This window comes from bacterium, assembly GCA_013360215.1.
Classification (GTDB): Bacteria; CLD3; CLD3; order SB21; family SB21; genus JABWCP01.
The window spans coordinates 115,343-173,013 of sequence record JABWCP010000003.1 but is presented as its reverse complement, the minus strand read 5'-3'; the positions used below and the strand labels follow the sequence as shown (position 1 = coordinate 173,013).

The following is a 57,671-nucleotide window of genomic DNA, read 5'->3' as shown; positions in this document are numbered from 1 at the left end:
ATTAACAACGGCATGCCGATTTTGGCAACTTTTTCGACACCGCCGCTCAACCCTTTGGAAAGAATCCAGGTGTTGAGAAATAGACACAAGAGCCAAATGATCACATTTTCAAAACCGGAAAAGCCGAGATACTCATTAAAAAATCCTGCAACCTGATCTTGGTTCTGACCATTGAAACTGCCGACGAGCATGTGATAAACATACGCGATGGTCCATGATTCAAGATAACAATAGTACGCCGCTACGGCAAGGTTGGTGAAAATCCCGAACACGCCGATGTATTTCCAAAATGAGCGTTTGTCCATTGAATCTAAAATGAAAGGCGTGCTGTGGTGGCCGTTTTTACCGCCGTAACGTCCCATGGCCCATTCCACGAAAAGCAGCGGCAATCCCATCAAAAGAAAACACACCAAATACGGGATGATAAAGGCCCCGCCGCCATTTTGTATCGCCTGTACCGGAAACCTTAGGAAGTTTCCCAGTCCGACGGCATTGCCTGCCATCGCAAGGATCAAGCCTACACGCGAACCCCATGCTTCTTTGTTTGTACTCATAAACCTCTGTTCGTTAAGTGAAAAAATTGAATTGTACTATAACGGAATTCATTGCGTTTTTGTGTACATTAGCCTATGTACAGCATACCGGCATCGCGCGAATCAACGCGGGGATATGTAATCCGGCGTTCAATTCATAAGACTGGGACAATTTTTTTAAACAAGATTGGCTGCATTTTCCAATCGAAAGGTGCGACATAATAAAAACCGTACGCGCAAAAGTCAATAACAACAAAAGCGCGACGGATAAAATGCATACGGAAAGGTTTTGCAAAAGGTTGCACGATCCATCAACAAATCCCGTTGCGTCGTGTTTTGTATTGTTTTTTCGGTGTATGATTCTTAATCTTAACGGACATCGGTTTATCAAATGCCTGATTGCTACTTCATGGTACCGTTTACAAAGACTTTTCATCGGTTGCGCGTCATAGGTTTGACCTCTTTGATCGTGGTTTCCGTCGTTTTGTTCGGATGCAAATCTGACAAAGATGGTGATCGGGTTGAAGACGCCAAGGACGAATGCGATAATGCACGCGGTGTGGCCGTAGATGCCAATGGCTGTCCGTGCGCAGATTCGGCGGCGTTACCGGAACCGCTTCCTATCGCGGCGGTACGAATGTACGTGGACAACTCCGGTTCCATGCGTGATTTTACCAATCCCACATCGCTGTTTCGTTCAACCATATCGGAATGTATAAGCCGGATTCAGAAAATGAAAACCGACAACATCGCCGACACGGTACGTTATCATCTCATCGCAAGCAGTTTACTGCATACCGATTATAATATTTTGTATAAGGCTATCCGTACCGGCGACATTATGAAAGCCAAGTCCACGCCGATTTTATCCATGATCGAACAGGTGCAACACCGGCATGAAGCGCAGGACATATCCGTTTTGGTTTCGGATTTTGAATTGTCTGAAAAAGATGCGGACAATCTCGATCTTGCTTTAAAAACCGACGTACTTGCCCAAATAGCCAAACATAATGCGGTGGGATTGTATGCTTTTCGTGAAAAGTCCGTTGATCGCCCGTATTACGTGATGGTGATCGGCACGTCGGCGTCCGTACTGCTCTTTGATCGGGAGGGCGGGTTGCGCGATTACCGGCATAAAATTTTTTTGGGTGTGAAATATCCGGTGCCGGAGATAGCTTTTTTGAATTATTCGCAACGCGATGAAACGACGTGGTTTATCAGTCAGGATTTTTGCCGAACGATCGAAGACGCTTCGCTGGCCGGCAAAGGGTATATCCAGTTTGCGATGGGCTTGGATTTAAAAAAATACGAAGGTTTGCAACTGGATTCGGTTTATTTAACTAAAAACACGTTGATCAAAGATGTCGATCCGCAGCACGTTGCGATGCGTTGGTACACGGCGTATCAGTTTAAAAACCTTGCTGACGAAAAAGAAGCCGAGCAGCTCAGTACATATTCGCACGTTGTCGTGGTCAAGCTTTATCGCCTTTTTGAAAATACGAATAGGTATTTTTTTGAATTGGCTAAGGTACAGGATTTTGAACGGTTTTATGGCAGCGATCCGAGTATGCAGGCTTTGGTTCACGGTTTTAGAGAAGCCTACCGCGGCGATACGGGGCCGTATTTTTCAGTGAAGCTTAATATCGTAAAGGAACAATAAGTCATGTCGGATATGTTTACGGCCTTATACGAAGTGTGGCACGGTCGCCAACTGGAAGCCGTATGGCGGAGGGAAATCTATCCGCTTGCGGGGTTTTTGATGTTGCTGTACGGTGTGTTTTCAGCCTGGTTGTACTATTTTTTTCTCAGTCTTCGTATTCCCAAAACAGCCGTCGATACGCGGTTTTTTTGGTCGTATAACGGATTGATGGCTTTTTTATTCGGTCTGATCGCGTTGGGTGTATTTAAATGGAATACAACAATCAACGGATTACCCGGCAGTGCGATGCTGTTTATGCTGGCCAATATGGCCTATGCTTTTATCCTCAGCCTCGTAGCCGGTTTGGCGATGAAACGTTATTCTACCAATGCTTCCACGATTCCATTCTGACGGAGTTATCGCATGAGTAAACTGTATATATTTGGTATCGGCGGAACCGGCGCACGGGTTATTCGTTCGTTGACGATGCTGCTCGCGTCGGGTGTGCGCATCGAAGCCGACGAAGTCGTACCGATCATCGTGGATGTGGATCTGACCAATGGAAATACGGTACAATCGGAAGAAACGTTGAAATGGTATCAAAAGATACGATCACGCGTACAACCCGAATCGGAGTTTTTTACGACACCGATGCGCACGATCGGCCAGATCACGGGCGCCGACCCGACGGCGATGTTTCGTTTTAGTTTTGACAGTACGCATCAGAAAAAATTTCGCGACTTCATAGATTACAGCAAACTCTCGGCGGAAGACCAGTTTATGGTCAATCTTTTGTATTCGGAAGAGTATTTGGATGACGAACTGACGGAAGGCTTCAAAGGCAAGCCCAATATGGGTTCGGTGGCGCTCAATACGCTGACCTCAATGGATGAATACGATCAATTTGTCAATTCCTTTCAGCCGGGGGACCGTATTTTTGTCGTCAGTTCGATTTTCGGCGGTACCGGTGCGGCGGGTTTTCCGATTTTGCTCAAAAATTTTTGTTCGCAAAAATCCGATCCCAAACTGCAGAAAGCGCTGAAAGGTGCGCTGACGGTCATGCCGTACTTTGGCGTACAAGCGGACAACGAAAGCCAAATTGATTCGAATACGTTTCATGCTAAAACCAAAGCCGCGCTTGCGTATTACGAAAAAAATCTCTCCGGTTTGCATCATTTGTATTATTTAGCCGATACGATCAAAGAATTGTATCCCAATTTTGAAGGATCCACCGGGCAGCGTAACAAAGCCCACGTGATTGAGGTTTTAGGCGCACTGGCTATTATTGATTTTGCGCGGCAGACGTTTGAAACATCCGGCGCAAAAACCTTATGCCATGAATTTGCCCTCAAAGAAGACGGCGAAGTACTGACCTTTACCAATCTTCCCGATCCGGCGCAAGCGTTGATCAAAGCGCCGTTGATCCGGTTTTTGTATCTTTATTATATCATGCAATTTTTGCTGCGCTCCGAGCGAAAAGATGCCTGGATAAAAAATATTTTTGGTTCGGCATCGGCGCTCAATGACGAAGATGCCAAATTGCTGCAAAAGTTTTTGTACATGTATGCCGACTGGATAACAGAGTTGGCCGAAAACAAACGCGCTTTTGAGCCGTTTTATATGCAGCAGTTTGCCGAGTCATTTGCTCACGCCTTGGTAAAAGGTTATCAACTGGAGCCGGGCGGACTTTTCCGAACAGGACTGGACGATAATTATATCATCTCGGCGCTGGGATCCAATAGCCGTCAGTTGCCGGCCACGCTGACGACGATGGGCAAATTGATCAAAGCCGGTTATGCCGCGACGGACGCGGTGATACAACGTTTTTATAAATAAATTCAATAACGTTTTGGAGCTCGCATGGGATATCTTCTCAATCTGAAACCGGCACGCAGTGTGGCGCAGGATCACTGGACGGATACGACCGTGTTTCATCCCAATATGATTAATTCTATCGAAGACAATCAGAGCGACAAAGTCGAGCGTCCCATTGCATCTATTCCTTCTCCGTTTGCGCAGATGCATTTATTCGATTACGCATTTCGCTCCGTCAACGGGCGTGGCGAAATGAGCGGGAATTCACTCTATCATCGGCTCATCTCCTATACGTTTGATGTTATGGAGCTGCTCTTTCATGCGAATAATATCGGCGGGGTGGGCGGTAAACTGGAAGTCAAAGAATGGGTTTTTAATCATCAGATTGACGGACTCATCACATCGCGTTCCGATGGTCATCGCATTTTGGGTGAAACACTCAAACTGTTTATCGAACAGGATCGCGATTCCGCTAATTTTGGCAGCTTCGACCGGTTTTATCTGATCGCTTACAACCATCGTGTTTTTGCGGCGACATCGCCGTTGACTATGTTTTTTACCGTGCCGCATCATGCTACGCTCAAAACGATTGATATTCGCCGCACCAACGGCACACGCTATTTTGAAACAACGTTGGCGCTGCACGAAAGGGATCGTGATTTTCAGATGTTCGTACACCGTCTGATAGCGGGGCATCGTGAATTTTCAGGTATCTACCGTTCGGTTCACGACTATGTGGATAAAAACCGACCATGGATCAAAGATCGCGAACTGCGCATCGCCGTGGATGCGATTTATGCCAACGGTTTTTCCGAACATGATTTTCGTTCCGAATACACCGAGCCCAAAAATCTGAAACTTTACTTGCATCAGATCGGATGGCGATGTGCGCGGGATTTGACTAACCGGATATCCGAGCGCAGCGGCTTTCTGATGGATGTGACCAAACCCGCAGACGGTTTGATACCGATAGTATTGTCCAAACAATTTACCGATCCGGGTGTGACCTACGTCGATGCGGACTGGAATGAAGAGGTGCGACGCCAAGTACCGGTGACGGATCCGAATCCTTTGGAAAGTCGAACGTTGCCCGGTACGCAGATACCATATCCGTATTTGTTGGCTTCGGATTTATTGGAAAATTCGCTGATCAAGTTACCGTACAAAGCGCATCCTTCGTTTTTGACGCTCACGCACAGCGATGAAGACGAATCGTATATGCTTCCGGTAAAATTATTTTATTATAACTATTTTTCGCCGGAAGACCTTAGGAAACAAATTTCGTTTACGGTTGACGGAGATGCCGTGACCGTGCGGTTGCAGATACCGACCCGTTCGGGCAAACGCGTGGAACTGAAACGCCGGTATGTGCCCGATCCGATCGAAGGCACGGACACAGGACGTATCGTGGAGTGGAAATTTGACGTAGCGGTTTTTCCTTTTTATCGTGTGAAACAGGAAGCGGAATCCGTCGAGCGGTACAATGTTATGATGGTGGACGGGCAGCGAAACCGAAAAGATTTTCCGGATTTGACTTTTTTTGACAGCCGCATGGAGCCGCTGTCGGAAAGTAAAAGCAAACAATCGCCCGTGAAGAAGATTGTACGCCATGATAAAAAAGTGTTTGACGGCGGCGTCTATTATCAGATTACGGGCGCTCAATTTGATTATATCCGCTGCGAACTCAAAGGTCCGCAAAAAGCCGTAGGATGGATCGTGCCGATGTGGCGTTACGTCGAGCCGGGAACGCGGGCATATACGTTTGCCGTGGATTTTGGTACAACGTCTACGCACATCGCGTATGCAGATGCCACGGGCGCTCCGAAACCTTTTGATTTTACCAAAGAAGATATGCCGGTGGTCAATTTGTACGGACCTGAAAAAATTTCCAATCGTGATGCGGTGACCGATTTATATCGCCGCTACAACGATCGCACCGTATTGCCGCAATCCTCGGTATATCAGGAAAACGATTTTGTGCCGACGTTTATCGGTGCTGCCGGTTCTCCGATCCAGTTTCCGATTCGTACGGCGACGAGCGAATCGCCCGGATTTGTACGCGAAGAGACGTTTACGCTCGGTAATATCAATATGGCGTTTAACCACGAGCGGCATGTGGAGTTTGACGACGAAATCGTACACACCAATATCAAATGGAAAATCAATCTCGACGAAAAAACCACGGAACGGATCCGTGCGTTTTTTGAAGAAATTTTACTTCTGATTCGCCACAAAGTCGTTCTCAATCAGGGCGATCCGGCCAAAACCAAACTCATCTGGTTTCACCCGCTGAGTATGAGCGCGCATGCGATCGGATTGCTCAAAAGCGATTGGACGCAATTAGCTCAAAAAGTGCTGGGCATTTCCGAACAAGCCGTAATAGAAATGACGGAGTCGCAAGCACCGTATTATTATCACAAAGCGACGACCGCGGTCGTCGGGGACAGCAATGTACTGTGCGTGGATATCGGCGGCGGTTCGACGGATATCGTGGTATTCGAAAAACGTCAACCCAAATTCGGTTCGTCGTTTAATTTTGGCTGTAACGTGTTATGGAGCGAAGGCAATGTGCTGGCCTCGCGGGTCAATAATAAAGACAATGGTATTTTCCGTGAAGCGTATCAAGCGGTTTTTCGCAACGCTCCGCCTAACAATAAAGAATGGAATCAGCTGCGGGATATTTGTGAACAGTATCTCGCCAACGAACGGAAGCGTTCGGAGGACGTGATGCAGGTGTTTTTTAAACATGAGCATCTTACGCAGATCAGCGAACGTTTGGGCAAGGATCAGAAATTTAAGATTATTTTTCTCGCTTACTATGCCGCCACGGTATATCACGCGTTGCAGTGTATGCGCACCAAAAAACTGCAAGCGCCGCATTATATCTGTTTCAGCGGTAACGGCAGTCGCGTTTTGGGCTTTATTGATCGCGATCCGGCGTTAAAAAATCTTACGGCGTTTACCCGTATTTTAGCGGAGGCCGTCTATGGCAACGGAGCCAAAGAGATGCGCCTTGTCGTTTCCAAAGAGCCTAAACAAGCCACCTGCATCGGCGGTATCGTGCGTCAAAAAGAAAACGAGCAGCCGATCGACGCTATGATCCACCTTGGCGGAAAAAAGAAAAATGATGCCAAAGGTCTCACGTACGACGCCGTATCCGACGGAGTCAAAAAAGATGTCCAGGATAATATCAAAGATTTCATAAATCTATTTTTTGATTTGAACGAGCAAATATCTTTTCACGAATATTTCGGCATAGAAGCCGATTTGGCCATGTGCCGCACCGAACTGCAAAAAGATATTATACACCTTATCAGCGACGGAATAAGTCATCAGGTATTATTAGACGGTACCATGGAGAATCACCCTGTAAAAGAAACTTTGTTTTTTTATCCGCTCGTGCATGCGTTTTACAATTTGTCCAAAGTGCTTTAAAAAATGCGCGCGACGTTCGTAAAAGAATAAGTAGGCTAAGCTTGTTTTAAGGTTTCCATCAGTTCCGGATTATCCATTGTAAAATCATAGAATGCACGACCGATGTGCGAACTATAAAGGAATAAATCATGACGATCGTTGAAATCATGTTGTACGCAACGGCTTTTGTGCTCGTGCTGATGGCCTTAGGAGGCGGATTATTGATAGCCGGGATGTCCCGTTCGCTTCGTAAACTCAAAGAGCGTGTGCGTGCATTGGAGCATATTCAGGAAGAGCGAGCCGCTAAAAAAGGCGCGGGTTCAGATGACACGACAAAAATAAAATCTTTTGAAACGCAGATTAAAGCGCTCAAAACCGAACTCGAATTTTTGCGTTCTATGGTTGTCGCACCGACGCCGGTCGAACCGGTCGTTTCAGACAAGGAAGTTTTTTATGTGACGGCATCAACCACCGATGGATTTATTCGCAAAAAAGACCTCAAAGTGTCGCCGGGTTTTGATTCGTTATTCAAAGTGGAGCTGAATGCCGACAAACAAACCGGCACGGTAACTATCTGGACCGGCAGTGAAAACATGACGCAGGCGATCACGTTTCATGATCGCTACCTTCAGCCGTTGTGCGAATACACCTACAATCCGCAACGCTCTACGCGCAACGTAACGGTAAAAAAACCGGGTATGATCAAATTAGAATCCGATCGTTATGTGATCGTAGAAAAAATGGTTATTGAATTTGAGTGATTATTGTAAAAAATAAACGCCTCATTAAAATTCAGTTTTCACATACCCGTTTTTTTGAATCTCGCTATTCTCTGTGCTCGGTTTCTTTGTATTGCACTTCAATGATGACTATTTATTGATATCTTTGCCGGCCTTGAGGTCTTCCATCATTTTTTTGATAATACCGGTGGAAGAGGGGTCGGTAAAAAAGGTCAGTGCTTTTTCACAAAAATTAAGCGCTTCCTTGATATTGCCGATCGCTGCATTGCCTCTGGCCATTCCTAAGATAATATTCGGATCATTCGGATACTTATCGTAACCGATTTTGAAAACCTCATAAGCTTTTTGATTTTCTTTCATTTTCGTGAGACTGCGTGCGTAGGAATATATTTGAAGTGCGGTGCCCAAGGGAAATGCTTTTTGCATTACCGAATCCGCTTCCTTCTTACGATTAAATTTTTCAAGAAATCCCGCGTACGTGGATAAGGTTGAAAAGTTGGCCTCGCCGAAAAAATCATTAATAGATCGCTCAGACCATCCCATACCTTCCTCAAGATTGATGTTATTGACAAGGCAATAATTGGCCGCGGCATGCATATTTTGCCAGTACACATAAAATTTTGCCGAATTGAACGCTTTACGAAAAACTTCGATTTGTTCTTTTTTGGCATCAATGGATACTTTAAAAGGGATTTTTACTTTTTCCCACAATAGTGAAAGAACCGCGCTGTCATCCGTTTGATCGCTGAATTCGTATTTCAAACGCTCTACGCTTTCGGCGGTTTTTATGACGGGCACATCCACGCGTAGCGCATCGTCTTTCGGGTCATAATAAAAACTTCCCCATGCGGTATTATATTTCGAGAAAATTAATGTAGCTTTTGTTTCACCCATGGCAATAAAAAAACCGTACTTTCCGGCCGGCAATGGTTTGCCCTCAATAAAAACGGGTGTCGTAAATTCGATAGTGGTATTGTCGTTGGCCCCGGCTCTCCACGGTGCAGCTTTCGTCGTGCCAAATCCCAGATCCGCAAAACCATAATGGACTATGTTTCCCCAAATTTTACCCTCTCGTCCGTTGACTGCCGGACGGTAGTATTCGACCGTGACATTAGTAAGTCCGATCAATTCCGATACGCTGGCTTTTTTACTTCCGCCTCCGGCGGGTTGCCAGGTTTGACCGTACGAAACAGAAAAAGTAATCATTATAAACGCCATAACTAACGGTAGTAGCTTGCTGGACTTCATCTCATCATCCTTTCATTGGTGGTAATAAACAAACGAACCTATGTGTTTACGAGAGAAATTCGATAAACGTAACAATACGTCTTGTCACGCGGCGTGATAAAAAATCTCCGTCGAGAAAAAACAGTGTTTTTTTCATCGCTAGATCATGATGCCGTATAAGTGCCTTATGGGCTTTGAAAGGCGGTTAGTCGAATAGAGGTTTACGGCGATACTTTTGATTTGTTGCACAAAAGTCAGCACGTTGCGTGCGCAACGGAGAGGAGGTAGATCATACCAGATTGAGAGAGTGTGCTAGTGATTGAAAAAAAAGATAAGCATTGCCCTGACGTGATATGACACCGGAATGTATATCTCATATTGATTGTTTACTTTGACTAACGGCATCGCTATCTTACATGCGTGTAATCGGTTCTACCATTCATTCCGCTTTCGACCATAAACGAGATCATCCGTTTTACTGTTCTACCATTTTTTTACTTACTAAGGAGTATTCGTACATGCGATTCATCAGATTTTCATCTTTGCTTGTTTGCGCCGCGTTATTCATGTGGCTGCACGTTGCTGTGAATGGCTATGCGCAGGGAGCCAAAGGAGGTTCGAATGCTGTTAAAAAGACCGTAACCGGTACGACACCATCGGCCGAATCTTTGACGAAATGGATTCCTTTTACCGGTGTGATTCCGGAAAATGCGGTCGTCGGCGGTTACGAAAACGGTCAACCGATGTATGTCGGGCGTGTAGCATTTGAAGGCGGCATGCATCCCGGGAAAGTGATTGCCGGCGGGTATTGTAATATAGGATGGGGCGGTAAAGAATATTCCTATGATAAAGATTTTGAAATCCTAACCGCACCGGCCAATGCGGTCACCTGGGTCGCGTACAAAGGTACGTTACCTGCCAATGCTATTTTGGGCGGCTATAATGATGCGGCAAAAAAAGAGCCATTGTATATCGCCAAACATGCGTATAAGGACGGCGAACACTGTGGCAAACTTTGGGCGAATGCCTGCAATATCGGTTGGGGCGGAGCGGAAGTCGTACTAAATAACAGTATTTTTGTTTTGGCGGCAAAAGCCGAAGTGAAAAAACCGACCGGCCCGTACGTACGTACTGAAAATTCACACTATCTCATTGGGCAGATCATTCCGGTGGAGTATGGTAATTTTCCCGGCAGTCCGTCCGTTTGGATTACGGTCGTACCTAAAGGGAAAAAAGATACCGAACGCGGTGAATATGTGTATGCGATAGAAAAAGACGGTGTTGTGGAAATAAACAGTGTAACCTTGGGTGAAGGCGAATACGAACTGCGTGCCTATTTTGGCGCATTTGATACAGCCGCCAAAGCCAGGGCGACCATCATCATGCAAGGCGGCGGACAGTAGTCTTTTGTACAATGTGATGTTATAAAACCTCCGCAAAAAACGGAGGTTTTTTGTTTTAGAAGTTTCTTCGCTTCGATATGCACTTGATTCATATGGGCGGCACTCCTAACACCTTTAGAAAATTATTATGAGTAACTCGTGTCTTTGCAATACCCTCTTCAAGGTTAAACAGTCTTTTATTTGCTTCAGATCAATGAATTAGATACCGTGAAAAGCATTTTAAAATGATGCTTGAAACAGAAATTTATTTAATTAAATTAAAAAACCGACCGGACGGTATGTTTGATTTATTAAATATAAGATTTTAAAAAATGTATAGTGTTTTAGAAACCAATCAGTCGGAAGACATTAAAAAAAATAAAATTCTATCGGCGGCACACGCTTGTTTTTCCAAGCGCGGATTTGATACGGTAACGATGGATGAGATCGCCCGCGAAGCAGGCTTGAGCAAGGGTGCGGTATACTGGTATTTTAAGAGTAAAGACGAATTAATATTGGAACTGATCAAAAACTGGATCAAACTCGGCGAAAATGTGTTGTACAAACTTTCGCTAGAATGTCCGCTCGAAGAGTTGATCTACAAATATCCGACGTATGTTATTCGAGAACTGCAGCTACAACATCACTATCGTTTGATCTTTTATCTTTGGTCTCGCTCTATGGAAAACGACGCTGTATATCAAGAACTGCGTAAAGCTATGCAGGAAGGTAGAAAAAAAGCCATCGTATTTATTCAAACAGCGATTGAACGTGGTTTTTTCAAAACTGATATTACGCCGGAATCGTTTGCGCGTATGATGGATGCGCTTTTTGACGGGCTGATGGTGCAATGGCATTTTAATCCTGCGCTGGATATCGAAAAACAATGGAAAGAATCTATAGATATGCTTATGGCGGGCATTCGACGCACGTCATGACGTAAGACAAGGGAGCATGTTATGCGACGATGTTGGTTGTTATTATGTATATGTACCGGAGGATGGCTGGCGGCGCAGGATTCGCTGTTGACGCTGGACGAAGCGATTCGTATCGCCGAAAAAAACAACGCATTACTTGCCGTTGCGCGCTGGGATATGCGCAAAGCGGATCAGCAGGTGCGCGAAGCATACGGGTATGCCATGCCCAGCATAACTCTGGACACACGCTATACCCGTGCTCTCAAAAAACCGGTTTTTTTTCTGCCGGATTTTGAAAATCCGGCCAGTGGCAAAGTGACACCGATCGAGATTGGTTCCAACCACTCTATCGAAACCGGATTTACCGCAACGCAGGCGTTGTTTAATTTTGCCGTATTTACGGGCGTCGGCACGGCCAAAGTATATCAGCGGACGTCGCGGGCATTATATCGTTCGGAATACAATCGTATGGTGGCCTCGGTTAAAAAAGTTTTTTATCAGGTACTGTTGGCGAGGCAGGTGTATGAAACCACCAAAGCCAGCCTGACCAATGCCGAAAATAATTTTAACAACGTCCGCATTCTCAATAAACAAGGTATTGTATCCGACTACGATATGATCCGTGCCGAAGTGCAAGTAGAAAACCTGCGCCCGTCGGTGATTTCAGCGGAACAACAAGCGCTGGTTGTCACCAACGCTCTGAAAGTTCAGCTCGGGATGGATGCCGCGGATCCCCTGCACATCCGTGGTGAACTGACGGCTGTACCGCTTGATAGCAGTTGGCTGGACGAACAACGTGCGGTGACACAAAATGCCGGATTGGAAGCACTGCGATTGCAACAAGATCTTAATTCCGCTGTTTCATCTATAAGGCTGGCCGAATACATGCCCACCCTTGCGGCGTTTGGTACATATCAATGGCAGGCGCAGAAAAATACGATGGACTTTGGAGGAAAAGATTTTATCAGTACATCGCAAGTCGGCCTCACGCTGAGCCTCAATCTGTTCAATGGTTTTCAGACAACGGCGCGATTAGCCCAATCCCGCGCGGATGAACGCAAAGCCGAACAGCAACTGCGCTACACGCGCGAAAACATTCGCAGTCAAATGCAAAGCATCCGTCTGCGTTTGGATGAAGCGCGTAAACGTATGGCCAGCCAAAACCGTACGGTGGAGCTGGCTGAAAAAAGCTACAAGATCGCTACTACGCGTTATGCCACCGGATCGGGTACACAACTCGAAGTCAACGATGCTGATGTGGCTTTATTGCAGGCACGCCTAAACCGTATTCACGCCATTTACGACTATCTTGTGACCTGCGTGGATCTTGAGGAAATGATCAGTTATCATCAACCGCAAAATTAATTTTACCAGCGACGGAGCTGTTATGAAGATACATCAAAGATTAAACCTTCTGCTTTTACCGGGTTACCTATGGGTGACGGGCTGCGGTTCATCCAATGCCGGTCCGGGCGACACAAAAAAAGAACCGGAAGCGATCGTCTATATAAAGACAGAAAAAATTATCGCCAAACCCTTTGCCGAGACGATTCGCCTTACGGGAACTGTAGAATCCGTAGATAATATTATCGTACCGGCGGAAGAAGGCGGACGTATCCTGCGGTGGCTTGCCACCAAGGGCGCTACGGTTCAGCGCGGGCAGGCGATCGCACAGATTGACGATGCCGCTTACCGTTCCGCCTACGATGCAGCGCAAGCGGCTTACCAGATGGCCGAGGTCAATTATCAAAAACAGAAAAGCGCGTTTGCAGAGCAAGCGATATCTGAACTGCAACTTAAGAACCTCGAATTTCAGCGCGACGCGGCCAAAGCACAAGCTGATCTGGCAAAACAACGTCTCGACAAAACTACCGTTACCAGCCCGGTTAATGGTGTGCTCAATGAACAATTTGCCGATGCGGGAGAAATGGCGGCGCCGGGCATGCCGATTGCCCAGATCATTGACATGACCAATCTCAAAGTCATGGTCGGTGTACCTGAGCGGTATGCGCGTGACGTACAACCCAATCTCGTCGTGGAATTTACGGTGGATGCGTTTCTGGGGGAAACGTTTCGCGGCAAAATCGGATTTGTCGGCGCGGCCGTCAATCCGGATAACCGGACGATTCCGGTCGAACTTTTTCTCACGAATCCCGGCGGAAAACTCAAACCGCAGATGATCGCTTCCATAGCGATGAAATTGGCCGCGATCGAAAAGGCCATTCTCATTCAGCGTGACTTCGTACAACAGGTGGATGCCGGCCGGCTCGTCGTGTATGTCCACAAAGACGGTATTGCCGAAGAGCGTGCGGTGCGAATCGGCGGTATGAGCCGCGATTTTGTTCATATCCTCTCCGGTTTGCAGGAAGGTGATGAAGTGATTACGGTCGGCTATCAAAATCTGACACCGCAACAGGCCGTGCGCATTCAGCCATAACGAAACTTAGCTTCAAGGAATTTTCCCATGAGAATTTGGGATTTTGCAGTCGATAATAAAGTCACGGTGTATATCCTTATGATGATCATCGTGATTCTGGGTACGATGTCATACAGCAGTCTTCCGCGGGAAGCCGCACCGGATATATCCATTCCTCTTGTGATCGTTTCCGTTCCTTACGTCGGCGTAAGCCCGGCGGATATGGAAGGACTCGTCACCCAGCCGATGGAGAAAGAACTCAAATCGCTGAAGGACGTCAAAGAAATCACGTCGTCTTCCAAAGAAGGGCTGTCAACGATACGTGTCGAATTTGAAACCGGGATAGACATAGACGAAGCCTTGCGTCGTGTGCGCGACAAAGTCAATCAGACCAAACCCAAGCTGCCGTCGGATATTCTGGAACCGATCATCAGCGAAATCAATTTCAGCGAATTTCCGATCATGTTTGTCACGCTCGGCGGCGATCTCGGATTGGCGCGTATGAAGCGAATCGCCGAGGATTTGCAAGACAAAATCGAAGCGGTGCCGGGAGTGCTGAGTTCGGACATTACGGGCAGTCTGGAACCGGAGGTGCAAGTCAACTGCGATATCAATCGCCTCAGGGGGTACAGTGTTAGTTTTGACGATGTGATCAATGCCATTCGCAGTGAAAATCTTACGACGCCCGGCGGGGCGATCAATAACGGAACGACGGAGTACAGCGTGCGCATTCCGGGCGAATTTGCTGCGCCCAAACCGATCGAAGATCTGATTATAAAAATGAGGCACGGTTCCCCGATCTATGTGCGCGATGTGGCTACTGTCGAATATTTGTTTGAAGACCGATCAACCTATAGTCGTCTGAACGGATCACCTGTGCTTACGTTAAGCGTCAAAAAACGCGCAGGTGAAAATCTTATCCAGATAGCCGATGAAGTGAAAACGATATTGTCCGATGAAAAAGCCAATTTCCCGCCCGGCCTGCATGTACGTATCACCAATGATGCTTCGATAGATATCAAACGTTCCGTGAAGGAATTAGAAAACTCCGTAGTGACGGGGATGGTGCTGGTCGTGCTGGTGCTCTTCATGTTTTTTGGGATGAAAAATTCATTTCTGATCAGCACGTCAATACCGATTTCGATGCTCATCGGATTTGTTATTCTCAGCTTTATGGGCGTGACGCTCAATTTTGTTGTTTTGTTTGCACTGGTGTTGGTCTTGGGTATTCTGGTGGATGATGCCATCGTCGTCATCGAAAATATATATCGTCATCAGCATGAATACGGTAAAAATCCGATTCAGGCCGCCAAGGATGCGACCCGGGAAGTGTCGATTCCCCTGGCTACTTCGACGTTTACGACGATCTCCGGTTTTCTTCCGATGCTTTTTTGGCCGGGTGTAATCGGTGACTTTATGTATTATCTGCCTTTGACGCTCATCATCATGATGGGGGCTTCCATTTTCACCGCGTATGTCATCAGCCCGACGCAGGGTGCGCAGTTCATAGATTATCATAAAGAAATGACCGCGCTCAAGTCTTCGATGCAGCAAAAGCATTGGTGGACGCACTACAATCCTTTTAGTCGTCTCTACCACTATGTGGATACGCATTTTTTTCCGAGAGCGCAGGAAAAATATGTTAAGACACTGAAACTGACACTGCGCCATAAAACCATGACCGTAGTGCTGTCCGGGGTATTGCTGTTTGCAATGACGTTTCTATTTGTGATGTTTAACAAAGGCGTCGAATTTTTTCCCGAAACGCAACCCAATCAGGTCTCAGTCAATATTGCTATGCCGTCGGGCACGCCCTTGGAAATGACCAATGCGGTGACAGCGATGGTCGAAGAGCGATTGAAGCATGTCGAAGGTGTGAAGGATATGGAGTTTGTGGTTGCCAATGTCGGTACGTCAGAAGATCCGTTTGATTTTGGAGGACAGGGCACGCCCAATAAATCGCAGATTTCCATTAATTTTTATGAAAAAATGAAACGTGAAAAAAACACGTTTGAGACGATGGAGTCCATGCGTGAGCATGCCAAAGGAATCGCCGGCGCGGAGATCAAAGTGAAAGGTCAGGAAAACGGACCGCCGGTGGGTGCGCCGGTGAGCATTGATTTATCCGGTGATGATTTTCGTATGCTGGCGCAGTTATCTGAAAAAATACAGTCTGAAATTCGTTCCATTCCCGGGCTGGTGGATTTGAAAGATGATTATGACGCCGGTAAACCGGAGATCCAGGTGATCGTTGATCGTGAAAAGGCGGCGTTGCTGGAGATGAGCACCGGGCAAATCGCGATGGCCGTGCGTACAGCGATCAACGGTACGGAGGCCTCCAAATTTCGTGTCGGCGAGGACGAATACAAAATCACCGTTCGTTTGCGTGAAGATCAGCGCCAGTCGCCCTCGGAAATTGAAAATCTCAATATCACGTTTATGAATAACCGCGGCGTGCTCATGTCCGTGCCGCTGGCTTCGATCGCTACAGTCGTGCACAGCAACGGTTTATCCAACGTACGCCGCAAAGATCTGCGACGGGTGATCACGATTTCCGGCGATGTACAAAATCGCTTAGCTAATGATGTGCTTCATGACGTGCGTGAAAAATTGAAAACATTTAAATTGCCCAACGGGTATCGGATCGAATACACCGGTGAAAATAAAGAAATGGATAAAGCGATGGCGTTTTTAGCAAAAACGCTGGTGATAACGATTCTTCTGATTTTTTTGGTGCTTGTGTCCGAGTTTAACAGCGTGAAGGTTCCGATGGTGATCATGGTATCGGTGCCGCTTTCATTGATCGGTGTGTTTCTTGGTTTGTTACTGACCGGGACGCCGTTCGGCGTGATCATGACGGGGATCGGTGTGATTTCGCTTGCCGGTATCGTGGTAAAAAACGCCATTGTGCTGCTGGATTTTACCAAACATTTACGCGGCAGCGGTATGACGCTGGACGAGGCACTTGCCGAAGCCGGTCGAACACGGCTCCGACCTGTTTTGCTCACGGCGGCCACAACGATACTCGGTATTTTACCTTTGGCAACAGGTATTGATTTTGATTGGCGCGAATGGCATTTCATCATCGGCGCGGAGAGCAGCGATTTCTGGCGTCCGCTCGGTGTGGCGGTCATTTTCGGTCTGACGGTTTCTACTTTTCTTACGCTCGTGATCGTTCCGACGACGTATTCTTGGGTAGAGGGCATTACCAAAACCGTCGGTCGCTGGTTTAAAAGAGAAACGACAGTGTAAACTGTAAATACTATCTGTATAATCGCTGCGGAGGCCCTAAAAGCATTCAAACGGTTCTTTTCATACGAAAAGAAATATTGCTTAACCCGTTTTCTATATATAGAATCACACCTATATTTTTTCCACAGGTTTAACCGCTATTTTATCCAATCCATCGGATATATGAAAATTACCATTTCGCGTAAACTTCTTTTGGTATTGGCAGCAGGCGTAGCCGTTTTGGCGGGTTATTTTTATGTTGATATGCGGCGAGAGCAAAATTTTTTACGATCAAAGGAACCCTTATTATCGGATACCACACAAGCAAGATTGTGGTTCGAAGAGGGCGTTTCTTTGACAGAAAAAAGCAGGTACGATAGTTCCCTGATTTTTTTTGAGCGTGCGACCGGTATCTATCAACGCGACAGCGTGTGGCGATTTTATATTGATGGTATGAATTACATCGGCGATAACTTTCGCCGCCTTGGCCGATACGATACGGCTTTCTCCATTCTCACGGCCAACATAGATCGGAGTATTCGGTATTTGGGGGAAACCGATGTATCAACGGCGATGGCAATCAATAAAATGGGTCTGTGGTACATGGATCAAGGCGATGACGAAAAAGCCAAAAACAATTTCAACAAAGCCTTATGGATACGAAAAAAAACACTTCCCGGCGATCATATTGATATCGGATGGAGTTACAATAACCTGGGGCTTGTCAACTATAACAGCGGTTATTTTACGTTGGCGTTGCAATATTATGATCAGGCGCTCGGCGTTTTTATGAGAACCATCGGGGAAAACAGCAGCCCCGTCGCCGTATTAAATAATAATATGGCCAGCGTTTACCAAGCGCAGGGAAATCACGAAAAAGCGTTGGAGCATATAAACCGATCATTGCAAATAAGAAAAACGCTTTTTGGAAGCGACCATGTCACGTTATCGGAAAATTATACGTTGATGGGAACCGCCTATTTGCGAAAAGGTGAGATGAACCAGGCGTTCAAATTGTACAATCAGGCGTTATCGGTCAACGAAAGGAAATATGGCCTGGGGCACCCGACGGTTGGGAACAATTACTATAATTTAGGTTTTGCCTTCAAAGAAGTCGGTCAAATGGATACGGCATTGTCCTACTATCGTTATGCTTTAAATAATTGGAAAAAAAATTACGGGCTGAAGCATCCGGTGATCGCGAGAGTGTCCGACGAAATCGGCGAATTATTTCTGGAAAAAAACATGTATGATAGCGCGCTTTTTTACTTTAATAACGCGCTTACTATTTGGAATAACAGACCCGGTGCCAAAGGTTTTCGCAGAGCGCATGAATATAGTCATATCGGTATGACGTATTTGAAAATGGGTGATGTCAAAAAAAGTCTGACCTATTACGAACAGGCATTGTCTATTAATTTAGAATATTATGGGAGCAAACATTTAGAAGTTTCCCTTTGTTATTCCAATATGGCCGGTGCGCACCGGATTGTAAAAGACTATCCTGCGGCTTTGAGAAACATTCAAAAAGCGATCGACGCGCTTTTGATCGCCGATTCGGCATCGGGATTTATGTACCGAACGCGCGATGCGGTCAAACTCATGTTAGCGTTAGAATTGAAAGGCGATATTTTGCAGGAGTATTATGAGTATAAAACGCAGAACCTTCAACACCTCAAGGCGTCGTTTGCGTCGTATGCCATGGCCGTAGAGTGGCTAGATCGAACGCGGCGGGAATATGTATCCGAGGATTCTAAAATCTTAATAGGTCAGCGTTCTATAGGGCTTTTCGAAAAAGCCATTCAAACAGCAACGGATCTTTATAAGATAACTTCTGAAAAAAAATACCTCAACGAGGCCTTTATTTATTCTGAAACAAGCAAAGCGGCTGTCTTGTCCGAAGTTGTGAGTCGTCAGCACGCCAAACGATTTGTCGGCATTCCCGATTCATTGCTGGAATACGAAGAACAATTACGCAACCGGATCGGTGTGTATAATAAAAAACTTTTTTCTGAACAAAACTCGGGCGGTTATGGCAGCCCCAAATTCAGATATATTCAGGACCAGTTATTCCAATTGACCTCGGAATATGAAGCCTATCTCAAGCATGTGGAGCAAACTTTTCCGCAATTATATTCTCTCAAATATAAACCGCTTATCATGCCACTTGAAGCCGTTCAAAAATTGATACCGGACTCGACGGTCTTATTGGAGTACTTTATAGGGAATCGGCATCTGTATGCGTTTTGCGTAACCCGATCGGGATGCGCATGGGCCGCGGCGCCGGTTGATTCATCGCTGATTGGAGTCGTGCATGCGTTGACTACGGGGATTCAAACGATGAACATGGCATTGTATTCGACTTCAGCGCATTATTTGTATAATGTTGTATTTAAACCATTCGAAAAAACAAGCGCCGTAAAACTGATTGTCGTGCCGGACGGTATTCTCTCGGGTATTCCGTTTGAAGCGTTACTGCCTCGGTTACCCGATAATCAAGAAGACTATGCTACACTCAACTATCTCATCAAAAAATACCACATTAGTTATGCGTATTCCGCTTCATTATTATTCCAGCCGTCTTCGGTCTCAAGAGATGGACTCAATGATTTAGCCGGCTTCACGTCCACCACGTTCAAGTGACACGTTTTTTTTGCTTGCCCGAGATTGCCCCGCCCGTAAAAGTTTATGCACTTTCTCAGGAATGATTGTCTTATTGGTTATATTTGGTACATAACTAATAACCCCTAAGGAGAGAGTCATGAAAAAAACTAAATTGGCAATCGTGCTGTACGTTATTTTATTAACGTTGGCTGTATCGGCTTGCGGTGGGCCTGAAGGAGTGGTCAGCAGCAGTACAGGAAAGAATTCGGAATCAACGACCGGCGACAAAAAAACATACGATGGTGATACCGATGAAATTTTACCGCAAGATACGCCGATCGATCCGCTTCCCGGCGGCGGTGGCGGAAATTAATGCGAAACGGATTTCATTCTTTTTATACCGATGAGAATCAAAAGCACAAGGATCGAAACGATCACCGCGGTGGCGTAAATCCGGTACGATATAAAATTTTCGGGAGGAGGAATTTCTAGTGATTCCGTACTTCCTATGACGACCAGCCCGGACCAATAATAAGGATTGGATAAAACGGGGTCACCGCTTTGGATCATATTTAGTTTAGCATCGCGCAGGGCGACATCTTTGGGTTTGCCTTGCGCGAGCTTACGATAAAAATCAGTGATGATTACGGAAGTCGCTTTATCATCAATAGACCATAAGCTCATCACGACACTGGGGCAGCCGCTGTAGGTAAAACCTCGCGCGAGGCTCATCATACCTTCGCCTTTGATATTTTTTCCGATGCCTGTTTGGCATGCACTCAGTACGACCATATTGGCGCGTAGCCGAAGATTGTATAATTCGTAAAGGTGGAGATACCCGTCTTCCCCCGATCCGGGGGAATCAGAAAAGATAAATTTGGAATAGAGAGGTTCTTTATCATCAAGGATTACGTGTTGGGCGAGATGGATAATGCCAAAGCGTCCGGCATTTTTTTTGAAAGCGGCCTCGGTCGCATCGCCGCGCAGGTAGAGTTCACTTTTTACGACGGAAGCAATGCTTTGTAATTCTTTTTCCGCCCATGGCAGATCGCGTAACCTCAGTGTATCCCGGAGGTTTTCTTCAGCTTCCTCCTGAGCAAAGAGGGTTCCCAATAAAACGGCGGATGCGAGAATATATACTCTTAAAATTCTCATTCTTTTTGGAGGCGTTCCATGAGGGAAGCCGCCGACGGAGCGTAAAATCCGTTACGTTGGGCGACTTCTTTTAGCAGGTTCATTGCCTCATCTGTTTTTTCCATTTTCACATAGGCCAAAGCCCGGTACCAACGCGCTGCTTCTGCGATGCGCCGGTCTTCCGATTTCTCCGATTTTTGAAAGTGCAAGTCGGATTCTTCAAATTGACCTTCCAAGAGCAGGCTTATGCCGCAATAAAAGTGGGCCACGCTGTGATCCGGATTGGTTTTGAGGAAATCCTCAAGTTTCTGAGCGCTGGCGTCGTACGTTTCTGCTTCATAAGCGGCCATGGCCTCTTCCAGTAAACTTTGCGCGTCGGCGCCACGGGTCAAAGGTATGGTATTGGAGTATGGTGTGATAAACGCGTCGGCAATCGTTTCGTGGGAATGGCGTGTGAGCCAATAACCGATGCTGCTGGATGAAATCAATAGTAAAGCCGCCGCGGCATAATATTTGAACTTAGCGGGTTTATTGGATCTATGGGTCCGGCCATAACGTGCTTCTATATCCGATCGCAGTATCATGGTCTGCTTCGTCAATTCCATTTCGGAGCCCAATCGGCGCGCACCGCTTACGGCGTCATAGCACAGATCGCAGTCGGTAATATGTTCTTCGATGCGATGCCGTTCTTCGTCCGATATGGAGCGAAACAGATAGTTGACGATCATTTCTTCCGTCAGGCAATTCTGGTGACTACGTGTCAATTTTAAGCCCCCGGATTCTGATTCAGTTTTCGATATTTTCGACATACAGCCCGCTTTTCTTTAGATAGATCTTAATGTTTCTTCGTCCGTTCTGCAAATAACTACGGACCTGGTCTTTATCCCAATTTTTAATTTCCATGATTTCATTATAGCTTTTTTTCTCATAGTAGAAGAGCACCAAACATTCCCTCTGATGAGGATCCAAGGCCTCTATGGCTTCTTTTAAAGCCTGCTTCATTTTCAAACTATGATCATCGTCTTCATCAATAAGACTGTCTATCTCAGAAAAATACATAAAATAATTTGTTTCATCACCATCAATGGGGACAAACTGAAAGTCTAAGCCTTTAGATTTTTGAAGTTTATTGAGGCAGAAATTTTTTGTAACCACATACAACCACGACTTAAAATTCTTCACATCAGACTTGACGATCCCCTGCGCCAGTTTCTCCAAAACTTCCATCGTAGCGTCTCTGGAGTCCTCGGCATTACTGAAATATTTATTACAAACAAATAAAACGAGATACGCATAACGACTAAATAGTTCGTTAAGATACCGATCGTTCATAGATTTTCGATAGGCTTCGATCAATTCGGAGTCCGATAAATCTTTAAATCTTGTGCCTGAAAACAACATGAATGGCGTTCCGATGATTAAAAAACGTGAGTCTTTAGAATAGAATGTCTTTTAAAGATTTGATTTTAATGGTTTTGAGAACAAATCGCAGATTTGAAAATCAGTTTATGTTTTTTTTTAAAAAAAGCTGTCTTATTACAATATGATCATACGGAACCAAGGCAATGAACTCAATGATAACGGATAAACAAGAAAAAACGCTGTTTAGGATTCCGCTTCGTCTGGATGATATCTACCCGTCAGTGCCGCCGCCGATAAACCCGCCTTATGAATTGGATGAGATCATGCTGACGTTCGGTGATATTTTTAATTATGTCAATCAAGACGGTTCGATCAAACGTAGCTGGGAAGAGGGACAGATGGGATTTGCGGATATTCCATTTACCATTCCGTTCTCAAGTTATTCGGATATAAAAGTGGGCAAAATATACTGTCACAAAAAACTAATTTCAACTTTTACTAAGGTATTCCAGGTCATATACGAAAAAAATTTGCATCGGCATATTCAGTCGTATGGTGGCTGTTATGTGTACCGTAATAAAAACAATCAAACGCATCTTTCCACGCACTGCTGGGGTATAGCTATTGATCTCAATCCGCATACAAATGCGCCGGGGACAAGAGGCGATATGAATTCCGACATCGTTCGTGTATTTCAATCGCATGGATTTGAATGGGGTGGCAGTTGGAAAAAAAAATATAGAAACCCGATGCATTTCCAATGGTGCTCCGGGTATTAAATTGAAACAAATATGATAATTGGGTCTCTTAGTTTAGGACATGGTTAATGTCAAAATCAGCCGAGGCCGGTACTCAATGAAAGAAAACCCCTCCCACTTCTTATTGCCGTACCGGGCCTCCGTGCTGGGGTCTATGAGACATCATAGCATGATTCCAAAAAGTGTACAAAACTTTCAATCATAGCGTTAGGGTAAAATGAAACAATTTCCTTCTCCCGCATCGGAGCCGACAAACAAAGCGGCATGTGAAACGCAGCGCACGCGGTTTATCACTGGCATGGTTTGTACGCGCGCCGGGGTTTATATTTTTGAATCCTATGCCGATCATGCTACCGACTCAAAACCCGCTGATGATGAGATGTATGCCGTACTTAAATATGGCCAGGTTTTTCCTCCCATACGCTCGGTATGCAAGTCGGCGTGGTGGAAACTGGAGAAGGAGAAATGAGTTTTTGATAAGTAGTTCCTTCTCTCTCATTCAATGATTAAACTTAAGGGGGGTAAGCATTGTGGGAAATTTAAGGCCTGAAGAATTTGTTTCTGAAGAAATCATCTCTGTCATATCTAATTTAAAACAAAATTTTGAACTCAGGAATATCACCAAACTCATTACCAAAGATACCAATAATAGGGATATAGGATTTATTGATTTGGTCATGGAGGGCGGCGGCGTCAAAGGAATTGCCACCGTCGGTGCGATTTTTGCTTTAGAGCAACTCGGGTTAAGATTCAGAAAAGTTGCCGGAACGTCCGCCGGAGCCATCAACGCGTCCTTTCTTGCTGTCGGAAACGATCCGCGATCGGAAAAATCATTTCATCAACTCAATATTCTAGCCAATAAAAATTTTTTCGATTTTGTAGATGGGGGTAACGACGCGCAGACTCTTGTAAAAGATTTTGGAAATAAAAATTCCGGATTACTAAAACGGATTATTAGCGGACTTAGAAATGCCTTAGATATATGGAACCGTTATGGTATAAACCCCGGCGATGAATTCAGGAAGTTCATTAATGATGCCCTCATGCAATTGAACAACGACAAACCATTTACCGTAGCCGAGCTGAAGCATACCCAATTTCAAAATCAAAAAATTCTCATCAACAATTCTCCCCTTGTTACCGATTTTCAGTTAGTCGTATCCGACGTTTCCTATGAAGATAAAAGTATTTTTCCAAAGGATTTGCCGGCTTATGTAATTAATGACGATCGAATTCTGGTCGGTGATCTCGTTCGTGCATCCATGTCTATCCCTTTTTTTTTCGAACCGTTCCTACTGTCTCAGTTTACGGGACAGAGCAATCTCAAAGACAATGAGGATATTGTCTTCGTGGATGGAGGCGTCGTATCCAATTTTCCGTTGGCAATATTTGATTCGGGCCGTAATTCTAATTCGGGTGATTATAAAAAACCCCAGTGCCCGACTTTCGGGCTATTGATCGATGAAAAATTGGGTACGCCCAGAAAGCCGAATTCGTTTAGTAACCTCTTCAAGTTTAGTATCGCTGTATTCGGAACCGCTTCAGAATACGGTGATAAATCGTATATCAAAGAGAATCCTCATGCTCAGGAACGGATCATTCGCATTAGCAACGAAGTCGGCAACGGGCTAAAAATAGGCACGACGGATTTCGATGTCTCCGATGAAGATAAAAAAAAATTGTTTAAGAACGGTGTTGATGCGGTGGTAAGCAAACTCAAGAATTGGAATTTTGACGATTATATCAAAAAATTCAGGAGTTAATTTTTCGTATTAAGAGGGACATAAAAATGAAAAAGAAAATAACGGGCATTCACGATACTATAAACAAAGAATTTACAAAACCTGAGTTTTCGGTTCAGCAATTGGCCGATCATCTGGGCATATCAACAACTTATCTGCGTGATCTGGCATGGCGGCAATACAGCATGTGCCCGTACGATATGATCGAAAACAAACGACTGGAGAGGGCCTTATCATTGCTTCATGATGAATCCTTAAATATGTATGAGATATGCCGTCAGAGCGGTTATGCCAACCCTCATACGCTTAGAGACGCATTTAAAAAACGATTAGGAGAAGCACCGGCTGATATTCGCTCAAGATTGCATCAAGAAGGAAGATTGATGGTTTTACAATCATACTTATCACAGTTAAAAACGAATCTTCAAAAAACATTTAACATCGGAATGAAGCGATCTAATAAATTACGAAAAACACCTGCGAAAAACGCCTTCGATTCCCGAAGTTGACAAGCTGATTTAAGGTAGATTAACTTGTAACGTGCAGTATTCACTCCCATCAGAGGATCGACACTTAAACTTAGGACGAGCGACTTTAATTGCGAGAACTACTAAGGCCGCCTGAATAAGTAAATTTATCTCATTGACGTTTTGTTGCGTTCCACATTGACTTCAAACACAACACTGTTGTTATAGCTTTATGAGTTGAAAGGGTCATACCATGCTCATGTTGAATTCGGTTGCTAAAAAGTTAATTGCTACCGTTGTGGCTGTTGTGGGATTCATTTCAACCGTTTTGGGGATTATAGAATACTTGCAAAGTCATCCGAATATTGACTTAAACGGAGAATGGCGCGTTACCAATACGATCGAGCATACGTCATACGCGCCTTTTCTGAAATTAAAACTTGGATACCGTATTTTTATTCATCAAGACGGTGCCCAAATCAAAGCAACCGGTGAAAAATGTTGGGAAAACGATGTCGAATATCCTTTTGAAGCGCGGACCCCTATAACGCTTGAAGGAACAATTGAAAAGAGTAAAGTGTGGATCACATTTTCTGAACATGGTAAACAAAGAGCTAGTACTGGTACTATAACTTGGATAATTAATGAAAACGAAAAAATGCTGAAAGGTCATTTTACAAGCACTGCGGCTGACGCCAACGGTTCATCCATTGCCGAACGTAAATAATATGCTTGCAACAATCAGAAATAAATTAAGCGGAGAGTGCAATGAATACAATCAATAGCCACGTGTGATGAAAATGTTAATCGATGAAGGGATGTGATTCAGCAATAGTTTAATAGTAAAAAAAAATGCGTTGCAGATTTTTCACTTTAAGGCAAGAAATCCCATGAAAAGTATTTCTAAGCAAATCAAATTTACATCCCGAGACCAATTCGAGGATTTCCTTAAAATGACTCCGGGGTTTAGAAAGAATACGAAACTGTTTGGACGTAAGCAAAAGGTTCGAGATGGTTGCCCCAAAGCTATCACGGATATTGCCCGTGATAGTGCTGCGATTGAGGCGGCCCAATACGCGCGATTTGTACTCAAATACCACAGGCGAGTCGGGGCGGTTGTTCGTGGTTCTTTATCCGGGAAGCCCGTTAAAGATGAGATACAGAAAAAAATCGCAAGATCGGGCGATGCGGCAGAGGTGCACTTTCAAAATATGATCCGAAAAGCCAGTGAGGGACTGATTACCAATAAAAACGCTCATGGGCGTTGGAAAGAAATAAGAAAACATTCCTCCGAAGCTTCTGTTTTTTCGAACCCTTCCTTTTTTAGCAAAGAGGAGGCTTACGCAATCAAGGCCTTGGGCATTTCGTTAGAGGAGATGTCATACATTTACGAAGTCTATTGTTTGCCTAGAAAAAAACTCGTTCAGTCCACTAGTACTGAAAAATTTATAAAACAATTGGTTTCGATTCAAAAGCAAGCTTCTTCCATTTCTTTTCCGGACGCGCCACGATATCTTACTGATGCTGGTTTGCTCGTGATCGGCGCCGATGATAATCCTGTTGAAACGGTAGTCGGGGCTTTTTTGGTTACCGCAGGGGTTCTGATAGCGCCTGTAAATCCGGTTGCAGGTTGGACCCTTGGCGTGATAGGAGGGGGTATGATCATCGAAGGTATTACGGGATTTCCCGGAGGCGTATTATCCCCCGGTGGCTCTTCCAATAAATCATCGAAATACGAGACGCGTATCAGTCAACATTGGCAAACTGTCGCGACCCGTCCGGCGACTCCATCGCTTTCTGCTCTCAAAGCGGAACAAGCGCTCGGGGTTTACGGTTACCTGATCGGCAATACGAACAGGGGAACGATGGAACTGCACATCGCAAATTGCCCGTATCTTCACCTTATTACGAACGAACATAAACGGATTTTTTACAGCGTCAATGAAGCTCAAGCTCACGGTCTGGATAATTGTCATTATTGCTTGGGGAGTTCGACGCGATGATAGGGTATCAAAAAATAGAGATTGACAAACTACCGGCACAAATGCTTCGTAAACAATTACAGAAAAACCCCACCGGAGAGATTTGCGGAGCATTGGGGGGGATTAAAAAAAACAGAACGATATATGTTGCGTCCGTATATCCAATCCAAAATCAATCGAACCGATCAAACGGTTTTGCTCTATCCGTTAATTCATTGATGGAGGCCAGTTCTCATTTCAAAATGAAAGGGTTCAAGTTTTTAGGAATTTACCACTCGCACCCGTCCGGGCTTTTGCACCTTTCTTTGCGTGATCTTTGGCTGATTCGAAACACCGGAATTCCTTTGATGATAATTGTTCGATTTAATCATTCTTTTGAGGCTATTGCTTTCGGGCCTGTCAGACGACAAAATCGTATTGACAAAACGAACATTCAGATGCGAAAAACACCTGCGAAAAACGCCTTCGATTCCCGAAGTTGACAAATGGCCTGACGGACTTTAATTTTAAAACAATCATATCTCATTATAAAATTCAATTTTTCTACGTTTCTGCGATTTTTCGATTTTGTGGCGTTGCTGCGTTATATGCTGTTTTAATTAGCATCTAAAATCGAAAAAGGTATTCGAATATAAAAACCTCGACGAAAATTGGTTTGTTATAAAACAACGTGGAGTCCAGAAACCACACATAAAACGGGGCGTTAACCGAAAAGCCAGATGAGTAGGAGAAACTTTTGAGCACAATGAATAATCTAAAACTAAAAAAAGCGATGATTCTGATTTTCGTCACTGTACTCACGGGCGGATCGAATTCCATGGTATGGGGGCAAAACAAAGACACTAAAAAGGTATCTTATATTGATAAATATGTACCTCAAAATGCAAGGGAAGAAGCGGATATGATGGCTTCCAGAGCCGGTATCGCGTGTATTTATAGAGACTGGCAAACGAATTCCGATCCATCAAATGGTCAATTTATGCGTGGTTATAACATCGGATCAGTCATGATAGATTGGAATGACACGAGTATAGCTTACGCGCTTAACTGCGTGGGGTGTTTCAACAATGGAACCCAGCATGGCGAAGTACGCGTAATGCAACAATATTCTTTTTGTACGGGTAATTATTATCTGGAAAACTGTACCATTTATACTAATCTGGAAGAATGTGCCATGTGCGCCGGAATGATGAGCTTAGAAAAAGTTCCTCTTACGATTTATGCTCAACATGACCCTTGTTTTGGCGGCGCACTCCAAAGGTTGCTGTTAAATTCAAAATCACTTCCCGGTGGTTATCCACCATATCCACGCGTTACTAAGCCCGTTGCATCAAAACTCGATTTTTACCAAGCCATTAATAATGCGTATGCACAATATTGTGGCTCAGGAGATGTTTGTAATTGTAATATTGTCGCCTTTTTGGCTTCATCTCAAGCCCAAATGTTGTACTCTAATGAAACAAATAAATTTTTAGCATACACTCCGATCTTTGCTGAAAACCAAACCTTACAAGAGGCATTCTTACTACTCTATGAGTTAATACAACCTTCCAATGGTTCATGTGATAATGTTCCGCTTCCTATAGATCCCTCGTGCATGCCGGTTTATTTTATGAGTAAAGGCAGCCTAACCGGTAAGAAAATAGGTAATACCTACATGGTTCAACGCATAAAGAAAAATCAATAACACCGTGTATGCATTATAGGCTTTCGGTTCTATTTACGGTCGATTTCTAAAAGCAGAAAACAATCTAAATGTTAAAAAAAATGTGCAATCATGCACAGTGAGGCAGCTATGTCAGATGTTCCTTATAACCCGGTTTTGAAACTAAAACTGTCCAATTATCCAAATACACCTTTTATAAGAGTAATGAATGCCTCGCAGGGGATTTACTTTTTTGTCGGCCGAGATGCGGAAACAAAGGCCACTGTGCCAAGCGTAAAAACGGTTTTGAGTGTATTAAACACTCAGCTTGTTGCTGATGCCGGTGAAATCTATAATCTTTTTGTCCAAGGCCAACAGGGGGTTTCCGAGACACTTACACGTATCGCCGGCATAAGGGCTACATCGCAAGAAATGAGAAAAAAAGTAGAAGAGGCCATATTGTCCACTCAACTTAAAAACCCAAACGGTATCGGTTGGGCGGCAGCCTTACTCACCGATCCGTTGCTTTTTGCTTGCCCTTCGTATGTCGAAGTCGAACTAAACAGCACCATGAGAAATTACCACGTTGCCTATATACCACCTGATGTGAAATCAGGAAGAAGCTATTCTTTGCATGGCGGTGAGTTGGGGACGCTCGACCCGTCCGATATGTATTACTTAAGAGAATTAAATCTACTTCAGACTCAGTCCATGCTGCAGCCTTATCTGAGTAATGTCATTCAATTCTTGGTGTCTTCCAATACAAGCTCTGTACAGTATCATGGCTATTTCAGTGATTTTGCCGCTATTTATACGGCCGAATTGATCCGATACGCCATGGCAAATTATAGAGCAACCAATTGTTGGGCTGTTGATCTTGCCAAAGTAACTTTTCTTACGGCGTATGTGAATCCCTCTGCGATGTTGATACTCAATGGTCAGTTTGTATCAGGGAATATTACGAACTATGCCGATAAAGGTTCTATCGGAGATCGAAAATCGGATTACGATCGCCTTTCAAGATGGATCACGAGTTATCTGAGGAAAAATTTTCTTTCGGAGGTACAACAACTGGAAGCAAGTATCCAAATTAACGGTACTATGGATATTCTCGGTAGTCTATTGGAGTATTTAGTTAAACCTGATATCAATCCGGATTCCAATTTACAGAATTCAATAATTAATCAAACAAACGCGCTTATGAATACGATCATGAATAACTACCAAAACATTACGGCATACATAAATCAATATGGATCTGAAATCTCTTAAAATTTTGAATAGGATGAATCGGGGTTCCAAAATACAATTCGTAAATCAAGGGCTCAAAGTATCGGTATTTAAGCGGTGATGTGCTCCATCTCGCAACCAATCCTCGCTACATCTTCATGTTGAGCAGAATTATTAACATAAAGACGTCACGGGTGATTAATCATGCCACGCAGAAGAATACGACAGATTGCGGAAATAATATATTTCTAAAATCGTGCCGAGGAGGAAGATCGTATGCTGAGCAAAGAGCAAATTGACAGGATCATTGATCTACATTTCAGCAATCCTAGTTTTTCGGTAGCTTCACTGGCTGAAATGCTTGGCATTTCCGGTTCTTACCTTCGAGATGAAGTGCATCGGCTATATCACCTCAGTCCCTTTACGATCATCGAAAATTACCGTTTAGAAAAGGCGACTCAGATGTTGCTTAGGGACCTTGATCTGTATACGATCTGCCACGCCTCGGGATATGCTCATGTGCGCACATTCAGAGATGCCGTGCGTAAACGTTTAGGTAAACCTCCTTCTGAATTGCGTGGACGCAATGATTCAGAATCCATTCAAAATTTACATCATCCACGCGATAATGTGGTGATAACGTCGACCGGAAAATCTCCTGTATCCGGCCCGGAAATTCCTTAGTTTTGCTAAAATGATTTTTGGTAAACTGGTAATTCCAAAGTAAATGTAGTCAGGGAGGGGGTTGTGTGGAAATACATACGACCATTGTGCTTCTGTACGATACGATAAGACGTAGCCAGACTTAGCCCAACACCTTGGCCGATAGGTTTTGTGGAAAAAAACGGATCAAAAATTCTGTTTTGTATCGAGGGGTCGATTCCACTGCCATTATCTATTACGGATATGCGAAGTGTGCCTTCCGCTGCTTTTTCAGTCACGATACTCAGTACTCCGGGCGGTAATGCATTCTGTTGAATTCGCCGTTCGATAGACTCGCAAGCGTTGATGAGAAGATTCATCAATACCTGTACCATATCGCCGGCGTAACATACGATTTGCGCGTGGCCGGAATACTTTCGTTCAATTCGGACCACCGGAAAACGAGACACCACGGATAACTGCAGAATATTATCCAGTTCGTCGTGGATATTTACTTCCGTGATGGAGGCATCGTCAATATGTGCAAATTGGCGCAAACTATTGACGAGTTTGACCAAACGCTGTACAGCATGCGTACATGAGGTCAATGTTTTTTCAGAATCTGCAATTACATCATGCAACGTCGCATCGTTTTTTTGAAGAACGGACTGGGCTGACGACGCGGTAAGTACACGTTTGTAAAAATCAAAATATTCTTCTAGAAAACGAAGATTTCCGGAAATAATAGAAAGCGGGTTGTTGAATTCGTGCGCGGTGCCTGCTACCAGGCTACCCAATGAAGCCATTTTTTCAGATAATACCAGTTGGGCCTGAGCCTGTTTCAGTTTTTCTAGTGAATTCTCCAGTTCTTCAGTTCGACTTTTTACCCGTTCTTCCAATGTGGCTTTTAGTCGCGTTAGTTCATCCACCAAGCGAAGATTTTCTTTTTCACGTTTTTCGATCTCCGCCAGTCTTTCTTCTTGTGCACCGATCATTCGCTTTTGAGAAATCATGATAATGGCTATGATACCGATTACTAATGATAGAGAGGCGACGATGCCGAATATCAGTATAAGCCAGAGTTCAGGGGATTGCGACTGCATAAAAAGGCTTTAAATATGAGAATATTGGTGATGGTCAGTATGATATTGTGAATATACCAGAAATACAGGTAGTTGCGGAGTGCGAATACCGTAAAATTACCCGCGAAATAGAATAATAACGCGATCAATACCCAAAACCTCGGATCTTCGTCGAAATTTTCTGTGAGGGTGCTCAAGCGCGTCAATATGGTGGTCGTCAAAATAATAAGTAAAACACTCTCGGTGGTGGACATAAAATTATCATACGTACTAAACGATTCGATAAAAAACTTACTGATAATCCATACGACGATAAAACCGGTAATTGAAAAACGTATTAATTTTTGTAAACCGGAGGTGGCCCAAACCGAGAGTGTTGCTGCTATAAGCGCGTATTCGCATAAAGTAAAAACATGTAATACCCAGAAGTTGTTGATTTCATAGATACGCAAGGTGAGATTGAGCAAATCAAAAGGCAAAGCCATCAAGCAATAAAAAAAGAAAATCCGCATTCCTTTGCCAAGATGTTTGATCGCCCAAAGGCCGCCCAAGACTGGAATCAGATCGGCCAATGTAACCCAAATATTGCTGATCGGCATTATTGACCTAAGTCTCCTTTAGCCTGATTAGCCATCAGTGGTTGGCAACGTTCAAGCATCACACCGCCGGTCATATCATTCCCTGAGCCATCCACACCGACCAAAACCAGCACGGGCTGGCCGCTGTTATTAGCACCAAAATAAAATCGCATTCCCGTACATCCGGATTGATTCAAAAGATTCTGAAGCGCTTCTTTGGAAAACATTCCGCCGATCATTTGACCGAAGTGGGAACCGACAGCGACGTTTCCTTGCGTGCGGGAGCGTTGATTGGCGATAAATTGTTTGGCTTCATCAAGCGTGATGTCGTGTGGGGTCTTCATACCGGCAACCTCCTGAAAAAGGTTATTATTTGGGATAACACAATTTGAGAAAAAAAAGAATATATAGATAATACCCACCAGTGTCAATGTCGCATATCGATATTCCAGTCCGATTATCTGGAATACCATCGTCATCGGCGATTTCTTCCTGCGTTTCTCTCCCTTGACGTTTGCTTTCGGGAAGCGCTATCTTATTTAACAATAACAACCGAAAAGGTTCACGAATTTTTAGAACACAATAGTAAGGACTCGCGTTCTATAAATGTATTTGTAAGGACTCCAAGTATGAATTTTGATCACATTTTACATTGATTGTATCAACGGGCGCGGTTGGTAAAGCTTACCTTATTATTTGTAGACAATTACAATAGCAAAATCGTATGATTTCAAATCATAACTATTGAATTTTTGTAATTCGGATATTGTTTCGTTCTCTTTTTACACACAACAATTTGTTTTTGCAAGTCTATCGAACAATCTTTGAAAGATGATCTTTAAAATCATGTCATTGATCTGTACGCAATTTATATCATCAGTAAACAACAACAGACTGGTTATTCTAGTATATTTTAAATCACGTTTAACCATTTAGCATTCTATAATTCGGTGAAAGGGTAATTTTATGTTAACTAAAGCACTTTTGTTGATTTTCTCTTTCAGCTCACTGCTTTGGTCGCAAAGTGTAATGTCCTTAGTCCCCACCAAAAAAACGGAACCAGGCTCTCCGCCACAAAATAAAAAACACATATTTCCGGCGCAGGGCGACACAACGATAGCGAAAAATTATTTTGGTTCCTTGTCGTTATCAACCGGTGAGAATATACAATTTGCATTCACAGATGATCGCAGTTCCCTGTACGCCGAATTTATCAGTGATTATTTATATATGCCGAAGCTAGGATATGCTAAAGTTGGTTTTGGCGCCCAGATTGATGCCGGTAACGATACGACGAAAGCTTCAGCTCAACGGTTTTTCAGTACGGGAGGCAATGCGATCATGTATCTTGCTTTGCCCTTGATTACTTATGGAAAATCAGAATCACGGCGGTTAGATGTGTTCTTTCTCCCGAAATTTGCATGGGATTTTCCTGCACTAAATTCATCGGCTGAGCATTTTACGTATAACAATGACATTGGAGGTGAACTGCATCTTTCCGCTGTCACAGTGTCGGAGAAATTCAAGTTTTTTAGCATAACGCGAGTGAGTTATGTTGATGGTGATCGTAAATTTCATCAGAATCTGGGGCGTAGTGAACAGAATAAAGGTTTCTATTTTGGAAAGTGGGTGATCGGACTCGATCTTGTTTCGCTAATTCGTGTATCGGCATCTAAGCCATTTATGGGGCCAACACAAGCATTTGCAAAATACCCGTTAACGGTGAGCGTACAATTAGTTAAAGTCGTACAATAAGTTTTTAAAACTATAAAAATGCGTAGGATCAATTGACCTATTTCTACTTAGAGTTCGCCAAAATATTTTTATAAATCACTTAGGTGGCACATGTTAGTGAATAATGTACACTTACTTCTCGGTGAACACTACCAATGCAAAGGCTGTATTGCTCGTTTAATGTCATTCGGAACTAGATTATTAATAGTGGTATTAATCTTGTTTGACTTTAGAAATTTACCAGCACAAGAGGTAGGTTTCTGGCAGTTTACGAATCAAGCGTTTTTCCCTCCGTTCATCTCTGAGCTTCGATCTGCGGATACAAAAATTGATTTAGGCGTTTTCAAACATTATCCTTATTCGAGTGCGGTTAAACATCATTTATTTCAAAAAAAGACAGCTTTTTTGGGTATGGATATTTCTTTAGGGCGCGAATTACCCATTATGGGGTACTCAAGCTCATCATTCAAGTGTGGGTTTTTTATTCCAGTCAGTTTTCATCTTTTATGGGATATAGAAGGTAAATCCAGCCCTGTTTTAAATACAGATTATCGGTTTGGAACGATGATCAAAATTCTTTGGGAGAACAAGGACCGCGGATCGTATGGGCAATGGTTAAGGTTTCCTGGTATAGGTATTAGATTGGTTCCTTGGCTACACAATAGCAGTCATCTTGGAGACGAATATACTATATTCGTCTTAACAGATTCTTCCAGCTCAAAACAATTTAGACGCGTAAACGTCAGTTATGAAGTTTACGATGCACTCTTATTTCTTTATTTCAATGCAGGCGACGATGCAGGCGACGATGGACATGTGCAACTTGGAGTTGGCCAAACTCGACGATTAGGCGGGAGAAAGCTTGGTTATTATCATGAAAAGGTTCTTGGGCAAGACACCACGGTATATGTAAGTGATGCCAAGCCTGAGACATATTTTCTAGCTGATTTTTATAAAAAAAATCTGCAATTTTTAAACTTCCTAGCCATCTCGTCAACAAGGGTGAATATCTACAATTATCATAACTTAGAGTCAGAGCAACGTTTTTCGCATAGCCTTATCGTCGGGTATAGATTTACCTCACATCAAAATACATCTCAAATTCCAAAGTCACTCAGTGAAATATACTTTAGGGGATATAGGGGAGCTAATCCCAATGGACAGTTTAAAAGCCAAAAAAAATTCTGGTTGATAACTTTTGGACTACGAATTACCGGTTGATTCATAAGCAAATATTTTGAAGGTATCTTTCTTATGATAATGATCATAGTACTGCACAAAAAACAAAAGTATGGCATTTAAGAGCGCTAAAAATATATATTTATCTTGAAGATAGTGTTTAAAAAAAACCGGCGTTTAGTCGGTTTTTTTTAATCGTCATTCTGTTCATTTTCAAGTCGCTCCTCCCAATCATCCGAGCGTTTATCTTAACCTCGGCTCTACCAATACTCATCGCATTCCGGATTGAGTTGGTTAGCGTGATTGTCCAGATCATCCTGGGTATATTCGTAATCATCGGGCACCCTCTACACCTCCTTTCATATGATGTAATGAAGATTTAGGAAAATGTGTCGATAGGTAAATTTCGTCAGTTGTAAGTTGGGTATTCTATTGGATGTCAATCAGTAATTTTAACGGTTTGCTCAAACTTCCGATTATGATAAGAGTTTATAAATTCCGGGGTAGATAAATTAATATCTTTATTGAGATGTCTCACATTCGTCATGGTGAGCGGAGTCGAACCATGACCAGATTTAGTACAATCAGTTTTCGTCTTCGCTCAGACGGAAAGGTTTTCTTTCATTTGTGAGCCAACCCGGTAAATGCGTCAATTAATACAAGGTGTATTTGTACAATGCGGTGTTGGTATTATGAGGTTAAGAAATAGTATCTTCCTCTTGCATCCCATGTAAGCATGCGTTAGTTTTTCATGCACTGAAATCTCTTCATTGTACCTTTCACGAATCAATAAATGTATGACGCCTGAGCAACGCGCACGTGACATCATAGATCGCATGTTGGTACGATCCTGCTGGGTTGTGCAAGATAGGAAGCGCCTTGACTTGTCGGCAGGAACCGGTATCGCCATTCGTGAATATCCGACGGACAGCGGCCCGGCGGATTATATTTTGTTTGTGGATCGTGAACCCGTCGGCGTGATCGAAGCGAAATCCGAAGAAAAAGGGGAACTGCTAAGCGCCGTGGAGGAACAGTCCTACCGCTACGCCACTGGCCAACTCAAATGGAAAAAAGAAGGCAAAGTGCTGCCGTTCCTCTACGAAAGCACCGGCGCGATCACGCATTTCACCGACCTGCGCGATCCCAAACCCCGCGCGCGCGAAGTTTTCGCTTTTCACAAACCGGAAACGCTCAGAGAATTACTCAAACAATCCGACACATTTAGAAAAAGACTCCGGCATATTTCGCCGCTCAATCCCGACGGACTGCGCGATTGCCAGTTACGCGCCATTCAGAATCTGGAACTCTCATTTGCGGACAATCGCCCGAAAGCGCTGGTGCAAATGGCGACGGGTTCCGGTAAAACCTTCACCGCCATCACGTCGGTTTACCGGCTGCTCAAATTTGCCGGGGCGCGGAGGATATTGTTCCTCGTGGATACGCGCAATCTCGGCGAGCAGGCGGAACAAGAATTCCAGGCTTTCAAACCCAATGACGATCAGAGAAAATTCACCGAACTCTACAACGTCCAGCGCCTGCGCTCGTCGTACATCGATTCCGCCAGCCACGTCTGCATCAGCACGATCCAGCGTATGTATTCCATTCTGCGCGGGGAAGAGATGGACGAATCGGTGGAAGAGACTTCGCTCAATGAGATCAAACAGGCCGAACGCCCCAAAGACGTGGCGTACAATACCGACGTGCCGATAGAAACTTTCGACGTGATCGTCGTGGACGAATGCCACCGCTCGATCTATAATTTATGGAAACAGGTTCTGGATTATTTCGACGCGTTCTATGTAGGCCTCACCGCCACGCCGGACGTGCGCACGTATGCGTTCTTCAATAAGAACGTGGTCAGCGAATACACGCACGAGCAGGCCGTCGCGGATAATGTGAATGTCGGATACGATGTCTACACCATCGATACGGAAGTGACGCGCAAAGGCGGTGTGATCGCGAAACAATGGATCGAAACGCGCGACCGCAAAACGCGCAGGCAGACCTGGGAGGAAATGGACGAAGAGGTGATCTACGAACCGACCCAGCTCGATCGCGATGTGGTCAATAAAGACCAGATCCGTACGATCATTCGCACCTTCAAAGAAAAACTCAGAACGGAGATATTTCCCGGGCGCGAGGAAGCGCCCAAGACGCTGATCTTCGCCAAGTCCGACAGCCATGCGGACGATATTATTCAGATCGTGAGAGAAGAATTCGCCGAAGGCAATGCCTTCTGCAAAAAGGTGACCTATTCTGTCAAAGACGAAAAACCTTCGGAAGTGCTTCAGCAATTCCGCACGGCCTTTTACCCGCGCATCGCGGTGACGGTGGATATGATCGCCACCGGAACGGACGTCAAGCCTATCGAATGCCTGCTCTTCATGCGTGACGTACGCTCGCGCAGTTACTTCGAGCAGATGAAAGGGCGCGGCACGCGCACGCTGTCCGAGGACGATCTTCGAAAGGTCACGCCGTCGGCCCGATCCAATAAGACCCATTTCGTCATCGTCGATGCGGTCGGCGTATGCAAGTCGATGAAGACCGACAGCCGCCCGCTGGAGCGCAATCCCGGAATTTCCCTGCGCGACCTGATGATGCACGTCGTCATGGGTACGACCGACGAGAATACCGTGACCTCGCTGGCCAATCGGCTCACGCGATTAGATAAACAGATCACGCCCGCGGAGCGGGATCAGCTCGCCGGCGCAAGCGGCGGAGAGAAACTCAATTCCATCGTCAAATCCCTTCTTCAGTCTTACGATCCCGACGTGATTCATGAGCGCGCCCTCGCCATGAGCCTCATCCCGATCGGAGTCGAGGGGGAGGCGAAGGACCTTCATGCTTCGACTACGCTCAGCATGAAGGAGATGGAAGAGAAAGCAAAAGCCGAACTCGTCACCGAAGCCACACACGTTTTTCAAAACCCGGACTTCCGCGAACGCGTAGAAAATATCCGCAAAATGCACAACCAGATCATCGACAATGTCAATCTCGATACCGTGCTCGCCGCAGAATGGGACAAAGACGCCCAAGGCAAAGCGGCGGAACTCGTGCAGGAATTCAAAACATTTCTCGAAACGAATAGGGACACCATCACAGCCTTGCAGATATTCTACGCTCAGCCGTACCGGCGGCGTGAACTCACTTTCGCCATGATCAAAGAATTAGTCGAGGTACTCAAAATGAGGAAACCCCAGCTGGCCCCCGCGCGGCTCTGGCAGGCGTATGAACAGCTCGAGAAAAGCAAAGGCGATCAGCCCAAAAGCGAACTCATCGCGCTCGTTTCGCTCGTAAGGCACGCCATCGGGATCGACGAAAAGCTCACGGCCTTCGACGAAACGGTGAATCGCAATTTCCAGAAATGGGCCTTCAAAAAACAGGAAGGCACGATCAAATTCAATGCGGAGCAGATGGAATGGCTTCGTATGATCAAAGACTACGTCGCCGCGTCGGTGCATATCGAAAAGAACGACTTCGATCTCTCGCCCTTCGTAGATCGCGGAGGCCTCGCCAAAGCGTGGCAATTATTCGGGGATAATATTGATAATCTAATTCAGGAACTTAATGAGGCATTAGCTGCCTAGAGCTTCATGGTTCGACTTCGCTCACCATGAAGCTTTTTGGAATAAAAAAATAACTTCACCCCGACTTCATTCCGAGCGAAGTCGAGGAAGAAGTCGAAGGGAGAAGATAAAAAAATGGATGTCTCTACAGTATATATATTACAATGCTCCGACAACAGTTACTACACCGGTAAGACCGACAAGAAAGTGGAGCTTCGTTTGTGGGAACATCAGAACGGGGTATACAGGGGATACACATCAACACGCAGGCCGGTGAAATTGGTGTGGTCGCAGGGATTTCCTACGTATATAGAAGCAATTTCGGTAGAACGCCAGATCAAGCGCTGGTCACGGGCAAAGAAGGAAGCGCTCATCAAAGGTGATTTTGAATTGTTGCATGAATTAGCGAAATGCAGGAATGAGACACATTATGCAAAAAAGTTGTAACTTTACGGTGAGCGTTGGATTCATCGACTAGTGTACTTAACTTCACGGTGAGCGTTGGATTCATCGACTAGTGTACTTAATTTCACGGTGAGCGTTGGATTCATCGACTAGTGTACTTAACTTCACGGTGAGCGTTGGATTCATCGACTAGTGTACTTAACTTCACGGTGAGCGTTGGATTCATCGACTAGTGTACTTAACTTCACGGTGAGCGAAGTCGAACCGTGAAGTGGACCGCGGCGGGCTTGCTAAAGCGTGGCAATTATTCGGCGATAATATAGATGAACTGATTCTGGAACTTAATGAGGCATTGGCAGCTTAGTGAATAAAAACAATTGGAAAGAAGTTCCACTGAAAGACATTTTGGCGGAATTTGAAAGTGGAAAGAGGCCAAAGGGTGGTGTTGGTGGAATTGAATCAGGAATACCAAGCATTGGCGGGGAACATTTGGCTTCGGATGGCGGTTTCAATTTTAAGAATATCAAGTTTGTGCCAAAAGAGTTCGCTCGATCAATGAGCAAGGGTTGGATTAAGAAGAATGATATATTGGTTGTAAAGGACGGTGCGACTACCGGAAAAGTCAGTTATATTCCTGAAAACTTTCCTCATTCAAAGGCCGTCATCAATGAACATGTTTTTCGTTGTAAAGTTTTTGAAGAAATTGATTCGAAATTTGTCTTCCTTTATATGTGGAGTGAAAGAGGAAAGAGACAAATCCTTTCAGATTTCAGAGGTGCAGCTCAGGGTGGGATCAGTACTGGGTTTGTGAATCGAGTAATTGTTCCCCTTCCACCTCTACCCGAACAAAAACGCATCGTCGCGAAGATCGAGGAATTATTCAGCGATCTGGATAAGGCGGTGGAGTCGCTGAAAAAAGCCCAGGCCCAGCTCAAGACTTACCGCCAAGCCGTCCTCAAATACGCCTTCGAAGGCCGCCTCACACACAAGAATATCAAACCCGGCCAATTGCCGGAGGGATGGAAGTGGGTGAAGCTGGGGGATGTAGCAGAAACATGTCTTGGGAAGATGTTAGACAAACAAAAAAATAAAGGAGAATTTGAGCCCTATCTTCGGAATATCAGTGTCAGGTGGTTTGAATTCAATCTGACTGATCTTGAAAAAATGCGCTTCACGAAAGATGAAAATGTTAGATATTCAGTTGAATACAACGATTTAGTTGTATGTGAAGGAGGGGAACCTGGACGTGCAGCTATTTGGAAGGACAAATCATCTTCGATAAAAATTCAGAAAGCACTGCACAGAGTTCGATTCGGATCAGGAGCAATTCCTGACTACTTTTTATATTTTTTGTATCTAACTGCTCACAACGGTGTTTTAAAAAAATATTTCACAGGGACAACGATCAAACATTTAACAGGCAAAAGATTGAACGAGGTTGTTTTTCCGTTGACCACAGTAGCTGAGCAGAAGTCGATTGTAGCCGAAATAGAAACCCGTCTTTCCGAAGCAGACTATATGGAAAAGACGATCATTCAAAGCATAGAAAAAGCTGAAGCGACGCGGCAGAGTATATTGAAGAAGGCGTTTGAAGGGAGATTGGTGTGATAGACAGTCAAATTGTAGCAGAATTGCGAAGAACATTTCCGAAATTCGCTGACAGAATTTACGACTATCCGTTTCCAAAACCGTATTGCAAAGACAAGAAAACAGTTCGAGCAATTTATTTGGGTTGTGATCCGAGTAATAATTATGTTCATGATATGAAGTATGTTTTCATGATAGGTCATGAGCACTCTAAGTTTAACTCATTTAAGAAATTTCATAAGACCAACCTGAATGAAGTCGGGTTGGATTGGGATTCGGTCTATACCCAAAACATATGTCGGAATTATTTTTCAAAGGAAACTTCGGCAAATCTAACTTTTTGGAGAAAGGCAGCAGTCTGGTGGCTGGAAAGGCTAAAGCGGGAGCTTGATCAGTTTCCAAAGGATATTCCGGTTCTACTGACGTCACAATATTTGCATGAGGTATTGGTCAATGGATCGGATTCGTTGATCAAGGCGGTTGAGTATTATAAACTCCGACGTGAAATTCCTATTCCACCCACAAAAAATGTATTAGACAGACCTTTAATACCTCTCTATCGTGGTAAGAACCCAAACCTGAAGAAGAACTACCACTTGATTAATTGGCGCGAGTATAAAGAACGGGTAACACGTGCAATAGCAGGGTTAAATATGTGAGATGGCTATGATCGCAACGTACCCTGAAGATGGTGTTTTAGTGGAGGTTTATTCGAGTTTGATCTTCTTCAACACAGATTATATTTATATAAGATATTAAATTAATTATATTTAGATATCGTTAAATTTAGTTCGCAGGAACAAAATTCTTCTTGACAACGTTTAACTTATAGGTTAAATTAGTGCCACTTCGAAAATTCCATAATGGCGGACAGGCCGATATTTATGAATACTATGTCGCCGGCAAAGATGGCTGCCTTACTGAGTATTTCAACAACAAGAAGATCCCAACGTCAGCGCAGGATACACTTGATCGATTATTTAGGCTTTTAGGGCAACAGGGACAAATTACGAACAATCAGCAATTCAAACATCTTCAAGACGGAATCTGGGAATTTAAACCAAAGAACTACAGAGTTCTTTGCTTCTTCCTTGACGGAAATCCGAAAAAGTGCGTTGCAACAACCCATTATTTTCGAAAGCAATCACAAAAAACACCACCAAAAGAGATAAAGAAAGCAAAGTCAATCCGAAACACAATTAATACGGAGGGTTAAAGATGAAGGGTAAACCAGAAAAAATTACCTCTCTTGACCAATGGACTAGATTGAGAGAAAGCGATCCTGAATATATCGCTACATCAATCATGATCAAACTTACAGAAGAATTGTCTAACCAACTGGTGAAGAAAAAATGGTCGCGGTCGGTTCTTGCTCGAAAACTTGGTTGCTCGGTTGCATATATTACTAAGCTATTGCGGGGTGAAGAAAATCTGACAATAAAGAAGATTGCTCAGATCGCGAGTGTTTTTGAGATACAGCCGGAGATCATTTTGGACAGTGAAAATCATTCTGCACAAAAAACGCAAGAGTTCTATACACAACGTATAGTGACAGGTAATATTATTCGCTACCCGTTTACAAATTTGATTGGCAACGCTAGAACGGATGAACTCGGTTATTTGAATTATCCGATTCCTTTCTCTAATCCAGTTCAGGGCTCTATAGATTTTGTCACAACAAACAAGGCGACAACGCATGGAACCGAACAACCCTGTTAGCCAAATACCAATTCAGATCAAACTTGAAAAGTTTACTATCAAACAATTTGTTCAAGAGCAGATGCCTGAAGACATCCAGCCTAACGAGCAAATTAATTTCAATCATGCAATTGGAATTCGTGTTGTGCCAGAAAATGAGGCAATAGAAACTCATCTGGACATAAAGATATTGCGGGCATCCAATACGCAAAATCTTGGAGCTCTTGTCACGCAAGGAGTTTTCAAAATAGGACCAGAGGCATTTCAGAAATTCAAAGAACTTGGAGGAATTCCCAGGGAATTGTTCATCTTGGCTATTAATCTTACATATTCCACTACTCGAGGGATTATGATCGAAAGATTTCGTGGTACACCGCTTCAAAACGCGTATCTGCCTATTGTCAACCCGGATGAGTTACTTCAGAAGATTGAGGAGCGGTTAGTGGTCAAGCAACAATGACCCGCGATACTCTCTCAGGAATCAGAAAAAGTGAGTCCACAACAATCAATGCCTCGTTTGCATAGTACAAACTTGCGACCGTGAAGCACCTCTAAATTCTATGACCACCAACGCACTTGTTTCAAACGGTTCGACGGAGTTTATCCCGCCTCCTCGTTCGACCTCGCTCACGATGAGGGCGGTGCTCACCGGGTCTTTCTGTAATACGCTCCGTGATGACGATCTTTCGAAGAAAGCTTAGAGTGACTGATTTGTGTTTATAAAGTGTGTATTTGTGAAAAAATCACAAATATCATTATTTAATATTGACAATCCAGTATTATTATAGTATTTTTGTGTGAAAATACCACACAATAAAAACCCGCAAAAACCTCATGATCGTTCAATTTAAAGTAAAGAATTTCCTGTCTTTACGAGACGAGCAAACTCTCAGCATGGTCGTTCAGTCCGGCTTAAAAGAAAAATTGCTCGACGCAGACAGGAATGTCATCGCCAAAGAGGATCAAAAATTCCTCAAGTCCGCTGTCATTTATGGAGCCAACGCCTCAGGTAAAAGCAATCTCATAAAAGCTCTCGCGTCTTTTTGGTATGTATTCACCCAGTCTATTCAATCCCCGGCCGGAATACCGATTCCAATTGCGTCCTTCGCGCTTAACACTGAAACAGTAAATGAGCCGACCATGATGGAAATGATATTTCATTGGCAAGATCATTTTTATCGTTACGGTTTTGAAGTGACCCCTCAGGAAGTTAAGAAGGAATGGCTCTACCTGACCAAAGATCGCGAAACTAAAGTTTTTGTACGTGATGGCAATCAGTACGATATTGGGGCAAAACACAAAATTTTGAAATTAGTTCAGGAACAAAATATTGTCGCTTCGAATGCACTGTTTCTCGCTAAAGCAACGATTCTGAATGATCCGATGGCTAATGAAGTGCACAGTTGGTTAAAACAGTTCCATGTCGTTTCTGGAATTTACGATTCTCTTTATCTCGGTTTTACTCTTGAGGAATGCCAAATACAGGAAAAGAAAAATTCTATTCTCGAACTTTTGAAAATTGCAGACTTCGGAATTGAAGATTTTGAAATACGTGAACAGGAAGGCCAAGGGTTCAATATTAAGTTTGATTTGAAAACGGGAAGCTCGGAAGCCAATGTAGACCCGGCTAAGAGTAAATTACCTTTTGCCGTGTCACTAAGAAAGGTGATGAATGCAAAGGGTGAAGCGACCCAGCCGGCAGTATTTAATCTGGAACAACAAGAATCGGAAGGAACAAAGAAATTTTTTCACTTGTCTGGCCCGATACTAAATGCTCTTAAGAACGGAAATGTGTTCATTATTGATGAATTAGACACCAAATTGCATCCCTTACTCACGGAGAGAATAATTGAACTGTTTCACAGCCCTAAGACGAATACCGGTAATGCGCAATTGATATTCGCTACTCACGACACCAATTTACTGAGCGCTCATGTTTTTCGTCGCGACCAGATATGGTTTACTGAGAAGAAAAAAGACGGCTCTACAGAGTTGTACAGCTTGAGTGATTTCAAGAAAGGGAAAAAACCGCGAAATGATTTGGCACTGGAAAAAAACTACCTCATGGGAAAATTCGGAGGAATTCCTTACCTGAATCAGTTTGATGCCATGCTGGAGTCTGAATGAGTAAGAAGAAGCATCATTTTAAGAGACCTCTCAACCAAAAGTTCTATCGGCCAACCATGCTGATTATTTGCGAAGGAGAAACCGAATATTACTATTTCTCTTCATTTCGAGCCCACGCATCAGTTGAGCAGGGAGAAGTTGGTAATTCTATGACTTTTGTAACGAATGCGATTAAAACAAAGAATAGAATTCAGAAGAAAAAAGAAATCAAGTTTGATCAGACGTGGCTAGTATTCGATAGAGATGAAACCGATGAAGGAGATTTTCAAAAATCCATTAGAAAAGCGGAAGAAGAGGGTTGTAAGGTTGCATATTCAAATCAAGCGTTTGACTATTGGTTTTTGCTGCATTTTCACGACCACAATGGAAATCCCATGGATCGAAGTCAATATAAGGGCATTTTGGATAGAAACCTTCCATTTCCATACGACAAGACCGAAAAAACATTACAAAAGATGTATAGCGAATTGATTTCCACTCAGGACAAAGCAATTGTCCGTGCGACGAAGATTTATAATGGAAAAGAAAACGGTAAACAACACACAGAATCTGTCAGCACGGTTCACAAGCTTGTTGATGAGCTTAACAAATATAACTGATGACCACCAACGCACTCGTTTCAAACGGTTCGACGGAGTTTATCCCGCCTCCTCGTTCGACCTCGCTCACGATGAGGGCGGGGCTCACCGGGTCTTTCTGTAATACGCTCCGTGATGACGGCGTAAGGTCGGGATTTTGTCAAACAATTTATTTGGTTCTTTTTCAATGTTATTTTATTATATTGACATTGAATTAGAACCATATAATTGGATTTACATATGACAAATATTGAAGTTATAGTGAAAAAAAACGGCGGGTTCATACGTATGAAATCGCTCAAGGACGCGGGAATTCATCCCCGAACCGTTTCCCGCGCCGTTCAGGACGGGATCATCGAGAAAATAAAACCAGGCCTGTATCGTCTGCCGGAAAAAAAACCGGATGCCCATTCCAGTTACTACGTCATACACTGGGCCATTCCGTCGGCGATCATTGCACTCACGTCTGCGGCGGTATATCATGAGCTGACCACAGCGAATCCTTCGGAAATATTCATAGCCGTACCTCAGAACAAATCGAAAATCAGACTGGACTATCCGCCCGTCAGAATATTCTATTTTCCGGAGACCTATTATAAGACCGGTATGGTGTCGGTCAAAACCCCGCGCGGCCGTTTTCGCATTTATACTCCTGAAAAAACTATTTGCGATCTTTTTCGTTACCGCAGAAAACTCGGCGAATCCATTGCCATTGAGGCCCTGCGCACGTATGCATCACGGCGGTCCCGCGATCTGAATAAACTGATGACTTTTGCAAGACGGTGTAAAGTTGAAAAGATCATTAGCCCCATTCTCAAAGGGCTGATAGGATGAAAAAAGAAATCAAAAACATGCCGGCCTCCGTATGGGCCAGACTGGCTGCGATGGCAAAACAGCAGCAAATCGAGCCGATGACCCTGTTACGACGTTACGTGCAGGAACGTTTTCTCTATCGTCTAAGCAAGTCAAAACACAGGAATAGCCTTATCCTCAAGGGAGCCATGATGCTTGTTGCTCACCGGATGCCAATGTCCCGGGTAACCAAAGACGTGGACTTTCTTGCTGACGGGATTAGTCATGAACCTGAAAAGCTCCGGCCGATTATTAACGACATTGCCCTGATCGACAGCGCAGACGGCTTGACATTTTTACCGGATCAGATCCAGATAGAAAAAATAACGGAAGGCGACCGCTATTCCGACGTCAGAGCAAAGTTGCCGGTGCGAATGGGCACCGTGAAGGATATATTGCAAATTGACGTCGGTTTTGACGATGTCGTTATTCCGCATCCTTACGAACTTGATTATCCGGTCATACTGGATCACGATTGTCCGAGGATTTTTGTGTATTCGTTGGAATCAGCCATTGCCGAGAAATTTGAAGCTATGGTAAGTCTCGCGGAAATCAACAGCCGCATTAAGGACTTTTTTGACGTGCGTTTTTTAGCTCTTCAGAAAAGTTATTCAAAAGAGATTCTAAACCATGCGATCCAATCAACATTTCAAAAGCGAGAAACCAGCATCGAACAACGTAAAGCTATTTGGAATTCAGAGTTTTATGAACGTAAAGAAAAGCAAGAAATGTGGAAAGCATTTATTCATTCAAATCATCTTAAGGAAACCGCCGATTTTTCACAGGTCGTAAAATCCATTCAAGCTTTTATTGAGCCGGCACTGATAGCGAACACTGTCACAGAATGGATTCCGCAGGAATGGCGATGGAGATGACTGCAATTCAAAAACAAAACGTATTGATTGGAGCTGAATGACCACCAACGCACTCGTTTCAAAAATCTGGTCTTTCTGTAATACGCTCCGCGATGACGGCGTGGGTTACGGAGACTATCTGGAGCAGTTGACCTATCTGCTATTCCTGAAAATGGCGGACGAATACTCCAAGCCGCCGTACAGCCGGAAAACGGACATTCCGAAAGACTTTGCGTGGCCGACCCTGCGAGATAAGTCCGGCGATGCGCTGGAAAAACACTACGTGAAGATGCTTCGCGAATTGTCGAAAGAAAAAGGCATGATCGGGCAGATATTCTTTAAGTCGCAGAATAAGATCCAGGACCCGGCGAAGCTTTTCAAGTTGATCAGGATGATCGACGAAGAGAATTGGGTCATTCTCGGCGCGGATGTGAAAGGTGACATTTACGAAGGCCTGCTGGAGAAGAACGCCGAAGACACGAAAAGCGGGGCGGGGCAGTATTTTACCCCGCGCGCGCTGATCCGCGCGATGGTGGAATGCGTTCAGCCCGAACCGAATAAGACCATTGCCGATCCCGCCTGCGGCACCGGCGGATTTTTTCTCGCCTGTTATGACTATCTCACCAAGCAGGATCTGAATAAAGGCCAGCGCGAGTTCCTGAAATACAAAGCGTTTCGCGGCTGGGAGATCGTGCCGAATGCGGCGCGGCTGTGCCTGATGAATTTGTTTCTGCACAATATCGGCGACCTGAATAGCGAGCCGCCCATTGATAGGAATGATTCTCTGATCTCTCCGCCGAAGGATACGTACCACTATGTCTTTGCCAATCCGCCCTTCGGCAAGAAAAGCAGTATCACGATCACGAACGAAGAAGGCGAGCAGGAAAAAGAAATGCTGACGTACAATCGCCAGGATTTCTGGGCCACGACGAGCAATAAACAACTGAACTTCGTTCAGCATATCCGCGCCATGCTCAAGATCGACGGCGAAGCGGCGGTGGTCGTGCCGGATAATGTTCTCTTTGAAGGCGGCGCGGGAGAGACCGTTCGCAAGCGCCTCTTGGACATGACCGATCTGCATACGATCCTGAGACTGCCCACGGGCCTTTTCTACGCGCAAGGCGTTAAGGCCAATGTGATATTCTTTGATAATCGCCAGGCCTCGAAAACGCCATGGACGAAGGAAGTCTGGATATACGATCTGCGGACGAATCAGCATTTCACGCTCAAGACCGATCCGATGAAGTACGAGCACTTGCAGGACTTCATCAAATGTTATAATCCGCCCAATCGCCAGAAACGTAAAGAGACGGAACGCTTCAAGAAATTTACCTACGACGAGATCATTGCGCGTGACAAGACCAGCCTCGACATATTCTGGCTCAAGGACGACAACCTCGGCGACCTGGAAAATCTTCCCGACCCGGATATTCTCGCGATGGAAATAGTGGAGAACGTCGAAGCCGCGCTGGAGAGTTTCAAAGAAGTTGTGGATGGGCTAAACGGGAAAAGCACCAAAGCATAGACAAAAATCCAAATCGCACACTCCCACTCAATCAATCCCGCTATCGCGCAGCCGCACGTAAATCCAAATTTCATGATGTCGGAAACTGGGGATGCTGCAGGATGCGATCCACCTGCGCCATGTGGCGTTCGGTATGGGTGATCATCACATCCAGCGCTTCACCGAGACTGATACGCACCATCGCATTGGCGGGTGACGTCATTTTGAGGCGATTGATGTCGTACGAACGCCATGCCTGTAACGACTGCATCTGTGCGCGAATGTGATCGGCGAAATTTTGACGAATGGTATGACTGATGCGGCTTGACTCCGGCTTGAAGATCGCGGGGGCTTTGTATCGGAAACGGCCCGGCCTTAGGGAATAGATAAATAAACGTGCAAAAAAACTCGGACGGTAGGCGACCGGTGAAGCCGTACGTTCGGCGCCTTGCAAAGCGCGGCGCATAGGCTCAAGGTAGGTGGTGTCCGCGGTGATAATATGCAGCAGCACCTCTGCGATAGACCATGTATTCGCATCCGCTTTCCAATGGATCTGCGCATCCGAAAAAGGCCGGATGTCGCGGTCGAGTCGTTCTAATATCGCCGTGTAGCGGGCCTGCGTTTGTTCAAAAAAATCGTTCATAAAAGATTAATTATTTCGTATTCACGGTTGATCGGCGCGAAATTATATTACAAGTTGGCGAAAATCAATATGCAATGTTTGTTTAAAAAATTAGTTATGAATCAAATCAGTTATTTTCGCATTTATGCTAACTCTTATCATTCAGTTTGATTACCGATTAGCATAATCCCTTGGTTTGCCATTTATCAGTGATATAGGGTCTCCATTTGATTTCTCCGATTCAGAGCGTATATTACCCCCAGTCCTCAAAAAACACCACAAACCGGAGCATGTCTTATGAACCGTATCCAGCTTGATTACACGTATGTGATGCCGTTCCTGAAGGAAGAAGAGATTTTCGGGATGCAGGCCAAAGTCAACGACGTACATAAAATGATCGAGCAACGCACCGGAGCGGGTAATGACTTCTTAGGTTGGCTGGATCTGGCATCCAAGTTTCCCTCCGCGCTTGTAGAGGACATCGCTAAAACGGCCGAAGATATTCGTAAAACTTCAGATATACTTATCACTATCGGCATTGGCGGTTCATACCTCGGCGCGAAGGCCGTTATTGATGCGCTGACGCATAGTTTTAATAACAACATCCCTTACAAAACGCCGCAGGTTTATTTTGCCGGCCAAAATATGAGCGGACGTTATCTGCGCGACCTTACCGAAGTGATCCAAAACAAACGCGTTGCGGTCAACGTGATTTCTAAATCCGGTACGACGACCGAACCGGCTCTTGCGCTACGGTATTTTCGTAAAATCATGAGCGATGCCATGTCCAAAATGCAGGTATCGCAGCGAATTTTTGCAACGACCGATGCAGCCCGCGGGTCACTCAAAAAATTGGCCGAAAAAGAAGGTTACAAATGTTATGTCATTCCCGATGACGTCGGCGGACGGTATTCGGTATTGACGCCGGTCGGGCTTTTGCCGATCGCTGTCGCCGGCGTGGATATCCGTGCGCTTTTGCAAGGGGCGGCCGACATGGAAAAAATACTGAGCAATCCGGATTTAAAATCCAATCCGGCGTATGTGTATGCCGTGATCCGCAATCTGATGTACAGTAAAGGAAAAGCCATCGAAATACTGGCCAATTTCGAACCGTCGCTGCACTATGTGAGCGAGTGGTGGAAGCAGCTTTACGGAGAGAGCGAAGGTAAAGATCACAAAAGTATTTACCCGGCCTCGGTTGATTTTTCGACGGATCTGCATTCGATGGGCCAATGGGTGCAGCAAGGCACGCGTAATATCTACGAAACGTTTTTGTGGGTTGACAAAGCGCAATCCGATACCTCGGTGCCCGACTTGGAAGGCGATGTGGACGGATTTAACTTCCTCACCGGTCAGACGTTTGAATACGTGAATAAAAAAGCCTACGAAGGCGTGACCCTGGCGCATCGCGACGGCGAAGTGCCGAATATGACCGTGCACTTGCCGGAACTCAACGCGTATTATCTCGGCCAGATGATTTTCTTTTTCGAAAAAGCCTGCGCGATGAGCGGTTATCTGCTGGGCGTCAATCCTTTTGATCAACCGGGCGTCGAAGCGTATAAAACCAATATGTTTGCATTGCTCGGCAAAAAAGGGTATGAGGAAAAATCAAAAGAACTCAATGCCGTCTTAGGCCAAATGCAGCGTAAAAAAATCTGAGTACGATGATGACACGATCGGAAGCCTTACGCGCTATTCTGGAAAAAGATCCCGGTGATTCGTTTTCGCGTTACGCGCTGGCGATGGAGTTAGTCGGCGCACAGCGATGGGCCGAAGCGATCGCTGAGTTTACGGATTTACAACGGCGTGATCCGTCCTACGTCGCGCTGTATTATCAACTCGGCAAATGTTACGAACAAAATAATCAGCCGCAGGATGCCATAGCCGCATATACGGAGGGCATCCGCGTTGCGCGACAAGCCAATAATATGCATGCCGTGTCGGAATTGTATGCGGCCAAAGAAGAACTCGAAGATACTTTAGCTTAAGGAAGCCATGCCTTTTTCCAAAAAACCCGGCGCCCGATCTGGCGCGAAACGCACTTCGGATAAACGTACGTCCGATAAACGTACATCGGATAAGCGTACCTCTGAAAATCGTACATCTGAAAAACGTACGTTTGCCGGTAAAGAACGCGGCGAAAGATATAGTGACGAACGTCCTAAACCACGCCGGCGACCTAAATACTATCAACCGCGCACGTTTATGGGTGCCAATTCTGAAACGGAAGAAAGGCGTCTCGCCGAGTGGACGGGCCAGCGGATCGCCCTCGAAGTATTGCATGCGTTCGAAGAGACACAGGAGCGTGCCGATATTCTGCTTCGCACGCATATTCAGCGCCATCTCGGCATTTTGGATTCGCGCGATCGCGAACAGATCGCACGCACGGCGCTCAATGTGATCCGGTATAAATTACGTTTGGATTATGTGGTTTCCAAAACGCTGAAACGCAATGCGGAGGAATTGGAGCCGCTGATTCGTTGTATCTACCGCCTCGCCGCGTTTCATATCGTCCACCTCGGACACTCGGTCGAACGTACGCAGGCGATTGTCAATTTTATAGTTCCCAAATCGTACGGCAACCAAAAAGAAAACCTCCGTAATTTTATCAGTTACCTGAAAAAATATCACACGGAAATTTCTTTTCCCAATCCGCGCAAACAACCTGTAGAAGCGCTGGCGATCACGTATTCGCATCCGTCATGGCTTATCGAAAAATGGAGCAAGACGTACGGCACCGAGTCGACCGTCCGGATGTGCGAATTTGATAATCAGGAGACGCCTTTGGTCTTGCGCATCAATACCCTTAAGGCGACGGAAGCGGATGTATTTAAAAAATTAAAAGCCGAAGGGATTATTCCCAAAAAAACCGCATACGCACAATACGGACTCATTCCCGGCGAAGTGCATGATATTTTTAATCGGAAAATATTTAAAGACGGATGGGTCGAAGTGCAGGCCGAATCCAGTCAGATTTTTTGCGAATGGGTCAATCCGGCTTCCGAGGATCGCGTGCTGGATGCATGCGCCGGGGGCGGCGGAAAATCGCTGGCGCTTTCGATGCTGATGCATAACACCGGTCATATCGTCGCGGCGGATATCAATGCGGGTGCTTTGGAACAATTAAAAAAACGCGCAACCCGTGCCGGCTGTAAAAATATCGAGGTGATCGAAAACGATGCGTTGGCGGCGCTAAATCAACGGGGGACATGGTACGATAAAATCATCATTGATGCACCGTGCAGCGGTCTCGGCGTATTGCAACGCAATCCCGATATGCGTTGGCGCGTCACACAGGATAATATCGAAAAACTGGTCAACGAACAGCGGACGTTATTGGAAAATTACGCGCCGTTGGTCAAACCCGGCGGCATGCTGATCTATGCAACGTGTACGTTATCCGAAGAAGAAAACGAAAACGTCATCGAAGCGTTTTTGTCCGCGCATCCGGAATTTGAACTTCAGAAAAATCATGATGCCCGTTGGAAAAAATTTATTTCCGGGAAAGGCTATTTTTGCATCACGCCTTTCGAACATAATATATCCGGATTTTTTTCGGGCAAACTGATACGGCGAAAAAACTGACAGCTTAAAAGGAGCATTATGAAAATATTAGTATTGGGCGCAGGATGGATGGGACGTGCGGTGGTGTTTGATCTTTTACGCAATCACCACATGGAACGCATTATCGTAGCCGATGCCAATGCCCAGGCACTCAAAGAAACCGAAGCGTTTGTTAAAGCGGAAAACGATCTCCGTTTTTCAGCCAAAAAAATCAACGTCGAAGACGAAGAAGCGTTAAAAAAACTGATGAGTCAGGTTGATACCGTGGTCAGCGCCGTGACGTATAAATATAATTACAAGCTGGCAAGGCTCGCCGTCCAATGCGGATGCAATTTTTGCGACCTCGGCGGTAATAATACCATCGTCGCGCAGGAGCTTTCACTGCATGATAAAGCCAAAAAGAAAAATATTACGATCATACCCGACTGCGGATTGGCTCCGGGTATGGTTTCTGTTTTGGTAGCGGATGGCATCGGGCAAATGGATGAGACTACGGATGTGCAGATACGCGTCGGTGGTCTTCCGCTGGAACCGCGTCCTCCGATGAATTATAAACTGGTTTTTTCGGTGCACGGGTTGATCAACGAATACGTCGAACCTTGCGTGAAAATCCAAAGCGGAGAAGTTGTTACCGTGGACCCAATGGTGGATGTGGAGGAACTGGAATTTCCCGCGCCGTTCGGCAAACTGGAAGCGTTTAATACTTCGGGCGGCACCTCGACACTGCCGCAGACGTATTTAGGAAAAGTGAAAAATTTGGATTACAAAACGATACGATATCCCGGTCACGCCGCACAGTTCAAGTTGCTGATGGATCTCGGACTGACGGAATCCAAACCGGTCAAAGTCGGCAACGATACGGTCGTACCGCGCGATCTGCTCGCACAAAATCTAACCAAAGTGCTGGCGATGGAAGGGCGCGATGCCGTTTTGGTACGCGTTACCGTCAAAGGAATAAAAGACGGAAATCCCAAAGAAATCCAATACCAAATTGTTGACTATGGCGATGCGTCCAATAATATCACCGCCATGATGCGTCTGACGTCTTATCCGATTTCTGTGATCGCACAAATGATGACCCAAGGCAAAATCACGGAAAAAGGCGCCGTTCCGCAGGAATTAGCTGTTCCAACACGGTCTTTTATCGAAGCGCTCAGAGCGCGAAATATTGACATCCAGATTACAGAATCTTAAGCCATCTTAATTTGATGGTTATAGCTTTTGTCGTGATATAAAAAATATCCCCGATAATAAATAGCGGTTATAGTTTTCTTGCATAAGGGATGAAGTACGTCCAATCTACGTATGATCGCTGTCGTATTCTTGTTTTTTACCCACCGAATCGGCCCTGTTTCAAACTGATGCAGGTAGCCTCATGAAGAAACATTCCTAACTATCGAATTTATTTGAACTTGTGATCTGCGTCACATCGTTTTGAAGCGATGCTTTGATTTTATTGGGTTTAATTATCCAGTCATGTTTTGGCAAGGTATTTGTCTTATATAAAAGCAATTAACGCGATGATAACCTTTCATTCACTAAAATGAGGTAAATCGGATATGAGACGCACCACTTCAGCAGCACGCAAAACAAAGCAGAATCCCGTGTTGATGGATCTGGAGAATTATATTTTGAAATTGGGTTTGAATTCCGAACCCACCTCGGCCAATGTCGTTGCCAAACGGCTTGAACTCAAAGAGAGCCCCAAAAATATTCAGATGATCAAGCAGGCTTTGGAAAAAATGGTGCGTGAAAAAAAGGTGTACCGCTGCGGAAGCCGCTATGCGATTGATTATCAGGGCGGATTCAATCTTATGAAAACATTTTGCATCAAAGTTGCGGAAGAGAATTATAAAATAAACAATTTTGTATTTGAGGATGTTGCTTACGCCCGCGGGGCATAATTTTTCCGATTCCTATCGGTTACCACTAGGGAGCGGCGCATGACTTCGGTTAGGCGCCGTTTCTTTTTTTAAGGTAGCATGTTTTTATTTCCGGCCTTATCTTTTCAAAAAACCACGGAAGAAGACGCATTCATGCAAGAGCTTATCCGCGTCGAATCCCTCTGTAAGTCATACCCGGTAGGGAGCACCTTATGGGGGCGTGCGACCTGGTCGCAAGTCGTCGAAGATGTTTCTTTTATCGTCCGAACCGGAGAAACCCTTGGTGTGGTCGGCGAATCGGGCTCAGGAAAAAGTACGATCGGGCGATGCCTTCTCAAACTGACCGATCCGACGTCGGGACGTATTTTTTTTGACGGCGAAGAAATTACCGCATTGGATAATAAAGCGATGCGTCCTTTTCGCCGCCGCATGCAAATCGTATTTCAGGATCCGTTTAGTTCACTCAATCCCCGCCAAACGGTGGATGCCATGTTTCGTGAGATATTCACCGTGCATGCAACAGCTTCCGGAACGGAGGCGACAGATAAAATCGAAGAATTGCTTAAAACCGTCGGTCTTGATCCCTCACAGCGGTTTTGTTTTCCGCACGAATTTTCGGGCGGACAGCGCCAGCGTATCGGTATAGCACGGGCCTTGTCGGTCCGGCCGCAATTCATCGTTTGCGATGAACCCGTTTCGGCTCTGGATGTGTCGGTGCAGGCGCAGATCATCGAGCTTTTAATGACGCTTCAGGAAACAAGAAATCTCTCTTATCTGTTTATCGGCCATGATCTGGCTGTGGTGCGCCATATCGCAGATCGGATAGCCGTCTTATATCGCGGACAAATGATGGAAATGGGACCGTCGGATGTTCTTTTTGATCAACCGCTGCATCCGTACACGCAGGCTTTGATTGCGTCGGTGCCCGAACTCGATCCGTCCAAGCCGGTAAAACCCGTCGCAGTAAAAGGTGATATCGCGGATTCGTCGCGCCCTTCCAAGGGTTGTCTTTTTCAGGCGCGTTGCCCGTGGGTCGAGGCCGTTTGCCGTGATGAAACGCCGCGCTGGCGTTCTTGCGGGCAGGAGCGTTTTGTACGCTGCCATAAAGTTACAGGGGACAATCCGCATTGACTTTGGCCTAACTATTTATGATATTTGCGGCGAATAATTTCTCACTTTTTCCAACGATTTTTAGGTGCATCATGGAGGATATTCTCAAACGTCTGCGCAATGATACGCCGGGTGTAAGCGCGGTTGCGCTCGTCAGCAGCGACGGGCTTGTCATCTCGTCCATGCTCCCGGACACCATCGAAGCCGAACGCGTGGCCGCGATTTCGGCCGCGTTGCTGAATCAGGGCGAAAGCAGTTCCGAAGACGCGATGATCGGTGAAATGGCGCAAGTCACGATACGCGCCAAAGAAGGATTTATCATCATCACGCGGGCGGCCAAAGAAACGCTGCTGACCGTCTTTACCACAACCCAAGCCAAACTCGGGCTTGTCTTGTTTGACATCAGCGTCGCCATCAAAGAACTTCAACCCCACATTCACTGAGGCATCATGATAGCATCGCACGATCAGTATTTTGGGGAAATCATTCGTACCGTTGAAGCGATTGCCCCGCAAACCTTGGTGGCCGTGATTTCCTGGGAAGGATTAGTTTTGCGGTCCAATGTATCCGATGAACACGTCGAAGGCCAGTTTGGCGCTTTAGCCTCCGTTTTTTTGGATCAGGGCAAACGCATGTTCACTATTCCTTTTGACGGAAAAAAACCGCAGCCGGACACCGTGCAGACGATGGTCACGGTCGGTACGAAACACGTCATCATTATGACCCAACTTTTACCGGGGATTCTATTGGCCGTTTCGTCCGGTGATAAATCCAAAATCAATACGTTCCTTACCTGTTCGCTCGAAGAAGTGGACAAACTGCACGCGATGATCGCAAAAAAAGAAATCATTTTTTAATATCTACAGGAATTATGAAACGGATATACAACAACATTCTCGAAGTCATCGGTCAAACACCGGTCGTCAAACTCAATCGAATCGGAGCACAGCTTCAATGTAATCTGTACGCCAAATGTGAATTTATGAATCCCGGCGGTTCCATCAAAGACCGTATCGGCCGCGCGATGGTCGAAGCGGCGGAACGTGAAGGTCGTATCAAGCCGGGAGATACGTTGATCGAACCGACAAGCGGTAATACCGGTATCGGTATTGCATTGGCCGGCGCGATCAAAGGGTATCGTGTGATCATCACGATGCCCGAAAAAATGAGCCGCGAAAAACAAGTGATACTCGAAGCGCTGGGCGCCGAAATTATTCGCACACCGACCGAAGCGGCCTCCGAAGATCCGGAAAGCCATATCAGTGTCGCGCAACGCCTGCAACGCGAATTACCGAATGCACATATTTTAGATCAATACTCCAACCCCAATAATCCCAAAATTCACTACGATACGACCGGTCAGGAAATCCTCGACGCACTGGATGGCAAAGTAGATATGGTCGTCGTTGCAGCCGGTACGGGCGGCTCCATCACGGGCATAGCCAAACGTATGAAAGATGCCAATCCGCAGTGTATTGTCGTCGGCGCCGATCCGGTAGGTTCGATCCTCGGCGGCGGTACGCACGTCGGTACATACAAGGTCGAAGGTATTGGCTATGATTTTATTCCCAAAGTACTCGATCGGGATTGTGTGGATGAATGGATCAAAACGGAAGATCAGTCCTCATTTTTATTGGCGCGCCGCCTGATTCACGAAGAAGGGTTGCTCGTCGGCGGTTCGTCCGGTTCATCGCTTTTTGCCGCACTGCAGGCCGCACAACGGTTAAAGCCCGGACAAAATTGCGTGGTCGTTTTATCGGACGGCGTACGTAACTATATGACCAAATTTGTGGACGACAAGTGGATGCGCGATAACGGATTTTTTGAAAACAAATCCATTCAGGGCACGGTCAAAGATATTCTAGCTA

The 57,671-nt window shown here is 45.0% G+C and carries 54 protein-coding genes (2 of these 54 running past the window's edge); 45 read left to right on the top strand and 9 right to left on the bottom strand.

Features of this window, described 5'->3' with window-relative positions:
• On the bottom strand, nt 1–554 hold the start of the coding sequence (locus tag HUU58_03320; GenBank protein ID NUN44686.1) for a sodium-dependent transporter. 1,027 nt of this gene lie to the left of the window's left edge; the window shows 554 of its 1,581 coding nt (coding positions 1–554); the start codon lies at nt 552–554; its stop codon lies beyond the left edge, outside the window.
• Between the two features lie 388 nt (nt 555–942).
• On the opposite strand from HUU58_03320, the gene HUU58_03315 reads away from it, so the two are divergent.
• The 5 genes from HUU58_03315 to HUU58_03295 all read left to right on the top strand — a co-directional run bounded on the left by HUU58_03315 (nt 943) and on the right by HUU58_03295 (nt 8,162).
• Nucleotides 943–2,193 (top strand): hypothetical protein, encoded by a 1,251-nt coding sequence (locus HUU58_03315; protein NUN44685.1) that lies wholly within the window; start codon nt 943–945, stop codon nt 2,191–2,193.
• Between the two features lie 3 nt (nt 2,194–2,196).
• Complete coding sequence (locus tag HUU58_03310; GenBank protein ID NUN44684.1) at nt 2,197–2,583, top strand: hypothetical protein; 387 nt, start codon at nt 2,197–2,199, stop codon at nt 2,581–2,583.
• Nucleotides 2,584–2,595: 12 nt separating this feature from the next.
• Nucleotides 2,596–4,008: a hypothetical protein gene (locus HUU58_03305; protein ID NUN44683.1), complete on the top strand. Its 1,413-nt coding sequence runs from the start codon at nt 2,596–2,598 to the stop codon at nt 4,006–4,008.
• A 24-nt stretch (nt 4,009–4,032) separates the two neighbouring features.
• Complete coding sequence (locus HUU58_03300; protein ID NUN44682.1) at nt 4,033–7,422, top strand: hypothetical protein; 3,390 nt, start codon at nt 4,033–4,035, stop codon at nt 7,420–7,422.
• A gap of 128 nt (nt 7,423–7,550) precedes the next feature.
• Nucleotides 7,551–8,162 carry a hypothetical protein gene (locus HUU58_03295; protein ID NUN44681.1) on the top strand — a complete coding sequence of 204 codons (612 nt, stop codon included), beginning with the start codon at nt 7,551–7,553 and terminating at the stop codon, nt 8,160–8,162.
• Nucleotides 8,163–8,270: 108 nt separating this feature from the next.
• On the opposite strand, the gene HUU58_03290 is transcribed toward HUU58_03295, so the two are convergent.
• Nucleotides 8,271–9,389 (bottom strand): DUF2911 domain-containing protein, encoded by a 1,119-nt coding sequence (locus tag HUU58_03290; GenBank protein ID NUN44680.1) that lies wholly within the window; start codon nt 9,387–9,389, stop codon nt 8,271–8,273.
• A gap of 497 nt (nt 9,390–9,886) precedes the next feature.
• Here HUU58_03290 and HUU58_03285 point away from each other — a divergent pair, with 497 nt between their 5' ends.
• From HUU58_03285 to HUU58_03255, 7 genes are all read left to right on the top strand, one after another.
• Nucleotides 9,887–10,771: a DUF3421 domain-containing protein gene (locus tag HUU58_03285; GenBank protein ID NUN44679.1), complete on the top strand. Its 885-nt coding sequence runs from the start codon at nt 9,887–9,889 to the stop codon at nt 10,769–10,771.
• Nucleotides 10,772–11,082: 311 nt separating this feature from the next.
• Nucleotides 11,083–11,688, top strand: coding sequence for a TetR/AcrR family transcriptional regulator (locus HUU58_03280; protein ID NUN44678.1), 606 nt, complete (start codon nt 11,083–11,085; stop codon nt 11,686–11,688).
• A 21-nt stretch (nt 11,689–11,709) separates the two neighbouring features.
• Nucleotides 11,710–13,032, top strand: coding sequence for a TolC family protein (locus HUU58_03275; GenBank protein NUN44677.1), 1,323 nt, complete (start codon nt 11,710–11,712; stop codon nt 13,030–13,032).
• A 22-nt stretch (nt 13,033–13,054) separates the two neighbouring features.
• A complete protein-coding gene (locus HUU58_03270; protein ID NUN44676.1) occupies nt 13,055–14,104 on the top strand; it encodes an efflux RND transporter periplasmic adaptor subunit in 1,050 nt (349 codons plus the stop codon).
• 27 nt (nt 14,105–14,131) lie between these two features.
• Complete coding sequence (locus HUU58_03265; protein NUN44675.1) at nt 14,132–17,335, top strand: efflux RND transporter permease subunit; 3,204 nt, start codon at nt 14,132–14,134, stop codon at nt 17,333–17,335.
• Nucleotides 17,336–17,497: 162 nt separating this feature from the next.
• A complete protein-coding gene (locus HUU58_03260) occupies nt 17,498–19,957 on the top strand; it encodes a tetratricopeptide repeat protein (protein ID NUN44674.1) in 2,460 nt (819 codons plus the stop codon).
• Nucleotides 19,958–20,075: 118 nt separating this feature from the next.
• Nucleotides 20,076–20,291 carry a hypothetical protein gene (locus HUU58_03255; protein NUN44673.1) on the top strand — a complete coding sequence of 72 codons (216 nt, stop codon included), beginning with the start codon at nt 20,076–20,078 and terminating at the stop codon, nt 20,289–20,291.
• Here HUU58_03255 and HUU58_03250 read toward each other — a convergent pair.
• Genes HUU58_03250 through HUU58_03240 form a run of 3 tightly spaced genes read right to left on the bottom strand, consistent with a single transcriptional unit; the run spans nt 20,288 to nt 22,453 of the window.
• Nucleotides 20,288–21,073: a CHAT domain-containing protein gene (locus tag HUU58_03250; protein NUN44672.1), complete on the bottom strand. Its 786-nt coding sequence runs from the start codon at nt 21,071–21,073 to the stop codon at nt 20,288–20,290. The two genes, HUU58_03255 and HUU58_03250, sit on opposite strands and share 4 nt — an antisense overlap.
• Nucleotides 21,070–21,861, bottom strand: coding sequence for a hypothetical protein (locus HUU58_03245; protein ID NUN44671.1), 792 nt, complete (start codon nt 21,859–21,861; stop codon nt 21,070–21,072). Before HUU58_03245 ends, HUU58_03250 begins: the two co-directional genes overlap by 4 nt.
• The gene (locus HUU58_03240; protein NUN44670.1) at nt 21,839–22,453 is read right to left on the bottom strand and encodes a sigma-70 family RNA polymerase sigma factor; all 615 of its coding nucleotides are present in this window, start codon (nt 22,451–22,453) and stop codon (nt 21,839–21,841) included. The genes HUU58_03245 and HUU58_03240 overlap by 23 nt, the downstream gene beginning before the upstream one ends.
• Nucleotides 22,454–22,617: 164 nt before the next feature.
• On the opposite strand from HUU58_03240, the gene HUU58_03235 reads away from it, so the two are divergent.
• The 10 genes from HUU58_03235 (at nt 22,618) to HUU58_03190 (ending at nt 30,922) form a co-directional block, all read left to right on the top strand.
• The gene (locus tag HUU58_03235) at nt 22,618–23,193 is read left to right on the top strand and encodes a M15 family metallopeptidase (protein NUN44669.1); all 576 of its coding nucleotides are present in this window, start codon (nt 22,618–22,620) and stop codon (nt 23,191–23,193) included.
• Between the two features lie 196 nt (nt 23,194–23,389).
• On the top strand, nt 23,390–23,641 hold the full coding sequence (locus HUU58_03230) for a hypothetical protein (GenBank protein ID NUN44668.1): 252 nt from the start codon (nt 23,390–23,392) through the stop codon (nt 23,639–23,641).
• Between the two features lie 61 nt (nt 23,642–23,702).
• Complete coding sequence (locus tag HUU58_03225) at nt 23,703–24,935, top strand: patatin-like phospholipase family protein (protein ID NUN44667.1); 1,233 nt, start codon at nt 23,703–23,705, stop codon at nt 24,933–24,935.
• A 26-nt stretch (nt 24,936–24,961) separates the two neighbouring features.
• Nucleotides 24,962–25,423, top strand: a complete 462-nt coding sequence (locus HUU58_03220) for a helix-turn-helix transcriptional regulator (GenBank protein NUN44666.1) — start codon at nt 24,962–24,964, stop codon at nt 25,421–25,423.
• 211 nt (nt 25,424–25,634) lie between these two features.
• On the top strand, nt 25,635–26,108 hold the full coding sequence (locus HUU58_03215; protein NUN44665.1) for a hypothetical protein: 474 nt from the start codon (nt 25,635–25,637) through the stop codon (nt 26,106–26,108).
• Nucleotides 26,109–26,271: 163 nt separating this feature from the next.
• A complete protein-coding gene (locus tag HUU58_03210) occupies nt 26,272–27,384 on the top strand; it encodes a hypothetical protein (protein ID NUN44664.1) in 1,113 nt (370 codons plus the stop codon).
• Complete coding sequence (locus HUU58_03205) at nt 27,381–27,845, top strand: Mov34/MPN/PAD-1 family protein (GenBank protein NUN44663.1); 465 nt, start codon at nt 27,381–27,383, stop codon at nt 27,843–27,845. The genes HUU58_03210 and HUU58_03205 overlap by 4 nt, the downstream gene beginning before the upstream one ends.
• Before the next feature lie 254 nt (nt 27,846–28,099).
• On the top strand, nt 28,100–29,050 hold the full coding sequence (locus HUU58_03200; protein NUN44662.1) for a hypothetical protein: 951 nt from the start codon (nt 28,100–28,102) through the stop codon (nt 29,048–29,050).
• 108 nt (nt 29,051–29,158) lie between these two features.
• The gene (locus HUU58_03195; protein NUN44661.1) at nt 29,159–30,280 is read left to right on the top strand and encodes a hypothetical protein; all 1,122 of its coding nucleotides are present in this window, start codon (nt 29,159–29,161) and stop codon (nt 30,278–30,280) included.
• Between the two features lie 234 nt (nt 30,281–30,514).
• Nucleotides 30,515–30,922, top strand: coding sequence for a helix-turn-helix domain-containing protein (locus tag HUU58_03190; protein ID NUN44660.1), 408 nt, complete (start codon nt 30,515–30,517; stop codon nt 30,920–30,922).
• 5 nt (nt 30,923–30,927) lie between these two features.
• Here HUU58_03190 and HUU58_03185 read toward each other — a convergent pair whose 3' ends face one another.
• From HUU58_03185 to HUU58_03175, 3 genes are read right to left on the bottom strand one after another with little or no spacing between them, the layout of a single operon-like run.
• The gene (locus HUU58_03185) at nt 30,928–31,983 is read right to left on the bottom strand and encodes a hypothetical protein (GenBank protein NUN44659.1); all 1,056 of its coding nucleotides are present in this window, start codon (nt 31,981–31,983) and stop codon (nt 30,928–30,930) included.
• Nucleotides 31,947–32,561: a hypothetical protein gene (locus HUU58_03180; GenBank protein ID NUN44658.1), complete on the bottom strand. Its 615-nt coding sequence runs from the start codon at nt 32,559–32,561 to the stop codon at nt 31,947–31,949. The genes HUU58_03185 and HUU58_03180 overlap by 37 nt, the downstream gene beginning before the upstream one ends.
• Nucleotides 32,561–32,884: a hypothetical protein gene (locus HUU58_03175; protein ID NUN44657.1), complete on the bottom strand. Its 324-nt coding sequence runs from the start codon at nt 32,882–32,884 to the stop codon at nt 32,561–32,563. Before HUU58_03175 ends, HUU58_03180 begins: the two co-directional genes overlap by 1 nt.
• A 622-nt stretch (nt 32,885–33,506) precedes the next feature.
• Between HUU58_03175 and HUU58_03170 the strand changes: the two genes are divergently transcribed.
• The 14 genes from HUU58_03170 to HUU58_03105 all read left to right on the top strand — a co-directional run bounded on the left by HUU58_03170 (nt 33,507) and on the right by HUU58_03105 (nt 48,645).
• Nucleotides 33,507–34,295: a hypothetical protein gene (locus HUU58_03170; GenBank protein ID NUN44656.1), complete on the top strand. Its 789-nt coding sequence runs from the start codon at nt 33,507–33,509 to the stop codon at nt 34,293–34,295.
• Nucleotides 34,296–34,385: 90 nt separating this feature from the next.
• On the top strand, nt 34,386–35,495 hold the full coding sequence (locus HUU58_03165; GenBank protein ID NUN44655.1) for a hypothetical protein: 1,110 nt from the start codon (nt 34,386–34,388) through the stop codon (nt 35,493–35,495).
• A 743-nt stretch (nt 35,496–36,238) separates the two neighbouring features.
• Entirely contained in the window at nt 36,239–39,040 is a 2,802-nt protein-coding gene (locus HUU58_03160) for a DEAD/DEAH box helicase family protein (protein NUN44654.1), read from the top strand.
• Between the two features lie 114 nt (nt 39,041–39,154).
• Entirely contained in the window at nt 39,155–39,466 is a 312-nt protein-coding gene (locus tag HUU58_03155; protein ID NUN44653.1) for a GIY-YIG nuclease family protein, read from the top strand.
• 321 nt (nt 39,467–39,787) lie between these two features.
• Entirely contained in the window at nt 39,788–41,032 is a 1,245-nt protein-coding gene (locus tag HUU58_03150; protein ID NUN44652.1) for a restriction endonuclease subunit S, read from the top strand.
• On the top strand, nt 41,029–41,670 hold the full coding sequence (locus HUU58_03145; GenBank protein NUN44651.1) for a hypothetical protein: 642 nt from the start codon (nt 41,029–41,031) through the stop codon (nt 41,668–41,670). The genes HUU58_03150 and HUU58_03145 overlap by 4 nt, the downstream gene beginning before the upstream one ends.
• A gap of 182 nt (nt 41,671–41,852) precedes the next feature.
• The gene (locus tag HUU58_03140; GenBank protein NUN44650.1) at nt 41,853–42,227 is read left to right on the top strand and encodes a type II toxin-antitoxin system RelE/ParE family toxin; all 375 of its coding nucleotides are present in this window, start codon (nt 41,853–41,855) and stop codon (nt 42,225–42,227) included.
• Nucleotides 42,228–42,229: 2 nt separating this feature from the next.
• Complete coding sequence (locus HUU58_03135; protein NUN44649.1) at nt 42,230–42,730, top strand: helix-turn-helix transcriptional regulator; 501 nt, start codon at nt 42,230–42,232, stop codon at nt 42,728–42,730.
• The gene (locus HUU58_03130; protein NUN44648.1) at nt 42,708–43,169 is read left to right on the top strand and encodes a hypothetical protein; all 462 of its coding nucleotides are present in this window, start codon (nt 42,708–42,710) and stop codon (nt 43,167–43,169) included. Before HUU58_03135 ends, HUU58_03130 begins: the two co-directional genes overlap by 23 nt.
• Nucleotides 43,170–43,543: 374 nt before the next feature.
• The gene (locus HUU58_03125; protein NUN44647.1) at nt 43,544–44,836 is read left to right on the top strand and encodes an ATP-binding protein; all 1,293 of its coding nucleotides are present in this window, start codon (nt 43,544–43,546) and stop codon (nt 44,834–44,836) included.
• Nucleotides 44,833–45,435: an RloB domain-containing protein gene (locus HUU58_03120; GenBank protein ID NUN44646.1), complete on the top strand. Its 603-nt coding sequence runs from the start codon at nt 44,833–44,835 to the stop codon at nt 45,433–45,435. Before HUU58_03125 ends, HUU58_03120 begins: the two co-directional genes overlap by 4 nt.
• A 267-nt stretch (nt 45,436–45,702) precedes the next feature.
• Complete coding sequence (locus tag HUU58_03115) at nt 45,703–46,248, top strand: type IV toxin-antitoxin system AbiEi family antitoxin domain-containing protein (protein NUN44645.1); 546 nt, start codon at nt 45,703–45,705, stop codon at nt 46,246–46,248.
• The gene (locus tag HUU58_03110) at nt 46,245–47,141 is read left to right on the top strand and encodes a nucleotidyl transferase AbiEii/AbiGii toxin family protein (GenBank protein ID NUN44644.1); all 897 of its coding nucleotides are present in this window, start codon (nt 46,245–46,247) and stop codon (nt 47,139–47,141) included. Before HUU58_03115 ends, HUU58_03110 begins: the two co-directional genes overlap by 4 nt.
• 37 nt (nt 47,142–47,178) lie before the next feature.
• Nucleotides 47,179–48,645: an SAM-dependent DNA methyltransferase gene (locus HUU58_03105; protein ID NUN44643.1), complete on the top strand. Its 1,467-nt coding sequence runs from the start codon at nt 47,179–47,181 to the stop codon at nt 48,643–48,645.
• Nucleotides 48,646–48,715: 70 nt separating this feature from the next.
• On the opposite strand, the gene HUU58_03100 is transcribed toward HUU58_03105, so the two are convergent.
• Complete coding sequence (locus tag HUU58_03100) at nt 48,716–49,267, bottom strand: DinB family protein (protein NUN44642.1); 552 nt, start codon at nt 49,265–49,267, stop codon at nt 48,716–48,718.
• Nucleotides 49,268–49,543: 276 nt separating this feature from the next.
• Between HUU58_03100 and HUU58_03095 the strand changes: the two genes are divergently transcribed.
• The 9 genes from HUU58_03095 to HUU58_03055 all read left to right on the top strand — a co-directional run.
• Entirely contained in the window at nt 49,544–50,905 is a 1,362-nt protein-coding gene (locus HUU58_03095) for a glucose-6-phosphate isomerase (GenBank protein ID NUN44641.1), read from the top strand.
• 5 nt (nt 50,906–50,910) lie between these two features.
• Nucleotides 50,911–51,234: a tetratricopeptide repeat protein gene (locus tag HUU58_03090; protein NUN44640.1), complete on the top strand. Its 324-nt coding sequence runs from the start codon at nt 50,911–50,913 to the stop codon at nt 51,232–51,234.
• Nucleotides 51,235–51,241: 7 nt separating this feature from the next.
• Nucleotides 51,242–52,831, top strand: coding sequence for a 16S rRNA (cytosine(967)-C(5))-methyltransferase RsmB (gene rsmB / locus HUU58_03085; protein ID NUN44639.1), 1,590 nt, complete (start codon nt 51,242–51,244; stop codon nt 52,829–52,831).
• Nucleotides 52,832–52,849: 18 nt separating this feature from the next.
• Entirely contained in the window at nt 52,850–54,004 is a 1,155-nt protein-coding gene (locus HUU58_03080) for a saccharopine dehydrogenase NADP-binding domain-containing protein (GenBank protein NUN44638.1), read from the top strand.
• Nucleotides 54,005–54,369: 365 nt separating this feature from the next.
• Complete coding sequence (locus HUU58_03075) at nt 54,370–54,714, top strand: hypothetical protein (GenBank protein NUN44637.1); 345 nt, start codon at nt 54,370–54,372, stop codon at nt 54,712–54,714.
• Nucleotides 54,715–54,792: 78 nt separating this feature from the next.
• Nucleotides 54,793–55,824, top strand: a complete 1,032-nt coding sequence (locus tag HUU58_03070) for an ABC transporter ATP-binding protein (GenBank protein ID NUN44636.1) — start codon at nt 54,793–54,795, stop codon at nt 55,822–55,824.
• Nucleotides 55,825–55,895: 71 nt separating this feature from the next.
• Nucleotides 55,896–56,246, top strand: coding sequence for a roadblock/LC7 domain-containing protein (locus tag HUU58_03065; GenBank protein ID NUN44635.1), 351 nt, complete (start codon nt 55,896–55,898; stop codon nt 56,244–56,246).
• Between the two features lie 6 nt (nt 56,247–56,252).
• Nucleotides 56,253–56,660, top strand: a complete 408-nt coding sequence (locus tag HUU58_03060) for a hypothetical protein (GenBank protein NUN44634.1) — start codon at nt 56,253–56,255, stop codon at nt 56,658–56,660.
• Between the two features lie 14 nt (nt 56,661–56,674).
• Nucleotides 56,675–57,671: the 5' portion of a cystathionine beta-synthase gene (locus tag HUU58_03055; GenBank protein ID NUN44633.1), read on the top strand. Its footprint extends 359 nt past the window's final position; only the first 997 of its 1,356 coding nucleotides appear in the window; its start codon is at nt 56,675–56,677; its stop codon lies beyond the right edge, outside the window.

What these genes read in the sequence shown, in the direction of transcription:
- HUU58_03315 (NUN44685.1), top strand. Translation starts at nt 943, where the DNA reads ATGGTACCGTTTACAAAGACTTTTCATCGGTTGCGCGTCATAGGTTTG.
- HUU58_03310 (NUN44684.1), top strand. Translation starts at nt 2,197, where the DNA reads ATGTCGGATATGTTTACGGCCTTATACGAAGTGTGGCACGGTCGCCAA.
- HUU58_03305 (NUN44683.1), top strand. Translation starts at nt 2,596, where the DNA reads ATGAGTAAACTGTATATATTTGGTATCGGCGGAACCGGCGCACGGGTT.
- HUU58_03300 (NUN44682.1), top strand. Translation starts at nt 4,033, where the DNA reads ATGGGATATCTTCTCAATCTGAAACCGGCACGCAGTGTGGCGCAGGAT.
- HUU58_03295 (NUN44681.1), top strand. Translation starts at nt 7,551, where the DNA reads ATGACGATCGTTGAAATCATGTTGTACGCAACGGCTTTTGTGCTCGTG.
- HUU58_03290 (NUN44680.1), bottom strand. Translation starts at nt 9,389, where the DNA reads ATGAAGTCCAGCAAGCTACTACCGTTAGTTATGGCGTTTATAATGATT.
- HUU58_03285 (NUN44679.1), top strand. Translation starts at nt 9,887, where the DNA reads ATGCGATTCATCAGATTTTCATCTTTGCTTGTTTGCGCCGCGTTATTC.
- HUU58_03280 (NUN44678.1), top strand. Translation starts at nt 11,083, where the DNA reads ATGTATAGTGTTTTAGAAACCAATCAGTCGGAAGACATTAAAAAAAAT.
- HUU58_03275 (NUN44677.1), top strand. Translation starts at nt 11,710, where the DNA reads ATGCGACGATGTTGGTTGTTATTATGTATATGTACCGGAGGATGGCTG.
- HUU58_03270 (NUN44676.1), top strand. Translation starts at nt 13,055, where the DNA reads ATGAAGATACATCAAAGATTAAACCTTCTGCTTTTACCGGGTTACCTA.
- HUU58_03265 (NUN44675.1), top strand. Translation starts at nt 14,132, where the DNA reads ATGAGAATTTGGGATTTTGCAGTCGATAATAAAGTCACGGTGTATATC.
- HUU58_03260 (NUN44674.1), top strand. Translation starts at nt 17,498, where the DNA reads ATGAAAATTACCATTTCGCGTAAACTTCTTTTGGTATTGGCAGCAGGC.
- HUU58_03255 (NUN44673.1), top strand. Translation starts at nt 20,076, where the DNA reads ATGAAAAAAACTAAATTGGCAATCGTGCTGTACGTTATTTTATTAACG.
- HUU58_03250 (NUN44672.1), bottom strand. Translation starts at nt 21,073, where the DNA reads ATGAGAATTTTAAGAGTATATATTCTCGCATCCGCCGTTTTATTGGGA.
- HUU58_03245 (NUN44671.1), bottom strand. Translation starts at nt 21,861, where the DNA reads ATGTCGAAAATATCGAAAACTGAATCAGAATCCGGGGGCTTAAAATTG.
- HUU58_03240 (NUN44670.1), bottom strand. Translation starts at nt 22,453, where the DNA reads ATGTTGTTTTCAGGCACAAGATTTAAAGATTTATCGGACTCCGAATTG.
- HUU58_03235 (NUN44669.1), top strand. Translation starts at nt 22,618, where the DNA reads ATGAACTCAATGATAACGGATAAACAAGAAAAAACGCTGTTTAGGATT.
- HUU58_03230 (NUN44668.1), top strand. Translation starts at nt 23,390, where the DNA reads ATGAAACAATTTCCTTCTCCCGCATCGGAGCCGACAAACAAAGCGGCA.
- HUU58_03220 (NUN44666.1), top strand. Translation starts at nt 24,962, where the DNA reads ATGAAAAAGAAAATAACGGGCATTCACGATACTATAAACAAAGAATTT.
- HUU58_03215 (NUN44665.1), top strand. Translation starts at nt 25,635, where the DNA reads ATGCTCATGTTGAATTCGGTTGCTAAAAAGTTAATTGCTACCGTTGTG.
- HUU58_03210 (NUN44664.1), top strand. Translation starts at nt 26,272, where the DNA reads ATGAAAAGTATTTCTAAGCAAATCAAATTTACATCCCGAGACCAATTC.
- HUU58_03205 (NUN44663.1), top strand. Translation starts at nt 27,381, where the DNA reads ATGATAGGGTATCAAAAAATAGAGATTGACAAACTACCGGCACAAATG.
- HUU58_03195 (NUN44661.1), top strand. Translation starts at nt 29,159, where the DNA reads ATGTCAGATGTTCCTTATAACCCGGTTTTGAAACTAAAACTGTCCAAT.
- HUU58_03190 (NUN44660.1), top strand. Translation starts at nt 30,515, where the DNA reads ATGCTGAGCAAAGAGCAAATTGACAGGATCATTGATCTACATTTCAGC.
- HUU58_03185 (NUN44659.1), bottom strand. Translation starts at nt 31,983, where the DNA reads ATGCAGTCGCAATCCCCTGAACTCTGGCTTATACTGATATTCGGCATC.
- HUU58_03180 (NUN44658.1), bottom strand. Translation starts at nt 32,561, where the DNA reads ATGCCGATCAGCAATATTTGGGTTACATTGGCCGATCTGATTCCAGTC.
- HUU58_03175 (NUN44657.1), bottom strand. Translation starts at nt 32,884, where the DNA reads ATGAAGACCCCACACGACATCACGCTTGATGAAGCCAAACAATTTATC.
- HUU58_03170 (NUN44656.1), top strand. Translation starts at nt 33,507, where the DNA reads ATGTTAACTAAAGCACTTTTGTTGATTTTCTCTTTCAGCTCACTGCTT.
- HUU58_03165 (NUN44655.1), top strand. Translation starts at nt 34,386, where the DNA reads ATGTTAGTGAATAATGTACACTTACTTCTCGGTGAACACTACCAATGC.
- HUU58_03155 (NUN44653.1), top strand. Translation starts at nt 39,155, where the DNA reads ATGGATGTCTCTACAGTATATATATTACAATGCTCCGACAACAGTTAC.
- HUU58_03135 (NUN44649.1), top strand. Translation starts at nt 42,230, where the DNA reads ATGAAGGGTAAACCAGAAAAAATTACCTCTCTTGACCAATGGACTAGA.
- HUU58_03130 (NUN44648.1), top strand. Translation starts at nt 42,708, where the DNA reads ATGGAACCGAACAACCCTGTTAGCCAAATACCAATTCAGATCAAACTT.
- HUU58_03125 (NUN44647.1), top strand. Translation starts at nt 43,544, where the DNA reads ATGATCGTTCAATTTAAAGTAAAGAATTTCCTGTCTTTACGAGACGAG.
- HUU58_03120 (NUN44646.1), top strand. Translation starts at nt 44,833, where the DNA reads ATGAGTAAGAAGAAGCATCATTTTAAGAGACCTCTCAACCAAAAGTTC.
- HUU58_03115 (NUN44645.1), top strand. Translation starts at nt 45,703, where the DNA reads ATGAAATCGCTCAAGGACGCGGGAATTCATCCCCGAACCGTTTCCCGC.
- HUU58_03110 (NUN44644.1), top strand. Translation starts at nt 46,245, where the DNA reads ATGAAAAAAGAAATCAAAAACATGCCGGCCTCCGTATGGGCCAGACTG.
- HUU58_03105 (NUN44643.1), top strand. Translation starts at nt 47,179, where the DNA reads ATGACCACCAACGCACTCGTTTCAAAAATCTGGTCTTTCTGTAATACG.
- HUU58_03100 (NUN44642.1), bottom strand. Translation starts at nt 49,267, where the DNA reads ATGAACGATTTTTTTGAACAAACGCAGGCCCGCTACACGGCGATATTA.
- HUU58_03095 (NUN44641.1), top strand. Translation starts at nt 49,544, where the DNA reads ATGAACCGTATCCAGCTTGATTACACGTATGTGATGCCGTTCCTGAAG.
- HUU58_03090 (NUN44640.1), top strand. Translation starts at nt 50,911, where the DNA reads ATGATGACACGATCGGAAGCCTTACGCGCTATTCTGGAAAAAGATCCC.
- rsmB (NUN44639.1), top strand. Translation starts at nt 51,242, where the DNA reads ATGCCTTTTTCCAAAAAACCCGGCGCCCGATCTGGCGCGAAACGCACT.
- HUU58_03080 (NUN44638.1), top strand. Translation starts at nt 52,850, where the DNA reads ATGAAAATATTAGTATTGGGCGCAGGATGGATGGGACGTGCGGTGGTG.
- HUU58_03075 (NUN44637.1), top strand. Translation starts at nt 54,370, where the DNA reads ATGAGACGCACCACTTCAGCAGCACGCAAAACAAAGCAGAATCCCGTG.
- HUU58_03070 (NUN44636.1), top strand. Translation starts at nt 54,793, where the DNA reads ATGTTTTTATTTCCGGCCTTATCTTTTCAAAAAACCACGGAAGAAGAC.
- HUU58_03065 (NUN44635.1), top strand. Translation starts at nt 55,896, where the DNA reads ATGGAGGATATTCTCAAACGTCTGCGCAATGATACGCCGGGTGTAAGC.
- HUU58_03060 (NUN44634.1), top strand. Translation starts at nt 56,253, where the DNA reads ATGATAGCATCGCACGATCAGTATTTTGGGGAAATCATTCGTACCGTT.